The organism is Zobellella endophytica (assembly GCF_003012775.1).
Lineage (GTDB): Bacteria > Pseudomonadota > Gammaproteobacteria > Enterobacterales > Aeromonadaceae > Oceanimonas > Oceanimonas endophytica.
The window spans coordinates 1-53,801 of sequence record NZ_PXYG01000006.1 but is presented as its reverse complement, the minus strand read 5'-3'; the positions used below and the strand labels follow the sequence as shown (position 1 = coordinate 53,801).

At 61.2% G+C, this 53,801-nt stretch carries 63 protein-coding genes (1 of these 63 running past the window's edge); 52 read left to right on the top strand and 11 right to left on the bottom strand.

Features of this window, described 5'->3' with window-relative positions; genetic code table 11:
- Positions 1-1,369, top strand: the 3' portion of a protein-coding gene (locus C7H85_RS13645) for a methyl-accepting chemotaxis protein (protein ID WP_210433652.1). The gene continues 776 nt to the left of window position 1, outside the view; only the last 1,369 of its 2,145 coding nucleotides appear in the window; its start codon lies beyond the left edge, outside the window; the stop codon is at positions 1,367-1,369.
- Positions 1,370-1,552: 183 nt separating this feature from the next.
- Entirely contained in the window at positions 1,553-2,338 is a 786-nt protein-coding gene (locus tag C7H85_RS13640; RefSeq protein ID WP_106730252.1) for a hypothetical protein, read from the top strand.
- A gap of 5 nt (positions 2,339-2,343) precedes the next feature.
- Here the strand turns inward: C7H85_RS13640 and C7H85_RS13635 are convergent, their stop codons facing one another.
- From C7H85_RS13635 to hslR, 5 genes are all read right to left on the bottom strand, one after another.
- Positions 2,344-2,589, bottom strand: coding sequence for a Rho-binding antiterminator (locus C7H85_RS13635; RefSeq protein ID WP_106730251.1), 246 nt, complete (start codon positions 2,587-2,589; stop codon positions 2,344-2,346).
- A gap of 16 nt (positions 2,590-2,605) precedes the next feature.
- Positions 2,606-3,091 carry an Lrp/AsnC family transcriptional regulator gene (locus tag C7H85_RS13630; protein WP_106730250.1) on the bottom strand — a complete coding sequence of 162 codons (486 nt, stop codon included), beginning with the start codon at positions 3,089-3,091 and terminating at the stop codon, positions 2,606-2,608.
- Positions 3,092-3,474: 383 nt separating this feature from the next.
- A complete protein-coding gene (pckA, locus tag C7H85_RS13625; RefSeq protein ID WP_106730249.1) occupies positions 3,475-5,088 on the bottom strand; it encodes a phosphoenolpyruvate carboxykinase (ATP) in 1,614 nt (537 codons plus the stop codon).
- A gap of 170 nt (positions 5,089-5,258) precedes the next feature.
- The gene (gene hslO / locus C7H85_RS13620; RefSeq protein ID WP_106730248.1) at positions 5,259-6,128 is read right to left on the bottom strand and encodes an Hsp33 family molecular chaperone HslO; all 870 of its coding nucleotides are present in this window, start codon (positions 6,126-6,128) and stop codon (positions 5,259-5,261) included.
- A 20-nt stretch (positions 6,129-6,148) separates the two neighbouring features.
- Positions 6,149-6,541, bottom strand: a complete 393-nt coding sequence (hslR, locus tag C7H85_RS13615; protein WP_106730247.1) for a ribosome-associated heat shock protein Hsp15 — start codon at positions 6,539-6,541, stop codon at positions 6,149-6,151.
- A 159-nt stretch (positions 6,542-6,700) separates the two neighbouring features.
- On the opposite strand from hslR, the gene nudE reads away from it, so the two are divergent.
- Both nudE and cysQ read left to right on the top strand, forming a co-directional pair.
- Entirely contained in the window at positions 6,701-7,258 is a 558-nt protein-coding gene (gene nudE / locus C7H85_RS13610) for an ADP compounds hydrolase NudE (protein ID WP_106730246.1), read from the top strand.
- A gap of 2 nt (positions 7,259-7,260) precedes the next feature.
- Positions 7,261-8,076, top strand: a complete 816-nt coding sequence (gene cysQ / locus C7H85_RS13605; RefSeq protein WP_106730245.1) for a 3'(2'),5'-bisphosphate nucleotidase CysQ — start codon at positions 7,261-7,263, stop codon at positions 8,074-8,076.
- Between the two features lie 329 nt (positions 8,077-8,405).
- Here the strand turns inward: cysQ and metJ are convergent, their stop codons facing one another.
- Positions 8,406-8,738 carry a met regulon transcriptional regulator MetJ gene (metJ, locus tag C7H85_RS13600; RefSeq protein WP_106730244.1) on the bottom strand — a complete coding sequence of 111 codons (333 nt, stop codon included), beginning with the start codon at positions 8,736-8,738 and terminating at the stop codon, positions 8,406-8,408.
- Between the two features lie 178 nt (positions 8,739-8,916).
- Here metJ and metB point away from each other — a divergent pair, with 178 nt between their 5' ends.
- From metB to C7H85_RS13555, 9 genes are all read left to right on the top strand, one after another.
- Entirely contained in the window at positions 8,917-10,077 is a 1,161-nt protein-coding gene (metB, locus tag C7H85_RS13595; RefSeq protein ID WP_106730243.1) for a cystathionine gamma-synthase, read from the top strand.
- Positions 10,056-12,512: a bifunctional aspartate kinase/homoserine dehydrogenase II gene (gene metL / locus C7H85_RS13590; protein WP_425445075.1), complete on the top strand. Its 2,457-nt coding sequence runs from the start codon at positions 10,056-10,058 to the stop codon at positions 12,510-12,512. Before metB ends, metL begins: the two co-directional genes overlap by 22 nt.
- 326 nt (positions 12,513-12,838) lie before the next feature.
- Positions 12,839-13,738, top strand: coding sequence for an L-threonate dehydrogenase (gene ltnD / locus C7H85_RS13585; RefSeq protein ID WP_106730241.1), 900 nt, complete (start codon positions 12,839-12,841; stop codon positions 13,736-13,738).
- Positions 13,739-15,004, top strand: coding sequence for a 3-oxo-tetronate kinase (gene otnK, locus C7H85_RS13580; RefSeq protein WP_106730240.1), 1,266 nt, complete (start codon positions 13,739-13,741; stop codon positions 15,002-15,004). It begins immediately after the preceding gene.
- Positions 14,997-15,638 (top strand): 3-oxo-tetronate 4-phosphate decarboxylase, encoded by a 642-nt coding sequence (gene otnC, locus C7H85_RS13575; RefSeq protein WP_106730239.1) that lies wholly within the window; start codon positions 14,997-14,999, stop codon positions 15,636-15,638. The genes otnK and otnC overlap by 8 nt, the downstream gene beginning before the upstream one ends.
- Before the next feature lie 10 nt (positions 15,639-15,648).
- Positions 15,649-16,434 (top strand): 2-oxo-tetronate isomerase, encoded by a 786-nt coding sequence (gene otnI / locus C7H85_RS13570; RefSeq protein WP_106730238.1) that lies wholly within the window; start codon positions 15,649-15,651, stop codon positions 16,432-16,434.
- Positions 16,435-16,437: 3 nt separating this feature from the next.
- Positions 16,438-17,202: a DeoR/GlpR family DNA-binding transcription regulator gene (locus C7H85_RS13565; RefSeq protein ID WP_106730237.1), complete on the top strand. Its 765-nt coding sequence runs from the start codon at positions 16,438-16,440 to the stop codon at positions 17,200-17,202.
- A gap of 76 nt (positions 17,203-17,278) precedes the next feature.
- Complete coding sequence (gene denD / locus C7H85_RS13560) at positions 17,279-18,238, top strand: D-erythronate dehydrogenase (RefSeq protein WP_106730236.1); 960 nt, start codon at positions 17,279-17,281, stop codon at positions 18,236-18,238.
- The gene (locus C7H85_RS13555) at positions 18,238-19,629 is read left to right on the top strand and encodes a GntP family permease (RefSeq protein ID WP_245879668.1); all 1,392 of its coding nucleotides are present in this window, start codon (positions 18,238-18,240) and stop codon (positions 19,627-19,629) included. Before denD ends, C7H85_RS13555 begins: the two co-directional genes overlap by 1 nt.
- 318 nt (positions 19,630-19,947) lie before the next feature.
- Here C7H85_RS13555 and C7H85_RS13550 read toward each other — a convergent pair whose 3' ends face one another.
- From C7H85_RS13550 to argE, 5 genes are all read right to left on the bottom strand, one after another.
- Positions 19,948-20,352, bottom strand: a complete 405-nt coding sequence (locus tag C7H85_RS13550) for an NUDIX hydrolase (protein ID WP_106730234.1) — start codon at positions 20,350-20,352, stop codon at positions 19,948-19,950.
- Positions 20,353-20,363: 11 nt separating this feature from the next.
- The gene (locus C7H85_RS13545; RefSeq protein WP_106730233.1) at positions 20,364-20,615 is read right to left on the bottom strand and encodes a GlsB/YeaQ/YmgE family stress response membrane protein; all 252 of its coding nucleotides are present in this window, start codon (positions 20,613-20,615) and stop codon (positions 20,364-20,366) included.
- A 116-nt stretch (positions 20,616-20,731) separates the two neighbouring features.
- The gene (ybaK, locus tag C7H85_RS13540; protein ID WP_106730232.1) at positions 20,732-21,193 is read right to left on the bottom strand and encodes a Cys-tRNA(Pro) deacylase; all 462 of its coding nucleotides are present in this window, start codon (positions 21,191-21,193) and stop codon (positions 20,732-20,734) included.
- A 97-nt stretch (positions 21,194-21,290) separates the two neighbouring features.
- Positions 21,291-23,912 (bottom strand): phosphoenolpyruvate carboxylase, encoded by a 2,622-nt coding sequence (ppc, locus tag C7H85_RS13535; protein WP_106730231.1) that lies wholly within the window; start codon positions 23,910-23,912, stop codon positions 21,291-21,293.
- A 112-nt stretch (positions 23,913-24,024) separates the two neighbouring features.
- Positions 24,025-25,176, bottom strand: a complete 1,152-nt coding sequence (gene argE / locus C7H85_RS13530; protein WP_106730230.1) for an acetylornithine deacetylase — start codon at positions 25,174-25,176, stop codon at positions 24,025-24,027.
- A 253-nt stretch (positions 25,177-25,429) separates the two neighbouring features.
- Between argE and argC the strand changes: the two genes are divergently transcribed.
- From argC to C7H85_RS19910, 39 genes are all read left to right on the top strand, one after another.
- On the top strand, positions 25,430-26,443 hold the full coding sequence (gene argC / locus C7H85_RS13525) for an N-acetyl-gamma-glutamyl-phosphate reductase (protein WP_106730229.1): 1,014 nt from the start codon (positions 25,430-25,432) through the stop codon (positions 26,441-26,443).
- Between the two features lie 6 nt (positions 26,444-26,449).
- Complete coding sequence (argB, locus tag C7H85_RS13520) at positions 26,450-27,235, top strand: acetylglutamate kinase (protein ID WP_281257634.1); 786 nt, start codon at positions 26,450-26,452, stop codon at positions 27,233-27,235.
- Between the two features lie 9 nt (positions 27,236-27,244).
- Positions 27,245-28,162: an ornithine carbamoyltransferase gene (locus C7H85_RS13515; protein ID WP_106730227.1), complete on the top strand. Its 918-nt coding sequence runs from the start codon at positions 27,245-27,247 to the stop codon at positions 28,160-28,162.
- A complete protein-coding gene (locus C7H85_RS13510; protein WP_106730226.1) occupies positions 28,162-29,373 on the top strand; it encodes an argininosuccinate synthase in 1,212 nt (403 codons plus the stop codon). Before C7H85_RS13515 ends, C7H85_RS13510 begins: the two co-directional genes overlap by 1 nt.
- Positions 29,374-30,002: 629 nt before the next feature.
- Positions 30,003-31,883 (top strand): argininosuccinate lyase, encoded by a 1,881-nt coding sequence (argH, locus tag C7H85_RS13505; protein ID WP_106730225.1) that lies wholly within the window; start codon positions 30,003-30,005, stop codon positions 31,881-31,883.
- 215 nt (positions 31,884-32,098) lie between these two features.
- Positions 32,099-32,410 (top strand): 30S ribosomal protein S10, encoded by a 312-nt coding sequence (gene rpsJ, locus C7H85_RS13500; RefSeq protein ID WP_013343788.1) that lies wholly within the window; start codon positions 32,099-32,101, stop codon positions 32,408-32,410.
- Positions 32,411-32,431: 21 nt separating this feature from the next.
- Positions 32,432-33,070, top strand: a complete 639-nt coding sequence (rplC, locus tag C7H85_RS13495; RefSeq protein ID WP_106730224.1) for a 50S ribosomal protein L3 — start codon at positions 32,432-32,434, stop codon at positions 33,068-33,070.
- 17 nt (positions 33,071-33,087) lie between these two features.
- Complete coding sequence (rplD, locus tag C7H85_RS13490) at positions 33,088-33,693, top strand: 50S ribosomal protein L4 (RefSeq protein WP_106730223.1); 606 nt, start codon at positions 33,088-33,090, stop codon at positions 33,691-33,693.
- Positions 33,690-33,992, top strand: a complete 303-nt coding sequence (gene rplW / locus C7H85_RS13485; protein ID WP_071473729.1) for a 50S ribosomal protein L23 — start codon at positions 33,690-33,692, stop codon at positions 33,990-33,992. Before rplD ends, rplW begins: the two co-directional genes overlap by 4 nt.
- A 17-nt stretch (positions 33,993-34,009) precedes the next feature.
- The gene (gene rplB / locus C7H85_RS13480; protein WP_106730222.1) at positions 34,010-34,834 is read left to right on the top strand and encodes a 50S ribosomal protein L2; all 825 of its coding nucleotides are present in this window, start codon (positions 34,010-34,012) and stop codon (positions 34,832-34,834) included.
- 21 nt (positions 34,835-34,855) lie between these two features.
- Positions 34,856-35,134, top strand: coding sequence for a 30S ribosomal protein S19 (gene rpsS / locus C7H85_RS13475; RefSeq protein ID WP_008486816.1), 279 nt, complete (start codon positions 34,856-34,858; stop codon positions 35,132-35,134).
- A gap of 10 nt (positions 35,135-35,144) precedes the next feature.
- A complete protein-coding gene (gene rplV / locus C7H85_RS13470) occupies positions 35,145-35,477 on the top strand; it encodes a 50S ribosomal protein L22 (RefSeq protein ID WP_094039354.1) in 333 nt (110 codons plus the stop codon).
- Positions 35,478-35,495: 18 nt separating this feature from the next.
- On the top strand, positions 35,496-36,191 hold the full coding sequence (gene rpsC, locus C7H85_RS13465; protein WP_106730221.1) for a 30S ribosomal protein S3: 696 nt from the start codon (positions 35,496-35,498) through the stop codon (positions 36,189-36,191).
- Between the two features lie 12 nt (positions 36,192-36,203).
- A complete protein-coding gene (rplP, locus tag C7H85_RS13460; protein WP_106453795.1) occupies positions 36,204-36,617 on the top strand; it encodes a 50S ribosomal protein L16 in 414 nt (137 codons plus the stop codon).
- Positions 36,617-36,808: a 50S ribosomal protein L29 gene (rpmC, locus tag C7H85_RS13455; protein ID WP_014290676.1), complete on the top strand. Its 192-nt coding sequence runs from the start codon at positions 36,617-36,619 to the stop codon at positions 36,806-36,808. The genes rplP and rpmC overlap by 1 nt, the downstream gene beginning before the upstream one ends.
- A gap of 1 nt (position 36,809) precedes the next feature.
- On the top strand, positions 36,810-37,070 hold the full coding sequence (gene rpsQ / locus C7H85_RS13450; RefSeq protein ID WP_106730220.1) for a 30S ribosomal protein S17: 261 nt from the start codon (positions 36,810-36,812) through the stop codon (positions 37,068-37,070).
- A 159-nt stretch (positions 37,071-37,229) separates the two neighbouring features.
- Positions 37,230-37,598, top strand: coding sequence for a 50S ribosomal protein L14 (rplN, locus tag C7H85_RS13445; RefSeq protein ID WP_014290674.1), 369 nt, complete (start codon positions 37,230-37,232; stop codon positions 37,596-37,598).
- Between the two features lie 10 nt (positions 37,599-37,608).
- Complete coding sequence (rplX, locus tag C7H85_RS13440) at positions 37,609-37,926, top strand: 50S ribosomal protein L24 (RefSeq protein WP_106730219.1); 318 nt, start codon at positions 37,609-37,611, stop codon at positions 37,924-37,926.
- A gap of 14 nt (positions 37,927-37,940) precedes the next feature.
- Positions 37,941-38,480 (top strand): 50S ribosomal protein L5, encoded by a 540-nt coding sequence (gene rplE / locus C7H85_RS13435; protein ID WP_094039360.1) that lies wholly within the window; start codon positions 37,941-37,943, stop codon positions 38,478-38,480.
- Positions 38,481-38,491: 11 nt separating this feature from the next.
- Positions 38,492-38,797, top strand: coding sequence for a 30S ribosomal protein S14 (gene rpsN, locus C7H85_RS13430; RefSeq protein ID WP_106730218.1), 306 nt, complete (start codon positions 38,492-38,494; stop codon positions 38,795-38,797).
- A gap of 22 nt (positions 38,798-38,819) precedes the next feature.
- A complete protein-coding gene (gene rpsH / locus C7H85_RS13425) occupies positions 38,820-39,212 on the top strand; it encodes a 30S ribosomal protein S8 (RefSeq protein ID WP_106730217.1) in 393 nt (130 codons plus the stop codon).
- Between the two features lie 9 nt (positions 39,213-39,221).
- Positions 39,222-39,755 (top strand): 50S ribosomal protein L6, encoded by a 534-nt coding sequence (gene rplF, locus C7H85_RS13420; RefSeq protein ID WP_106730216.1) that lies wholly within the window; start codon positions 39,222-39,224, stop codon positions 39,753-39,755.
- 9 nt (positions 39,756-39,764) lie between these two features.
- Complete coding sequence (rplR, locus tag C7H85_RS13415) at positions 39,765-40,118, top strand: 50S ribosomal protein L18 (protein ID WP_106730215.1); 354 nt, start codon at positions 39,765-39,767, stop codon at positions 40,116-40,118.
- Between the two features lie 14 nt (positions 40,119-40,132).
- The gene (gene rpsE / locus C7H85_RS13410) at positions 40,133-40,633 is read left to right on the top strand and encodes a 30S ribosomal protein S5 (RefSeq protein WP_106730214.1); all 501 of its coding nucleotides are present in this window, start codon (positions 40,133-40,135) and stop codon (positions 40,631-40,633) included.
- A 6-nt stretch (positions 40,634-40,639) separates the two neighbouring features.
- Positions 40,640-40,822 (top strand): 50S ribosomal protein L30, encoded by a 183-nt coding sequence (rpmD, locus tag C7H85_RS13405; protein ID WP_014290666.1) that lies wholly within the window; start codon positions 40,640-40,642, stop codon positions 40,820-40,822.
- A gap of 4 nt (positions 40,823-40,826) precedes the next feature.
- On the top strand, positions 40,827-41,261 hold the full coding sequence (rplO, locus tag C7H85_RS13400) for a 50S ribosomal protein L15 (RefSeq protein WP_106730213.1): 435 nt from the start codon (positions 40,827-40,829) through the stop codon (positions 41,259-41,261).
- A gap of 8 nt (positions 41,262-41,269) precedes the next feature.
- Positions 41,270-42,601: a preprotein translocase subunit SecY gene (secY, locus tag C7H85_RS13395; protein ID WP_106730212.1), complete on the top strand. Its 1,332-nt coding sequence runs from the start codon at positions 41,270-41,272 to the stop codon at positions 42,599-42,601.
- Between the two features lie 26 nt (positions 42,602-42,627).
- On the top strand, positions 42,628-42,741 hold the full coding sequence (gene rpmJ, locus C7H85_RS13390) for a 50S ribosomal protein L36 (RefSeq protein ID WP_005319705.1): 114 nt from the start codon (positions 42,628-42,630) through the stop codon (positions 42,739-42,741).
- A 140-nt stretch (positions 42,742-42,881) separates the two neighbouring features.
- Positions 42,882-43,238, top strand: a complete 357-nt coding sequence (gene rpsM, locus C7H85_RS13385; RefSeq protein WP_106730211.1) for a 30S ribosomal protein S13 — start codon at positions 42,882-42,884, stop codon at positions 43,236-43,238.
- Positions 43,239-43,252: 14 nt separating this feature from the next.
- The gene (gene rpsK, locus C7H85_RS13380; protein WP_014290661.1) at positions 43,253-43,645 is read left to right on the top strand and encodes a 30S ribosomal protein S11; all 393 of its coding nucleotides are present in this window, start codon (positions 43,253-43,255) and stop codon (positions 43,643-43,645) included.
- Between the two features lie 30 nt (positions 43,646-43,675).
- Positions 43,676-44,296, top strand: coding sequence for a 30S ribosomal protein S4 (rpsD, locus tag C7H85_RS13375; protein ID WP_106453808.1), 621 nt, complete (start codon positions 43,676-43,678; stop codon positions 44,294-44,296).
- A gap of 24 nt (positions 44,297-44,320) precedes the next feature.
- Positions 44,321-45,310: a DNA-directed RNA polymerase subunit alpha gene (locus tag C7H85_RS13370; protein ID WP_106730210.1), complete on the top strand. Its 990-nt coding sequence runs from the start codon at positions 44,321-44,323 to the stop codon at positions 45,308-45,310.
- A gap of 44 nt (positions 45,311-45,354) precedes the next feature.
- On the top strand, positions 45,355-45,747 hold the full coding sequence (gene rplQ / locus C7H85_RS13365) for a 50S ribosomal protein L17 (protein WP_106453810.1): 393 nt from the start codon (positions 45,355-45,357) through the stop codon (positions 45,745-45,747).
- Between the two features lie 160 nt (positions 45,748-45,907).
- On the top strand, positions 45,908-48,073 hold the full coding sequence (locus C7H85_RS13360; RefSeq protein ID WP_106730409.1) for a NosR/NirI family protein: 2,166 nt from the start codon (positions 45,908-45,910) through the stop codon (positions 48,071-48,073).
- Positions 48,060-49,949, top strand: coding sequence for a TAT-dependent nitrous-oxide reductase (nosZ, locus tag C7H85_RS13355; RefSeq protein ID WP_106730209.1), 1,890 nt, complete (start codon positions 48,060-48,062; stop codon positions 49,947-49,949). The genes C7H85_RS13360 and nosZ overlap by 14 nt, the downstream gene beginning before the upstream one ends.
- 8 nt (positions 49,950-49,957) lie before the next feature.
- Positions 49,958-51,253 carry a nitrous oxide reductase family maturation protein NosD gene (locus C7H85_RS13350; RefSeq protein WP_106730208.1) on the top strand — a complete coding sequence of 432 codons (1,296 nt, stop codon included), beginning with the start codon at positions 49,958-49,960 and terminating at the stop codon, positions 51,251-51,253.
- Positions 51,222-52,148 (top strand): ABC transporter ATP-binding protein, encoded by a 927-nt coding sequence (locus C7H85_RS13345; RefSeq protein WP_106730207.1) that lies wholly within the window; start codon positions 51,222-51,224, stop codon positions 52,146-52,148. The genes C7H85_RS13350 and C7H85_RS13345 overlap by 32 nt, the downstream gene beginning before the upstream one ends.
- Positions 52,120-52,956, top strand: a complete 837-nt coding sequence (locus C7H85_RS19915; RefSeq protein WP_210433651.1) for an ABC transporter permease — start codon at positions 52,120-52,122, stop codon at positions 52,954-52,956. The genes C7H85_RS13345 and C7H85_RS19915 overlap by 29 nt, the downstream gene beginning before the upstream one ends.
- 3 nt (positions 52,957-52,959) lie before the next feature.
- Positions 52,960-53,460, top strand: a complete 501-nt coding sequence (locus C7H85_RS19910) for a nitrous oxide reductase accessory protein NosL (protein WP_210433650.1) — start codon at positions 52,960-52,962, stop codon at positions 53,458-53,460.
- Positions 53,461-53,801: the final 341 nt, after the last annotated feature.

The following is a 53,801-nucleotide window of genomic DNA, read 5'->3' as shown; positions in this document are numbered from 1 at the left end:
CGAGCTGGAGCTGCGCTTCACCGATCCGGCCACCGGCGAGCTGCACCCGGGCGTAAAGAGCACTATCGAAAATGGCCACAACTGCTTTGTGCGCTACCCGGGCTATGCGGACTACCGTCATATCCCGGTGGTGGGCAAGGGCGTCACCTTTTCCCTGCCCGGCTCGCCACACCGTTTCGGCATGATGTGCGAGGCGGATCTGGCCGAGGTGTTCAGCCGCCGCCCCCTGGGCTGGCGGCTGCAGGCCGGCTACCAGGCCTGCGTGCTGCCGGTGCCGGCCTTCAACCTGGCGGCGGCCGGCCTGGAGCTGCCGCTCGCGCCCCTGCTGCTGGGCAACCTGCTGGTGCTGGTGCTGTCCGGCTGGTGCTTTGCCCGGCTCGGGCCCAGGCGGTTGTCGCGCCGGCTGAACCAGATGACGGGGGTGGTGCGCACCCTGGCCGAAGGCGAGGGCAACCTGCGCCAGCGGCTGGACAAGTCGCGCCTGGGGCGGGACGAAACCGGCGAGCTGGGCATGTGGATCAACAGCTTTATCGACAACCTGGACGGCATGATGGGCTCGGTGATCGCCATGGCGGAACGGCTGGAGCAGAGCAACCAGGGGCTGTTCCGGGTCAATCATCAGGCCCAGGATCACTCCCGCACCCTGTCCTGCGCCATCGAGCAGATGCTGGCGGCCCTGGCCAGCCAGCTGCAGCAACTGGATCTGGCCAGCGCCACCGCCGGCGAGATGAAGCAGGCGATGGACCAGGTGGTGGTGCGGACCCGGCAGCAACTGCTGTCGGCCCGGGACGGCAACCAGCGCATCCGCGAGGTGGTGTCCAGCTCGGCGGCGGTGGTGCGGAGCCTGGACGGCCGGGCGACGGAGATCGACGACATCGTCTCCGCCATCAGCGACATCACCAAGCAGACCGAGCTGCTGGCGCTCAACGCCGCCATCGAGGCGGCCCGGGCCGGGGAATACGGCCGGGGCTTTTCGGTGGTGGCCGACGAGGTGCGCGCCCTGGCGGCCCGCACCGCGGTGGCGGCGGAAGACATCCGCCACAAGGTGGAAGGCATGCAGGGGGAAACCCGGGCGGCGGTGGCCATGATGGAAAACGGCGTGGCCGAGGTGGATCAGGGCCTGCGCCTGGTGGGCCAGGGCGGCGAGGCGGAGCAGCACCTGCAGCAGAAGGTGGAGCAGATGTTCACCGCCATCCGGGAGATGGCCGAGACCCGCGAGCAGAACAGCCAGGCCACGGCGCTGATCGCCGGTCTCACCGAGGAGATGAATGCGTCCTTCGGCCAGCTGCAGCGCAGCACCGAGCAGGTGAAGGGTACCGCCTTCGGCCTGCAGCAGCTGGTGGGCAGCTTCGAGGTCAGCCGGGGCTGAGGCGACCGGGCCGCGGCTTTACATCCGCGGCCGCCGCCTTACAATGGCTCGCTTTGTGTCGAAGAAAGGAAGCAAAGCCATGCAGTCTCTCCACTGCGCCCGCGAGGGCGGACCCAGCCTGGCGGCCCGGCCGCTGCTGTGCGTCGGTACCGGTGAATACAGCGAAAAGGGGTGGTTTACCTGATGTCCGTCTGCCCCGAACGCCGGCGGGTGGCCGCCCGCAGTTATCCCCTGTTCAAACAGATCCGCCAGCACTTCGTGCGCGAGGCCAGCCATCTCAAGCGCGGACGCTGGACCCTCAATCACCTGCTGGACTATACCCGGCTGCGCGACGAGTTCGCCGCCTACCCCTGGTTGCAGCCCGAATGGCTGGACCGGCTCTCCCTCGACCTGATGGACTGGCATCACCCCGCCCACCGGCCGCTGTTCGAGCGCTTTCGCCGCCGGGCGCTGGATGAACATCGGGACATTTATGCCCCCCGGCCCCTGTACTGGGGCGAAAGCCGGCCCCAGCGCGCCGATGCGGCGCCGCAGATACACGACTACGGCATGCGCTACCGCTGCAACGTGGCGCTGCTGGAACACCAGCACGAGCAACCGCGGATGGTGGGCAACTGGGTGCTGACCTTCGCCGCCGATATCCCCGAAGAGCGGCCGGCCCCGGCACTGGAAATGACCCTCAACAGCCTCTACCTGCTGCCGGAGTGGCAGGGCTACGGCGTGGGCTCGGCGGTGAACCGGGTGGTGAGCGAGCTGGTGTGCAAGGTGCTGTCGCCTCCGCTGGCCCGCGCCCTGCCCCGGGAGCTGCCGGCGCCGCCGGCGATGCAGTTCGGCGCCGACTACACCAGCCGCAACGGCCAGCGCCTGGGCCGGCAGATCGCCCGCCGGCTGGCGCCCATGGCCCGCCAGCACGGCCTGCTCTATTACGACTGCGGTCGGCTGCGCATGCAGGGGGCGGCCAGGGGCTGAGCCCTTCAGTCGAAATCGACGGACCGGAAGTGGGGGTTGTCGGTGAGCGCCTCCATGCGGGTCAGCTCCGCCAGCCGCACCAGCTGCTCGGCCTCGTCGGTATGCAGCAGCAGGCACTCCTGTCGCTGTGCATCGCGGCGGGTGTCGAGGGCGATGCCCGTCAGCCGCTCACCCGAGGTCAGGGTCAGCCGGACCCGATAGCGGTACAGGCAGGCGATTTCGAGATAGTCGTGCTGGTCGCAGCTCATCATGGCGTGCTCCTCCGGTTCAGCCCAGGTGCTCCAGCGGCAGGGCGGTGTCCTGCTTGATCCGCCGCAGCACGAAGCTGGAACGCACCCCGGTCACCCCCTCCAGCCGGGTCAGCTTGCCCAGCAGGAACTGCTGGTAGTGATCCATGTCGCGCACTATCACCTTGAGCTGGTAGTCGGCCTCGGTGCCGGTGATCAGATCGCATTCCAGCACTTCGGAGAAACCGGCGATGGCGCTGTCGAAGGCCTCGAACCGCTCCGGGGTGTGCCGGTCCAGGGAGATATGGATATAGGCCTGCAGGGTCAGCCCCAGCCGGGCGGCATTGAGCCGGGTCACGTGATCGAGGATGAGGCCGGCTTCTTCCAGCGCCTTGACCCGGCGCGAGCAGGGCGAGGGTGACAGGCCGACCCGCTCGGCCAGCTCCAGGTTGCTGATGCGGCCGTGGCGCTGCATCAGCTCCAGAATGCGCCGATCGGTGCGGTCGAGTTGTAAAAGGTTGCTCACGAGCGGGACTCCATGGCAAGGATTGTTTGGTTCTAGTCTATATGAGGTGAATTATTGCGTGAAGGGGCCGAAATGACTTTATCTTTGCAACCACTCGCCCCGGTTTTGGCGCTACCATAGTTTCACCTTCTGGGAGCAAGCAGACCGACACCCTCGGACCCTGCCGTGAACCGGGTTCATCCCCCCGGCCAGCCCCACCGAGCACTCCAGGCCTTATCGGGCGGGTAGTGTGGACCGGCGCCACAAGCACCGGGTGTAGCGGAAGCACAGATTCGGCCGATGCCGGCATTAAAAGAGCGCCTCGAGCGCTCTTTTTGCGTTTGTAGCCGGCACAACAAAAAAAGCCCCGGCGGTGGCCGGGGCTTTATGCCGCGTGGTTCCGCTTACAGCTGCGGGCCGGCGGCCACCAGGGCCTTGCCCTCGGCGGTGTCGGTGAACTTCGCGAAATTGTCGACGAAGCGCTTGGCCAGATCCTGGGCCTTGGTGTCCCACTGGGCCGGGTCGGCGTAAGTGTTACGCGGATCCAGGATGGAGCCGTCTTCCACGCCCTGCAGCTCGGTGGGGATGGCCACGTTGAAGTAGGGCAGGGTCACGAACTCGGCGTTTTCGATGGAGCCGTCGAGGATGGCGTTGATAATGGCGCGGGTCGCCTTGATGGAGATCCGTTTGCCGGTGCCGTTCCAGCCGGTGTTCACCAGGTAGGCTTCGGCACCCACCGCATCCATGCGCTTGGCCAGCACTTCCGCGTACTGGGTCGGGTGCAGGCTGAGGAAGGCCGCGCCGAAGCAACTGGAGAAGGTGGGGGTAGGCTCGGTGATGCCGCGCTCGGTGCCGGCCAGCTTGGCGGTGAAGCCGGACAGGAAGTGGTACTGGGCCTGCTCACGGGTCAGCTTACTCACCGGCGGCAGCACGCCGAAGGCGTCGGCGGTGAGGAAGATCACCTTCTTGGCGTGACCGGCCTTGGATACCGGCTTGACGATGTTGTCGATATGGTAGATGGGGTAGGAAACCCGGGTGTTCTCGGTTTTGCTGCCATCGTTGAAATCGATGCTGCCGTCGGCCAGCACGGTCACGTTCTCGAGCAGGGCGTCGCGGCGGATGGCGGCGTAGATTTCCGGCTCGTTTTCCTGGCTCAGGTTGATGGTCTTGGCGTAGCAGCCACCTTCGAAGTTGAACACGCCGTCGTCGTCCCAGCCGTGCTCGTCGTCGCCGATCAGCTGGCGCTGCGGGTCGGTGGACAGAGTGGTCTTGCCGGTGCCGGAGAGGCCGAAGAAGATGGCCACGTCGCCGTCCTTGCCCACGTTGGCGGAGCAGTGCATGGAAGCGATGCCCTTGAGCGGCAGCAGGTAGTTCATCATGGAGAACATGCCTTTCTTCATCTCGCCGCCGTACCAGGTGCCGCCGATCAGCTGCATGCGCTCGGTCAGGTTGAAGGCGACGAAGTTCTCGCTGTTCAGGCCCTGTTCTTGCCAGTTAGGGTTGCTGCACTTGGCGCCGTTCATCACGACGAAGTCGGGCTCGAAGCGTTGCAGCTCCTCCTCTGTGGGACGAATGAACATGTTCTTCACGAAGTGGGCCTGCCAGGCCACTTCGGTGACGAAACGCACGGACAGGCGGGTATCGGGGTTGGCGCCGCAGAAGGTGTCGACCACGAACAAACGTTTGCCGGACAGCTGAGCGGTTACCAGGCCCTTGAGCTGGTCCCAGGTTTCCTGCGTCATCGGCTTGTTGTCGTTCTTGCCCTGATCGGCCCACCATACGGTGTCACGGGTGGTGTCGTCACGTACTATGTATTTGTCTTTCGGAGAGCGGCCGGTAAAGATACCGGTGTCCACGGCAACGGCGCCCAAGCTGGTAACCACGCCCTTCTCAAAGCCTTCTAAATCTGCGCGGGTTTCTTCTTCAAACAACTGGCCGTAGGACGGGTTGTAAAGGATCTCGGTTACGTCGGTAATACCGTATTGGGAAAGGCCTAATTGCTGCGCCTTGGACGTCATTGTTATCTCCTGGGTACAGAGGGGTTGGGTGGTTTGTTATTAGTGTTGTTTTGGAACAAAAGAATACCAGTTATTCAGCAGATATTAGGGGATCAGCTTCAAAATTTGCAATTTTGCGCGGCGAATTAAGACCAAAGGGGCAAAAAGCCCCTTTTCATGAAACGGAAATGTTAATGCAATGTCGGCGTGTCATTAAACAACGTCTGTAAATCGGCGCCATCGAACCGATAATGGTGGCCGCAATAATCGCAGTGCATGGCAATTTTGCCGTGTTCTTTCAGGATATCGTAGGCCTCGACCTTGCCCACCTGCAGCAGTGCCTGCTCGCATTTTTCCCGGGAGCAGGTGCATTTGAATACCACCGGCTGGGGATCGAACACCCGCACCGCTTCCTGGTTGTACAGCCGGTACAGCACCTCATGGGCGTCCAGGTGCAGCAGCTCCTCCGCCTTGATGGTGTGGGTTAGGGTCTCGAGGTGGGAGAAATCCCCTTCCTGTTCGGCATTGCCGGCGGGCAGCGCCTGCAGCAGCAGGCCGGCGGCGCACTGCCGATCGTGGTGGACATCGGTAAACAGCCAGATGCGGGTGGCCAGCTGCTCCGACTGGGCGAAGTAGTTCTCCAGGCTCTTGCTCAGGGAGTCGTCGCTCAGCTCCACTATGCCCTGGTAGCGTTCTCCCTCGTCGGGGGTGATGGTGATGGCCAGGTAGCCCTTGCCGATCAGGTCGGCCAGCCTGTCGCTGTCGGGCACCTGGCCTTCCCAGCGGGCCACACCGCGCAACTGCTGCTGGTGATCGCCGTTGATCACCGCCAGTCTGACCGGGCCGTCGCCCTGCAGCTGCACCGTGATATGGCCTTCGAACTTGAGGGTGGCGGTGAGCAGGCTGGTGGCGGTGAGCAGTTCACCCAGCAGCCGCTGCACCGGCGCCGGATACGTCTGGCCCCCGATGATGTGTCGGTAGCTGTCTTGCAGCTGCACCAGCTCGCCGCGCACCTGGTAGTTGTCGAACAGATAACGGTGAAGTAGGTCGGTTTTTGTCATAAAGGATCCTGTATGGGCGGTCAGTCGCCCTGTTTGATTTTAAGCAGGGTGCGCCTTTCTTTCTTGTCCGGCTTGCGCTCCGGGCTGGGGGCAAACTGGCTGTTGAATTTGCGGGCTTCGGCATTCTGCTCCCGGCGCTTAATGCTGTCGGGCGTTTCCCGGTACAGGCGCTGGGCGATGTCCGCCTTGCCGCGGTGGCCGGACAGTTCCAGCACCACCACTTCCTTTTCGTCGTTGCCCTGGCGCAGGCGGATGACGGCGCCGATTTCCACCAGCTTGCTGGGTTTGCTGCGCTGGCTGTTGTAATGCACCTTGCCGCCATCGATCATCTCGCGGGCCAGGCTGCGGGTCTTGTAAAAGCGGGCAGCCCACAGCCACTTGTCCAGCCGCACGGAAGTATTTTCTCCGTTCATTGCACTCGCTCACGGTAAAACGAACCAGAATTATACCAGATGCCCCTGGGTCTGGAGTATAAAGGTCAAATCAAAACCCGCTGTCATCACGTTGCGGCAGACGTTGGCCGGCAGTTGCGATAACCTCATACTAAGGCGAGCCAGAAGACGGGACAGGGCATGACCAAAGAGAAACAGAAACCTCAGATACTGCATACCGAGCTGGTGGCCGAGAGCCGCCTGTTCAAGGTGGAATCGGTGCACCTGAAATTCAGCAACGGCGTGGAGCGGGTCTACGAGCGCATGCGCGGTGGCGGCCGTGGCGCCGTGATGCTGGTCCCGATGCTGGACGACAACACCATACTGCTGATCCGCGAGTATTCCGCCGGCACCCACAGCTATGAACTCGGCTTTCCCAAGGGCCTGATCGACCCGGGCGAAACCGCGCTCGAGGCCGGCAACCGCGAACTGATGGAGGAGGTGGGCTTCGGCGCCCGCTCGCTCACTCATCTGAAGCAGGTCAGCCTGGCACCGGGATATTTCGGCAGCCGGATGGATATTTTATTGGCACGGGATTTGTATCCCGAACGGCGGGAGGGTGACGAGCCGGAGCCCCTGGATGTGGTGCCCTGGCCCCTGGACCAGCTGGAACAGCTGATGTCCAGGCCCGATTTTACCGAGGCCAGGAGTATTTGCGGCCTGTATCTGTTGCAGGACTGGCTTAATAACGAGGAATAACCATGGACATCCATGCCTTACTGCCGGGCGTCAAGGCGGCGGCCCGGGAATCCGGGCACCGCATACTGACCATGTACGACAGCGGCCACTACCAGGCCGAGCAGAAAGACGACGACAGCCCGGTCACCAGCGCCGATCTGGCGGCCCACGCCTATCTTGATAAAGCACTGCGCGAACTGGCCGATGTGCCGGTGCTTTCCGAAGAAGGCGGCGACATCCCCCTGGCCGAACGCGGTCGCTGGCCCCGCTACTGGCTGGTGGATCCGCTCGACGGCACCCAGGAGTTCATCGCCGGCAGCGGTGACTTCTCCACCATGATTGCCCTGATCGAGGACGGCCGGCCGGTGCTGGGTGTGGTTTATGCACCGGTACAGGATCTGATGTACTACGCGGTGCGCGGTCATGGTGCATTCAAGGAGGCCGACGGCCACCACCGGCGGATCCACGCCCGCCACCACGATGCGGCGGTGCCGCTGACCCAGCTGCGCATCGCCATCAGCCGCCGGCAGAACGTGGACTGGGTGCGCTCCCGGCTGAACAGCGAACTGGATTACGAGATGGTGCCGCTGGGCTCGAGCTCGCTCAAGTCCTGCCTGGTGGCGGAAGGGGAAGCGGATCTCTATATCCGCATCGGCCCCACCGGCGAGTGGGATACCGGTGCCACCCAGTGCATCGTGGAGGAGGCCGGCGGGCGGTTGCTGGATCTGAACCTGGCCGCGCTCAGCTACAACCGGCGCGACAGCATGGTCAATCCCAACTTTATTACCCTGGGGGACGAAGGGCTGCCCTGGCAGCAGATCCTGGTGTCGGTCGGCTAGCACGCCATCTAGTGTAAAACTCAGGCAGGTGACGGTCGGCGGAGGCCATCCCTGTTACCTCTTTCAAGCTCTGACGCCGTCTGAGGGGGGTGCCAGCAGGCAGCTTCGGTGATATAGGGAGGACAAGGGGGGCTGCTCCGCCGGCCCTCCGCGCCAGGGAGGGCGCAGCGGAGCCCCCAGGGAAGGGGTCACGGCGTGCCGGAGGAGTAGTGCCCTTTGGCCGACAGACTATACCTCGTCAGAAGCCATCGAACCCTCCGACATAGGGGGAAAGGCGTTGCCTAATTTTTAAACTATATGGTGCTCTAGAGCGATAACGCCGCCGGGCGTTATCGCTCGTCGTCGATGGCGTAGTCTTCGATCTCGATGCCGAGCTCGGCCATGATTTCGCGGGCCTGGGAGGGGATCCGGTCGGGAACGTCCTTGCGCAGGTCCTCGTCCACCGGCAGGGGCTGGCCGGTATAGGCGTGCAGGAAGGCTTCGCACAGCAGCTCGCTGTTGGTGGCGTGACGCAGGTTGTTGACCTGGCGGCGGGTGCGCTCGTCGGTGAGTATTTTCAGCACCTTGAGCGGGATGGAGACGGTGATCTTCTTGACCTGCTCACTTTTCTTGCCGTGCTCGGCGTAAGGGCTGATATAGTCGCCGTTCCATTCAGTCTTCATTGTCCACCTGCATACGGGTTAAGAGTCCGGCTCGGATTGTAACCCTTACCTTTTTTATTGGCAATCCAACAGCAAAGACTTATGGACGTCTGGAAGCCTTGACGTCTTTCTTGCCCTGGGGTACTGTGCGCATCTTGGAAATTCTATACTCAGGCCGCCAGCGCGCAAAGGAGAGGACATGCCCGATTACCAGACCCAGACCCATGCCGTTCGAACCGGTATCGACACGGACAGCCAGCACGGTGCCGTGGTCCCGCCGGTATATCTGACCAGCACCTATACCTTTGCCGATTATAACCAGCCGCGTCAGTTTGACTATACCCGCTCCGGCAACCCGACCCGGCAGACCCTGATCGAGGCCCTGACCAAACTCGAGCAGGGCGCGGGCGCCGCCGTCACCTCCACCGGCATGGGCGCCATCAACCTGATCATCACCTCCCAGCTGCAGGCCGGCGATCTGCTGCTGGCGCCCCACGACTGCTACGGCGGCAGCCACCGGCTGTTCAATTCCCTGGCGAAGAAGGGCAACTTCCGGGTGGAATACGTGGATCAGAACGACCCCGCCGCCCTGGCCCAGGCCCTGGCCAACAAGCCGAAGATCCTGTGGATCGAAACCCCCTCCAACCCGCTGCTGCGGGTGGTGGACATCGCCGCCCTCTGCGCCGCAGCGAAGGACATCGGCGCCCTGTCGGTGGTGGACAACACCTTCCTGTCGCCGGCGCTGCAGCAGCCGCTGACGCTGGGCGCGGACCTGGTGGTGCACTCCACCACCAAGTACATCAACGGCCATTCCGACGTGCTGGGCGGCGCCGTGGTGGCCGCCGATGGCCAACTGGCCGAGGAGCTGCGCTGGTGGGCCAACTGCCTGGGGCTGACCGGCTCGCCCTTCGACAGCTACCTGACCCTGCGCGGCCTGCGCACCCTGGGCGTGCGCATGCGCCAGCACTGCGAAAACGCCGAGGCCCTGGTGGCCTACCTGCAGGGCCGGCCCGAGGTGAAGGCGGTGTACCATCCCAGCCTGCCCGGCAACCCCGGCCACGAGGTGGCGGCCCGCCAGCAGTCCGGCTTCGGCGCCATGCTCAGCTTCGAGCTGGACGTGGACGAGGAGGGCATGAAAGCCTTCCTGCAGCAGCTGCAGCTGTTCTCCCTGGCCGAGTCCCTGGGCGGGGTGGAAAGCCTGATCGCCCACCCGGCCACCATGACCCACGCGGCCATGACCGAGGAAGCCCGCGCCGCCGCCGGCATCAGCAGCCAGCTGCTGCGGGTGTCGGTCGGCATCGAGGACGTGCGCGATCTGATTCACGATTTGGACAATGCATTCAAGGCGTTAAGCAAGTAATGACCATACTTCAGTCCGACTCCGGCGCCCAGCGGCGGCCGGTGCACAAGTTTGGCGGCAGCAGCCTGGCCGATGCCGCCTGTTTCCACCGGGTGGCCGGTATCATCAATAACCTGCACCAGCCCGACGCCCTGATCGTGGTGTCGGCGCCGGGCAAGACCACCAACCGGCTGATCGAACTGCTCAATCTGTTCACCAGCGGCGACAGCGCCGCGCCCGAGGCGCTGGAAGGGCTGCAGGCATTCCAGCGCGGACTGATTGAAACCACCCTGGACGCCGCCAATGCCGCCCCCCTGCTGGCGGCGCTGGACGACGACATCCAGACCATCGCCTCGGTGCTGGAAAACCACCGGCTGGACGAATACGAGCGCAGCCTGATCCAGTCGTTCGGCGAGGTGTGGTCGTCGCGCCTGCTGGCCCGGCTGCTGAGCAGCCAGGGGCGGGCCGCCGCCAGCCTGGACGCCCGCCGCTTCCTGCAGGTGTCCGGCTCGCCGGTGCAGGTGGACGAGGCGCTGTCCCGCCAGCGGCTGGCCGGGATCCTGGCGGACTACCCCGAACAGATCCTGGTGGTGACCGGTTTTATCGCCGCCGATTCGCAAGGCCGTACCCGGCTGTTGGGGCGCAACGGCTCCGACTTCAGCGCCACCCTGCTGGCGGCCCTGGCCGACAGCTCCCACACCACCATCTGGAGCGACGTGCCCGGGGTGTTCAGTGCCGATCCGCGGCGGGTGAAGGAAGCGCGGCTGCTGACCCGGCTGTCGCTGTCGGAAGCCGCCGAACTGGCCCGGCTGGGCTCGCCGGTGCTGCACAGCCGCACCCTGGGGCCGGTGGCCGACAGCCGCCAGCAACTGATGCTGCGCTGCAGCTACCACCCGGACGACGGCCACACCCGCATCCAGCGCCAGTCGCGACGGGCCGGGGGCGGGCGCATCGTCACCTCGGTGGACGACGCGGTGCTGCTGGAAATGACCATTCCCGATCGCTACCAGGACACCGTGGATGCCCTGACCGCCTGGCTCACCCGGCGCGAGCTGGCGCCCCTGGCCTGCAAGCGCCGGCCCGAGCGCCGGCTGTGGCAGATTGCCTATACCCGGGAGCAGGCCGAGCAGGCGTTTTCGCAGCTCAGGGATCACCAGCCCGCCGGCGGCTTCGAAGGGTTGCAGGCCCGGGAGGGTTTTTCGCTGGTGGCGCTGGTGGGCAGGGGTGTGGTCGATCAGGCCGAACAGTGCCTGCATTTCTACCATGCACTCAACGAACAGCCGCTGGAGTTTATTCAGCCGGCGAAAAATGGCCTCAGCCTGGTGGGCGTGGTGCGCAAGATGGTGCTGGAGCCGCTGCTGATCCGCCTGCACCAGAGCCTGTTCAGCCGGCCCAAACGGGTCGGGCTGGTGCTGTTCGGCCGGGGCAACATCGGCCAGGCCTGGCTCCGGCTGTACCAGGCGCAGAAGCCGCGGCTGGAGCGGGAGCTGAACGTGCAGCTCACCCTGTACGGGGTGTTCGACTCCCGGGGCGCCATGCTGGCCAGCCAGGGGCTGGAAGTGGAGCAGGTGCTGCAGGACTTCACTCCCAAATCCATCGTCTGGCCCGACTGGCTGGAAGATCTGGAGGAGCACGGCTTCGACAGCCTGCTGGCGCTGGACCTGACCGCCTCCGATAGCCTGGTGCAGTATTACCCGGCGCTGGTGCAGCAGCATATCCACCTGATCGCCGCCAACAAGCTGGCGGGGGCGGCGGAGCAGGGGGTCTACCTGCGGCTGAAGCAGGCCTTGGGCGAGCACCGGGTACAGTTTCTCAGCAACGCCACCGTCGGCGCCGGCCTGCCGGTGCAGACCAGCCTGCGCCAGTTGCAGCAGTCCGGCGAGCAGGTGCGGGCCATCAGCGGCATCTTCTCCGGCACCCTGAGCTGGCTGTTCCAGCACTTCGACGGCCGCCAGCCGTTCTCCGAACTGGTGCTGCAGGCCTGGCAACAGGGCCTGACCGAACCGGATCCGCGCCAGGATCTGAACGGCCAGGACGTGAAGCGCAAGCTGGTAATACTGGCGCGGGAAGCGGGTTTCGATCTGGATCCGGCCAGGGTCAGGGTCAGCAACCTGGTGCCCGAGGCCCTGGCCGGCCTGGATCGGGAAACCTTTATCGACCGGCTGCAGGAGCTGGATGCTCCCCTGGCCGAGGCCCTGGCCCAGGCCCGGGAAGACGGCGGCGTGCTGCGCCACGTGGCCCGGTTCAACGCCGCCAGCGGTGAGGCCAGCGTGGGGCTGGAAGTGCTGCCCGACGATCATGCCTTCGCCCACCTGAGGCCCGGCGACAATGTGTTTGCCATCGAAACCCAGCACTATCGGCAGAACCCGCTGGTGATCCAGGGCCCGGGCGCCGGCCGTGAAGTCACCGCCGCCGCCGTGCAGGCGGATCTGTGGAGCCTGCTGGCCGCGCTGTAATGACCCGGACACCGGGTGCGAGTCGCCCGGTGCCTTACCGCCGACAGGCGGTTTCACGGGCCTTTCACATCCTAGCGTTTTTTTTAAAATCAAATTCTTAGTCTTCTTTTCGGTGCCGTCAGGCCCGTTTTTGTGAGTTTTCACACTCATTTTTTCACATTTCAATGTTAATAATCATTTTTTCACAAAATAGTTAATTTATTGTTTTTATTGATTATTAATCTACAGTTTCGATTGTGTCATTTGTGATGTTTCGTCCTTAATTGTGATTAAGTGTGATCGATAATGTATTCATCACAGTAGTTCACAGTTTGGGAGTAACACAGATGAGCGCACTTTCCCGTATTGGCCTGATCGGCCTCGGCTCCATGGGCATGGGCATGGCCCAATCCCTGATCCGCGCCGGCTTCGATACCTATGGTTTTGACCTGAACCCCGACGCCTGCGCTCGTCTGGCCGAGGCCGGCGCCGCCGGCACCGGCCCCTCGGCGCTGCCCTATGCGGACCGGCTCGACGCCCTGGTGCTGGTGGTGGTCAACGGCGCCCAGGTGGAGGCGGTGCTGTTCGGCGAGCAGGGCCTGGCCCAGGCCCTGCGTCCGGGCAGCCTGGTCATCGTGTGCAGCACCATGGCCGCCACCCAGACCCAGTCCATCCACCGGCGCCTGGCCGAGCTGGGCCTGGAAATGATAGACGCGCCCATCTCCGGCGGCGCCATCAAGGCCGCCGACGGCCGGCTGTCGGTGATGGCCTCGGGCAAGCCCGAGCTGTTCGAGCAGGCCCGTGGGCTGTTCGACGCCGTGGCCGAAAAACTCTATGTGGTCGGGCCCGACATCGGCCAGGGCAGCACCGTCAAGACCATCCACCAGCTGCTGGCCGGGGTGCACATCGCCGCCGCCGCCGAGGCCATGGCCATGGCTGCCAAGGCGGAGATCCCGCTGGAGCTGATGTTCGAGGTGGTCACCCACAGCGCCGGCAACTCCTGGATGTTCGAGAACCGGGTGCCGCACATCCTGGACGGGGACTATGCGCCGCGCTCCAGCGTCGACATCTTCGTCAAGGATCTGGGCATAGTGCTGGACACCGCCCACCAGATGAAATTCCCGCTGCCGCTGGCCTCCGCCGCCCACCAGATGTTCCTGGCCGCCAGCAACGAGGGCTACGGCCGTGAAGACGACGCCGCCGTGGTCAAAACCTTCAAGGGCATCCGTCTGCCGGAGGGCAAGTAAATGACGCAACGTCTGGGTGTTATCGCCGACGACTTTACCGGCGCCACCGATATCGCCGGCTTCATGGTGGAAAACGGCTGGCGCGTGACCCAACTGATCGGCCATGGCCCCGCCGAGGTGCCGGCGGACGTGGACGCCGTGGTCATCTCCCTGAAGAGCCGCTCCTGCGCGGTGGAGCAGGCGGTGGCCGACTCTCTGGCGGCGCTGGCGCGGCTGAAAGAGTTGGGTTGCGATCGCTTCTTCTTCAAGTACTGCTCCACCTTCGATTCCACCGCCGAGGGCAATATCGGCCCGGTGACCGACGCTTTGCTGGCGGCGCTGGGCGAGACCTTTACCGTGATCTGCCCGGCGCTGCCGGTGAACGGCCGTACCGTCTGCCACGGCAACCTGTTTGTGAACGGGGTGCCGCTCAACGAGTCCGGCATGAAGGATCACCCGGTGACCCCCATGACAGACGCCAACCTGCAGCGGCTGATGGCCGCCCAGGCCCGGGGCCAGGTGGGGCTGGTGGACTACCAGGCCGTGCTGACCGGCAGCCCGGCGGTTAAAGCCAGACTGAACGAACTCAAGGCGGCCGGCGTGAACTACGCGGTGCTGGACACCCTGACCATGGCCGATCTGCCGGTGCTGGGCGAGGCGGTGAGCGAGCTTGCGCTTGTCACCGGCGGCTCCGGCCTGGGCGCGGGCCTGGCCCGCTTTGCCACCGGCGGCCAGGGCGCCGCCCTGGCCCGGGAACTGGGCGCCCCCGTGGCCGGCGGCCGCGCCGTGGTGCTGTCCGGCTCCTGCTCCCAGATGACCAACGCCCAGGTGGCGGCCTATCAGCACCGTGCGCCGCACCGACTGGTGGAGGTGGCCCGCTGCATCGAGCAGCCCGCCGCCTACGCCGCCGAGCTGGCCGACTGGGTCGCGGCCCAGGACAGCGCCCCGGCGCCCATGCTGTATGCCACCCAGCCCGCGGCCGAACTGGCCCGCATCCAGGCCGAGTACGGTGCGGCCCGGGCCAGCGAGGCGGTGGAAGGGGTGTTCGCCACCGTGGCCGCCCGCCTGGCCGACCAGGGCTTCGGCAAGTTTATCGTGGCCGGCGGCGAGACCTCCGGCATCGTCACCCAGGCGCTGGCGGTGACCGGCTTCCACATCGGCCCGCAAATCGCCCCGGGCGTGCCCTGGGTGCGGGCCCTCGACAAGCCGCTGTCGCTGGCGCTCAAATCGGGCAATTTCGGCGACGAGCATTTCTTCAGCAATGCCCAGGAGTTTTACCATGACTGAATTTTCCCTGCGCCTGGAAATGGTGAAGACCGCCAAATCCATGTTCGAGCGCGGCTACAGCAGCGGCGGGGCGGGCAACCTCAGCCTGGTGCTGCCCGACGGCAACCTGCTGGCCACCCCCACCAACACCAGCTTCGGCGACCTGGATCCGGACCGTCTGAGCAAGGTGGACATGAACGGCAACCACCTGGACGGCGACAAGCCCTCCAAGGAAGTGCTGATGCACATCGCCATGTACCAGCAGCGGCCCCAGGCCGGCGGCATAGTGCACCTGCACTCGCCCTACCTGACCGCCCTGTCCTGCGTGGACGGGCTGGATCCGGCCAACTGCCTGCCGCCCATCACCCCCTATTACGTGATGCGGGTGGGCAAGCTGCCGCTGATCCCCTATTTCCGCCCCGGCAGCCCGCGTATCGCCGAGGAGCTGGGCAAACTGGCCGCCGGGCACGGCGCCGTGCTGCTGGCCAACCACGGTCCGGTGATCAGCGGCAAGAGCCTGCGCGAGGCGATGTTCAACGCCGAGGAGCTGGAAGAGACCGCCCGGCTGTATTTCATCCTGCGTAACGGCCCCATGCGCACCCTGACCGACGATCAGGTGGCGGAGCTGGAGCAGGTATTCAAAGGCAAGATGTAAGGAGCGGAACATGGCCCGATTTGCAGCCAACCTGTCGATGATGTTTACCGAAGTGCCCTTTATGGCGCGCTTCAAGGCCGCCCGCGCCGCCGGCTTCCGCGCGGTGGAATACCTGTTCCCCTACGCCGAGGACAAGGACGCCATCGCCGCCGAGCTCAAGGCCCGGGGCCTGACCCAGGCGCTGTTCAACATGCCCCCCGGCGACTGGGAGGCGGGCGAGCGCGGCCTGGCCTCGCTGCCCGGCCGGGAAACCGAATTCCACGCCGGCGTGGCCACCGCCCTGGCCTACGCCGAGGCGCTGGGCTGCACCCAGCTGCACGCCATGGCCGGCCTGTGCCAGCCCGGGGTGAGCCGCGAGCGGCAACAGGCCACCTATGTGGCCAATATCCAGTACGCGGCGGACCAGGCGGCCCAAAAGGGTATTCTGGTGCTGATTGAGCCCATCAACAGCCGCGACATGCCCGGCTACTTCCTCTCCACCCAGGTGCAGGCCGAGGCGCTGCTGGAAGTGATCGACCGGCCCAACGTGAAGATCCAGCTCGATCTCTACCACTGCCAGATCATGGAAGGGGATCTCACCCGCACCATCGACCGGCTGTGGGGAAAGTTCAGCCATATCCAGGTAGCCTCGGTGCCCGAGCGCCACGAGCCGGACCAGGGCGAGGTCAACTACCCCTGGCTGTTCGACTATCTGGACGCCAAGGGCTACAACGGCTTCCTGGGCTGCGAATACCGCCCGCGCGGCAACACCGAAGCCGGCCTGGGCTGGTTCGCCCCCTGGGCGGAAAAGGAGTAAGCCATGATCCCCGCCGAGCGCCGCGACTACATCTACCGCTATGTGCACGAGCGCAACATAGTGCCGATCAACGAGCTGGCCCAGGAGCTGGACGTGTCGCACATGACGGTGCGTCGCGACATCCAGCAGCTGGAGGCCGAGGGCAAGGTGGTGTCGGTGAGCGGCGGGGTCAGGCTCAACGACGCGGTCAAGCAGGAGCTGGCCTACAGCGAAAAGGCCAGCATCCACCATAACAGCAAGGTCGCCATCGGCCTGGCGGCGGCGGAGCTGGTGGAGGACGGCCAGGTGATCTACCTGGACGCGGGCACCACTACCTTCGAGGTGGCCAGGGGCATCGCCCGCAAGGCCAACCTGACGGTGGTGACCAACGACTTCACCATCGCCCACTACCTGATGCAGTACCCCCAGCTCACCCTGTTCCACACCGGGGGCCTGGTGGACGTGCGCAACCGCTCCTGCGTGGGCCAGGCGGCGGCGGCCCTGCTCGCCAGCCTGAACCTGGACCTGGCCTTTATCAGCTCCAGCTCCTGGGATCTGGAGCGGGGCATGTCGACCCCCACCGAGAACAAGGTGATGGTCAAGCAGGCGCTGCTGAAGGTGGCGCGGCGGCGGATACTGGTGAGCGACAGCAGCAAGTACGGCAAATACGGCATGTTCCGCATCTGCCCGCTGCAGGCGCTGACCGACATCATCAGCGACGGCGGCCTGGCGGGAGAGACGGCGGAACAGCTGCGCGGCCAGGGCCTGCAGGTCCGGCTGGTGGAATAAGACTCGGCATAATAACGATTATTACCAACCAACCTCTGTAGCTTATCGGGTGCCCTCGAGCACCGAGGAGAATCAAATGAATATCATCATTACCGGTGGTGCGGGCTTCCTCGGCCAGCGCCTGGCCAGGGCCTTGCTGCAACAGCAGCAGATCGCTTTCGACCGCCTGACCCTGGCGGACGTCATCGTCCCCACCTCGCCACTGGCGGACGAGCGGGTGCGCTGCGTACAGGCGGATCTGGGCGACCAGGCCGCAGTGCAGGCGCTGGTGACACCGGACACCGGCCTGATCTACCACCTGGCGGCCATCGTCAGCAGCCACGCCGAGGCCGACTTCGATCTGGGCGTCAAGGTCAACATCGACGCCACCCGCTACCTGCTGGAAGCGGCGCGCCACCAGGCGCCCGGCTGCCGCTTCGTGTTCTCCAGCTCGCTGGCGGTGTTCGGCGGCGAGCTGCCGGAGCTGATCCAGGACCACACCGCGGTCTGCCCTCAGTCTTCCTATGGCATGGAGAAGTCGGTGGGCGAGCTGATGGTCAACGACTATGCCCGCAAGGGCTTCGTCGACGGCCGGGTGCTGCGTCTGCCCACCATCAGTGTGCGCCCGGGCAAGCCCAACCAGGCGGCCTCGTCCTTTGCCAGCGGCATCATCCGCGAGCCGCTGCAGGGCGACACCACCGTCTGTCCGGTGGCCCTGAGCCTGTCCATGTGGCTGTCGTCCCCGGGTACCGTCATTGAGAACTTCGTGCGGGCAGCCCAGGTACCCGCCGAGGCCTTCGGCGCCAGCCGCACCGTCAACCTGCCGGGCATCACAGTGACCGTGCAGCAGATGATCGACGCCCTGCGCCGGGTGGCCGGCGACGAGGTGTGCGCGCGCATTAGCTACCGGGAAGACGAGGCGGTGTCGCGCATCGTGGCCAGCTGGCCCGGCCGTTTCAACATCACCCGTGCCCGGGAATTGGGCTTTGTGCAGGATGCCGACTTCGACAGTGTGATCCGTCGTTTTATTGCCGATGATATGGAAGGAACCAAATAATGACTGAAGCAAGCTCCATGGCCCCGGTGATCGGCCTGGCCGTCGCCGTACTGGTACTGATTTTCCTGGTGGTGAAGACCCGGGTGCACGCGCTGATCGCCATGCTGGCGGCGGCCAGCATCGCCGGTGCCCTGGGCGGCATGGCCGCCGGTGATATCGTCGACGTGATCACCAAGGGTTTCGGCGGCACCCTCGGCAGTATCGGTATCGTCATCGGCCTCGGCGTGATGATGGGCCGCATCCTGGAAGTGTCCGGCGCCGCCGAGCAGATCGCCTACAGCTTTATCAAATGGCTGGGCAAGAAGAAGGAAGAATGGGCCATGGCCATTACCGGCTATATCGTCTCGGTACCCATCTTCGTGGACTCCGCCTTCGTGATCCTCTACCCCATCGCCAAGGCGCTGGCGCAGAAGGGCAAGCGCAACCTGCTGACCGTGGGCGTGGCCCTGGCCGGTGGCCTGGTGGTGACCCACCACACGGTGCCGCCCACCCCGGGCCCGCTGGGCGTGGCCGGCCTGTTCGGCGTGGACGTGGGCGCCATGCTGCTCGCCGGCCTGGTGCTGGCGCTGCCCTGCGTGGTAGTCATTGTGCTCTACGCCCAGTGGCTGGGCCGCAAGTACCCGGACTTCCACGCCCCCGTGGTGCAGGACAGCCCCGAGCTGGAAGAAAGCTACAACCAGTACCTGGCCGCCAAGGCCGGCAAGGAACTACCCAGCCTGTTCCTGTCGCTGCTGCCGATACTGGCGCCGATCCTGCTGATCTTTGTCAATACCCTGTTCGGTACCCTGGCCAAGATCGACGGCTGGAACGGCCTGAGCGAGAACCCGGTGGTGCAGCTGTTCAGCTACCTGGGCCACCCGGTGATCGCCCTGTCCATCTCGGTACTGCTGGCGGTGTATACCCTGGTGCCCAAGATGAACAAGCACGACACCATGGAACACCTGGAGGAAGGCCTGCAGAGCGCCGGTATCATCCTGCTGGTGACCGGTGCCGGTGGTGCCCTGGGTGCAGTGCTGCGTGAATCCGGTGCCGGTGCCATGCTGGGCGAGCAGATCGCCAGCCTGCCGATGCCGCCGGTGCTGATCCCCTTTATCGTCTCTACCCTGGTGCGGCTGATCCAGGGCTCGGGCACCGTGGCCATGGTGACCGCGGCCTCCATCTCGGCGCCCATCCTGGTCAATATCCCCGGCGTGAACATGCTGGTGGCGGCCCAGGCGGCGACCATGGGATCCCTGTTCTTCGGCTACTTCAACGACAGCCTGTTCTGGGTGGTCAACCGGATGATGGGCATCAAGGACGTGAAGCAGCAGATCATCGTCTGGTCCATCCCCACCACCCTGGCCTGGGCCACCGGCCTGGTCGGCGTGCTGGTGCTGAACGCCGTGATGTAAAGCGGAATTTTTCCGACAAGAGCAAAAGGGGCCGCATGGCCCCTTTTTTGTTGATATGACGGCCTGCCGGCGAGAGGGCGCAAGCAGTGGAGCCGGGCCGGATGGGTCATTCCCGCTCTTGCCGTCATTCCCGCGAAGACGGGAATCCATGAACGTCTGGTTCTTGGTGCCGTACCGTACATAGTTCCCCGCCTGCGCGGGGGCGACAGGATGAAGAAGACCCGCTTTACCCTGCCGCCGCATGGTTCCCCGCCTGCGCGGGGGCGACGATGAAGGGAGCCCGGGTGTGATGGGGGAGCAAGGGGCTGGTGGCCGGCCTCAGTGTTGACGGGAGCGTTCGATAATCAGCTCCAGGTCCGGGCACAGGGGCGAGGGCAGGGCGTCCGGGCTGAACCAGTCCACCGCCAGGGCGTCGTCGGCGGCGACGGGGTGGCCGCCTTGGTAATGGCCGCGCACCGCCACCATCACGTAGTGGTGGGCGAGCCGGCCTGCCTCCTCGGCCAGCACGTCGAAGCAGGCGAAGGGCTGCTCCATCTTGGCCACCACCCCGGTTTCTTCCAGCAGCTCCCGCGCCGCGCCTGCGGCCATGGTCTCGCCCCATTCCAGCTTGCCGCCGGGAAAGCCCCAATGGCCGGCGTGGGGCGGGTACTTGCGTTTGACCAGCAGCACCTGCTGCTGCTGCCAGACCACGGCGATGACGCCAACCCTGGGTACAGGGGACATGCTTGCTCCTTCTAGGATTTCCTGATCAGCCGATAGGCGAATAGCAGGATCACCGCGCCGATCACGGCGGTAAAGAGGCTGCCGAGGTTAAAGCCAGTGACCGAGCCGAAGCCGATCAGGGTGCCGACCCAGCCGCCGACGAAGGCGCCGGCGATGCCCAGTATGATGGTCATGATCAGGCCGCCGCCGTCCCGTCCCGGCATGATGAACTTGGCCAGGAAACCGGCGATCAGCCCGAAGATAATCCAACTCAGGATTCCCATGTTCAGCTCCTTGTTGCTGTTGATGTTCTGACAGCATAGCCCAGCCTTGTGACAGCAGAGCCATTCAAGTCGGTCGCTGCGTCAGACCGGGGCCGATCCGGGCATGAGGGACTCGCCTATTCGGCGATCTCGGCGATCCTGGCCTGCAACAGGGTGGCGATGGCGTCGGCGGCCAGGCCCACCGACAGGCCCCGCTTGCCGCCGGACACCAGTACGTAAGGGTAATCCGCTGCCGAGGCATCCAGCACCGTGGTCAGCCGCTTCTTCTGGGCGAAGGGGCTGATGCCGCCCACCTTGTAGCCGGTGAGCCGTTCCGCCTTGGCCGGCGGCATCATGTCGAGCTTCTTCACCCCGGCGGCCTTGGCCAGCCGCTTGAGGTTGACCTTGCCGGAGGAGGGCACCAGGGCCACCACGGCACCTTGTTCGCCTTCGGTGAGCAGGGTCTTGAACACCTGGCCCGGGGGGACCTGCAACTGCTCGGCGGCGTGGGCGCCGAAGTCGTCCTGGGCGGTGCACGGGTACTGGTGCTGGGTAAAGCGGGCCTTTTGTTTTTCCAGAAACAGGATGGCGGGGGTCATGATCTTGATTTCCGTGCATAAAAAAGCCCAGTCTGCGACGACCGGGCTCGGTTGACAAGTGTCAGCTCAAGGGCCTGAGCCCTCTTACTCTTTTATATTAGCCGGTATTTCGCATACCGGCGGCGATGCCGGCGATGGTGACCATCAGCGCCTGATCCAGCACCGGGTGGATTTCACCCTGCTGGCGGGAGCGCTTGAGCAGCTCGGCCTGCAGCACGTTGAGCGGATCCGTGTAGGGGTTGCGCAGCTTGATGGACTCCTTGATCCAGGGCTGGTCCGACAGCAGCTCGGCCTCTTCCTTCAGTTGCAGGATGAGATCCATGCTCGCCTTCAGCTCCTCGCGCAGGCGCACACCCAGGGGCTTTAGCTCGGCCGGCACCAGCACGCTGTCGTAGTAGGCGGCCAGGCCCAGGTCGGCCTTGAGGAACACCATTTCCAGCATGTCCAGACGGGCGCGGAAGAAGGGCCAGCGCTTGTTCATCGCCACCAGGGTGCTTTCCTGCCCGCCTTCGATCACCTGCGCCAGCCCCTTGTGGGCGCCCAGCCAGGCGGGCAGCATCAGCCGGTTTTGGGTCCAGGCGAAGATCCAGGGAATGGCGCGCAGGCTTTCCACCCCGCCGTTGGGCTTGCGCTTGGCCGGGCGCGAGCCCAGCGGCAGCTTGCCCAGCTCCAGCTCGGGGGTGGCGGCACGGAAGTAGGGCACGAAGTCGGATTCGCCGCGGATCAGCGAGCGGTAATGATCGCAGGATACCCGGGCCATGGTGTCCATCAGCTCGCGCCACTGGGGCTCGGGCTCCGGCGGCGGCAGCAGGTTGGCTTCGAGCACGGCGCTGGCATAGAGCGTCAGGCTGTCGATGGCAATGCGGGGCAGGCCGAACTTGAAGCGGATCATCTCGCCCTGCTCGGTGACCCGCAGGCCGCCGAGGGTGGAGCCGGGCGGTTGCGCCAGTATCGCCTGGCGGGCCGGGCCGCCGCCCCGGCCCAGGCTGCCGCCCCGGCCGTGGAACAGGGTCAGCCTGACCTCTTCCCGCTCGCTGATGGCCACCAGTTTCTCCATGGCGCTGTACTGGGCCCAGCCGGCGGCCATCATGCCCGCGTCCTTGGCGGAGTCGGAGTAGCCGATCATCACGAACTGGCGACCCTGCAGGTAGCCGCGATACCAGGGCAGGGCATACAGCTGCTCTATCACCTCGGCGCCTCTGTTGAGGTCGTCCAGGGTTTCGAACAGCGGTGCCACCGGCAGCGGGAAGTCAACCCCGCATTCCTTCAGCAGCAGCTGTACCGCCAGCACGTCGGAGGGGGCGCCGGCCATGGAGATGATGTAGATGCCGAAGGCATCCTGCGGGTGCTCGGCGATGACCCTGCAGGTGTCCAGCACCTCCCTGGTATCGTCCGAGGGTTGCCACTGGCGCGGCAGCAACGGGCGGCGGGAGTTGAGCTCATTGAGCAGGAAGGCCTGCTTGTCGGACTCGCTCCAGTTGGCGTAGTCGCCGAGGCCCAGATAGCGGGTGATTTCGGCCAGCGCCTGGGTGTGGCGGTCGCCGTCCTGGCGGACATCGAGCTTGACCAGGTGGATGCCGAAGCAGGCGACCTTGCGGATCACGTCCAGCAGTATGCCGTCGGCGATCTGCCCCAGGCCGCATTCCTGCAGCGAGCGGTAGCACAGCTCGAGCGGCTCGCGCAGTTGCTCGGTGGCGGTGATCAGATCCCGGGCGTCGGTCTTCTGCCCCTGCACCCTGGCGTTGAGGTGCATCAGGGTCTCGCGCAGATCTTCCCGCAACCGGCGCAGTACCGCCCGGTAGGGCTCGTCGCTTTCGCCGCTCGCTATATAGAGCTCGCGGTTGGCTTCCGACATCGACAGCTCGGACACCAGCTCCTGGATGTCGTTGAGGAACAGGGAACTGGCCATCCAGCGGCCGAGCAGCAGTACTTCCCGGGTGACCCTGGCGGTGACGAAGGGGTTGCCGTCCCGGTCGCCGCCCATCCAGGAGGCGAAGCGGACCGGCGCCGCGTCCAGCGGCAGCCGCACGCCCAGGTGGTCGTGCACCTGCTGGTCGAGCTGGCGGATGAACTTGGGCAGGGCCGGCCACAGGCTGTTTTCGATCACCGCAAAGCCCCATTTGGCTTCATCCACCGGAGTGGGACGCAGGGAGCGGATCTCGTTGCTGTGCCAGGCCTGGGTGATCAACTGCTCGACCCGGGCCAGCACTTCCGCCTGTTCCGCTTCCGGCAGGTCCAGTTCCATGGCGGCCAGGCAGTCGTTGAGCTGCACGTGCTTGTGGATAAAGGTGCGGCGGGTCACTTCCGTGGGGTGGGCGGTGAGCACCAGCTCGATATCCAGGGCGGCGACGGCGTCGCGGATCTTGTTGTCGTCGATGTCGGCGGCCTTGAGCCGTTCGAACATTTGGCTGAGCGGGCTGGGGCCGGCGCTGCGCTGGTATTCCCGGGAGATGGTATGGAACTGTTCGGCCACGTTGGCCAGGTTCAGAAACTGGCTGAAGGCGCGGGCCACCGGCAGCAGCTCATCGTCACTCAGGTTTTTCAGGGTGCTCAGCAACTGCTGCTGATCGTCCTGGTTGCCTTGCCGGGCCGACTTGGCCAACTGGCGGATGGTCTCGATCTTGTCGAGGAACGCCTGACCGTGGTGGGCCTTGATGGTATCGCCCAACAACTGCCCCAGCAGGCCGACGTTGGCCCTGAGTGCTGCATGATTATCCATATCTGCCTCTTTTGTTAATTTATTACAAAATTATGACGATTCTGCCACTTATCTAGCCATTTTTCCCGGTTACGGTCAATCCCCCTTCGGGATTGACCGGGTATTATGTAATTTATTTACTTAAGCAGAAGCGGCTTACCAGATGTTGCAGCACCTGGACAGTGGGGGTGACGAAGGACAGATCCAGGTATTCGTCGGGCTGGTGGGCCTGGGCGATATGGCCGGGGCCCAGTACTATGGTCTGGCAGCCCAGTTGCTGGATAAAGGGTGCTTCGGTGCAGTAGTTCACCGCTTCCGCCGGGTTACCGGTGATCTCGGCGGCGGCCCGCACCAGCTCGGCCTCCGGATCGGTGCCGTAGGCGGGAATGGGCTCGTGCAGGTGGTTCACCTCCACCGCGTCGGGGTACTGCTCCCTGATCGGCTCCAGGGCGTGGTGCAGCAGCCCCATCAGCTCGTCGGGGCCGACCCCGGGGATGGGCCTCATGTCGAAGTGCAGCTCGCAGCAGGCGCAGATGCGGTTGGGGCTGTCGCCGCCGTGGATATGGCCCAGGTTGAGGGTGGGCTGGGGCACCTTGAAGTGGGGATTGCCGTAGTGCTCCTTGAGCTGGCGCTGCAGATCCAGCAGCCGGCCCATCACCTGGTGCATGATCTCCAGGGCGTTGACGCCGTTGGCGGGATCCGAGCTGTGGCCGCTCCTGCCGGTGATGCGGATGGCTTCCGACATATGGCCCTTGTGCATCATCACCGGCACCAGGCCGGTGGGTTCGCCGATCACCGCGTAGTCGGGCTTGATGGCCATGGCGCTGGCGATGGCCCGGGCGCCGGCCATGGTGGTTTCCTCGTCGGCGGTGGCGAGGATGCGGATGGGCTTGTCGAGTTTGCTCAGGTCCAGGTCCTTGAGCGCTTCCACGATAAAGGCGAAAAAGCCTTTCATGTCGATGGTGCCCAGGCCATAGAGGCGATTGCCTTCCTCGGTGACCTTGAACGGGTCCTTGTTCCAGCGGCCCGGATCGAAGGGCACCGTATCGGTGTGGCCGGCCAGCAGCAGGCCGCCGTCGCCTTCGCCCCGGGTGGCCAGCAGGTTGAACTTGCCGGGCAGATCGGGCACCTGGGTCACTTCCACCGCGAAGCCGAGCTGACTGAACCAGTCGGCCAGCAGCCGGATCACCTGCTCGTTGCTCTGATCCCAGCTGGGATCCGTGCTGCTGATGGAGGGGAGGGCGATGATACTGCGGTACAGGTCCAGCAAGTTGAGCGATTTCATGGGATCTCCGTCGGGAATTTATCTAATTTAAATTCAACACAATTGCATAAATATGTTTTTATTGCTAGGCTGCCAACTTGTCATTTTCCGGGTAACTAGCGTAACAGATGGCCATGCATTCCCCCTCCTCACAACAGCGACGACGACAGCCTGTCCGAGCCTTTTCTCTAGGGTGACATAAGCCCCGAAAACGCGCTAGGCTGAGACCTGCATATATATATTCCGAGCTGAATCGAGATTAACGGATACGCCCATGTTAAAAGCTGCAATCATTGGTGCCAGCGGTTATACCGGAGCCGAACTGGCCGGTCTGATCCTGAACCACCCTCATCTGACCCTGGCCGGACTCTATGTGTCCAACGGCAGCCAGGATGCCCACAAGCCGTTTTCCAGCCTGCACCCGCGCTGGCGCGGCCTGATCGAGCTGCCGCTGCTGCCCCTGGATGGCGAGGCCATCAGCCGCATCCACACCGAGGCCGACCTGGTGCTGCTGGCCACCGCCCATGAAGTGAGCCACGACCTGGCTCCCGGCTTCCTGGCCAAGGGCCTGCCGGTGTTCGACCTGTCCGGCGCCTTCCGGGTACCCGGCGAAGGCTTCTACGATCAGTTTTACGGCTTCCACCATCAGCATGGCGACTGGCTGGCCAAGGCCGCCTACGGCCTGGCGGAGTGGAACCAGGACGCCATCAAGGCGGCCCAGTTGATCGCCGTGCCCGGTTGCTACCCCACCGCCTCGCTCAGCGCGCTCAAGCCGTTGCAGCAGGCCGCCCTGGTGGCCGAGGGTAGCCGCCCGATCATCAGCGCGGTGTCCGGGGTCAGTGGCGCCGGCCGCAAGGCGAGCGTGGCCAACAGCTTCTGCGAGGTCAGCCTCAAGCCCTACGGCGTGTTCAACCACCGCCACCAGCCGGAAATCAGCCACCACCTCGGCAAGCAGGTGGTGTTCCAGCCGCACCTGGGCAACTTTATCCGCGGCATCCTGGCTACCGTTTACGTGCAGTTGAAAGAGGGGGTGAGCGACGAGCAGATCGCCGCCGCCTATCAGGCCGCCTACCAGGGCCAGCAGATAGTGCGCCTGGCCGGCCAGTGGCCGCAGATCAACGACGTGGCCAGCACCCCCTTCTGCGATCTGCACTGGGCGCGGGACGGAGACCAGCTGATCGTGGTGTCGGCCATCGACAACCTGTTAAAGGGAGCGGCCAGCCAGGCCATCCAGTGTGTCAATATTCATCAGGGATTCTCGCCGGTGGCGGGTCTGATCAAGGAGTAACGAGAGATGGCAATGCAACAACCGCTGGTGATCAAGCTGGGTGGCACCCTGCTGGAAAGCGACAAGGCCCTGGCGGCCCTGTTTACCACCCTCAAAACCTTTCTGAACGAGGTGAGCCGGCCGCTGGTGCTGGTGCACGGCGGCGGGGTGCTGGTGGACAACCAGCTCAAGGCCATGGGCCTGAGCTCCACCAAGAAGAACGGCCTGCGGGTCACCCCCTTCGAGCAGATCCCGGTGATCGCCGGCGCCCTGGCCGGCACCGCCAACAAGCTGCTGCTGGCCCAGGCCATCGCCCATGAAATCCGTTCCGTCGGCCTCTGCCTGGGTGACGGTGGCCTGTGCCGGGTCAGCCAGCTGGATCCCGAGCTGGGCGCCGTGGGCCAGATCGAGGGCGGCGACGCTACCCTGGTGAACAGCCTGCTGGCCGGCGGCTTCCTGCCCATCGTCAGCTCCATCGGCATCACCTTCGACGGCAAGCTGATGAACGTGAACGCGGACCAGGCTGCCACCGCCATCGCCGAGATCCTGGACGCGGATCTGGTGATGCTGTCGGACGTGAGCGGCATCCTCGACGGCAAGGGCCAGCGCATCGCCCACCTGACCGAGGCCGATGCCTTCGAACTGATGGCAAAAGACATCATCAAAGATGGTATGGCGGTCAAGGTCAGGGCGGCGCTCAAGGCTACCAAGACCCTGGGCAAGCCGGTGGCCGTGGGCAGCTGGCGTTACCCGGAGCAGTTGTTGTCGCTGTTGGCCGGCGAATCCGAGTATGGCACCCGGATTTCCCACTAAGGAGGCCTTATGCAGCATTTACTGAGTATGAAGGATTACAGCAAGGAGCAGATCGAACAGATCCTTGCCCTGGCCATGGACGTCAAGGCCAATCCCGGCAAGTACGGCGAGGCCCTCAAGGGCAAGAGCGTGGTCACCCTGTTCGAGAAACCCTCGCTGCGCACCCGGGTCACCTTCGACATCGGCGTCAACCGCCTCGGCGGCCATGCGGTCTACCTGGACAGCCAGAACGGCGCCATGGGCAAACGGGAAACGGTTCAGGACTTCGCCGCCAACTTGTCGCGCTGGTGTGATGGCATCGTGGCCCGGGTGTTCGACCACCAGACCCTGGTGGAAATGACAAAATATGCTACCGTGCCGGTGATCAACTCCCTGTGCAACCTCTATCATCCCTGCCAGGCGCTGGCCGACTACATGACCATCGCCGAGCATCACGATGATCTGAGCAAGGTGCATCTGGCCTACGTGGGCGATGGCAACAACGTCACCAACTCGCTGTTGCTGACCGGCGCCATCCTCGGCACTACCGTCACCGCCGTGTGCCCTCGCGGCCACAACGTGGACGCCCAGATCCTGAAGGAAGCCGAGGCGCTGGCCGCGGTGAGCGGCGCCAAAATCAGGGTGACCGACAGCCTGGATGATATTGAAGGGGTCGATGTGATCTATACGGACACCTGGGTCTCCATGGGCGATAATACTCCGCTGGAGCAGGTGAAGGCGGTATTTATGCCGTACCAGGTCAACCAGGCCCTGCTCGACAAAACCGGAGCCAAACAGGTGCTGCATTGTCAGCCCGCCCACAGGGAGTGGGAAATTACTTCCGAGGTGATGGACGGCCCCGCCTCCCTGATCCTCGACCAAGCTGAAAATCGCATGCACGTCCAGAATGCCGTGCTGCTGACACTGATTAACAGGGATATTCATTGATGAGCCAATTCAAAAAAATCGTACTGGCCTATTCCGGCGGTCTGGACACCTCTGCCATCATTCCGTGGCTGAAAGAAAACTATGAAGGCTGTGAAGTGGTGGCCTTCGTGGCCGACGTGGGCCAGGGCGCCGAGGATCTGGAAGGGGTCGAGCAGAAGGCCATCGCCTCTGGTGCTTCCAAGTGCATCGTGGCCGATCTGAAAGACGAATTCGTCAACGATTATGTCTACCCGACCCTGACCACCGGCGCCATCTATGAAGGCACCTACCTGCTGGGCACCTCCATGGCCCGCCCGGTGATCGCCAAGGCGATGGTGGAAGTGGCCCTGGCCGAAGGCGCCGATGCCATCTCCCACGGCTGTACCGGCAAGGGCAACGACCAGGTGCGCTTCGAAGGTGCCGTGGCCGCCCTGGCCCCGCAACTGGCGGTGATCGCGCCCTGGCGGATCTGGGACATGCGCAGCCGTGAAGATCTGCTCGACTACCTGGCCGAGCGCAACATCAAGACCACCGCCAGTGCCACCAAGATCTATTCCCGCGACGCCAACGCCTGGCACATCTCCACCGAGGGTGGTGAGCTGGAAAGCACCTGGAACGAGCCCTCCGAGCAGGCCTGGACCTGGACTGTTTCCCCCGAGCAGGCCCCGGACAAGGCCGAAACCCTGTCCCTGAGCGTGGAAAAAGGCCGTATCGTGGCCGTCGACGGCCAGGCCATGAGCCCCTACCAGGTACTGACCACCCTGAACGAGCGTGCCGCCAAGCACGGCGTGGGCCGGGTCGACATCGTCGAGAACCGCCTGGTGGGTATGAAGTCCCGCGGCTGCTACGAAACTCCCGGCGGCACCGTGATGATGGCCGCCCTGCGCGCGGTCGAAGAGCTGGTGCTGGACAAGCCGACCCGCGCCTGGCGCGAGCGGGTGGGCGCCGAGTTCTCCCACCTGGTGTATGACGGCCGCTGGTTTACCCCGCTGTGCAAGGCGCTGCTGGCCTCCGCCGAAGCGATTGCCGAGGACGTGACCGGTGAAGTGGTGCTGAAGATGTACAAGGGCCAGGTGACCGCCATCCAGAAGCAGTCTCCGAACAGCCTGTACTCCGAGGAATTCGCCACCTTCGGCGAGGACGAGGTGTACGATCAGAGCCACGCCGAAGGCTTTATCCGCCTGTATTCCCTGGCCAGCCGGATCAAGGCGCTGAAAAGCCAGCAGAAATAAACAAAAGATGGCAAAGGGGGCTGAGGCCCCCTTTTGAATAGAGAGCGGCAGGTCGACAGGCTGGCGCTTTGGTTCCCCGTTTATGTTGACTGTGTACGTCATCGGCCAAAGGGTACTGCTCCTCCGGCACGCCGTAAATCCGTCCCTGGAGGCTCCGCCGCGCCCTCCCTGGCGCGGAGGGCCGGCGGAGCAGTGCCCTTTGTCCTCCTATTACCTCGCCGCCGCCTGCTGGCGTCATCTTCAGACGGTGTCGGGGCTGAAAGAGGCAACAGGGATTGCCTCCGCCGACCGTCACATGCCAGGGATGGCATGTGTCGAGCGCCACAGGGATGTGCTTGAAGCGTGTCGGCGGAGGCGGCCCTGTTGCTTCTTCATCTAGGGTTACAGGAGATAGGCCAACTGCTGACCAAGAGACAGGCGAGCGGTTTACCGCTTATGGCCAGGATATCTGGCAGCAAAAGATAAAGGGGGCATAACGCCCCCTGTGTTTATATAATGGCCGCACTCTGCATATGCAGCCCGGGCCGGCCCGAGCCGGCCCGAGCCGGCCCGAGCCGGCCCGCCGGTCTATCACCTGTGCAACCGTCACAGGACCGAATTCAGTAATGTCGTCAAGGAGTAAAAAGGTTATGGCACTTTGGGGTGGGCGTTTCAGCCAGGCGGCAGATGCCAAGTTCAAGCAGTTCAATGATTCTTTGCGTTTCGATTATCGTCTGGCGGAGCAGGATATCGTCGGCTCCATTGCCTGGTCCCGGGCTCTGGCCAAGGCGGGGGTGCTGAGCGCCGAAGAGCAGCAGAAGATTGAGCTGGCGCTCAACGATCTCAAGCTCAAGGTGATGGAGGATCCCAACCAGATCCTGCACTCCGACGCAGAAGACATTCACTCCTGGGTGGAAGGCCATTTGATCACCGCGGTCGGCGATCTGGGCAAGAAGCTGCACACCGGCCGCAGCCGCAACGACCAGGTGGCGACCGATCTCAAGCTGTGGTGCAAGCAGCAGGTGCCGCCGTTGCTGGCCAAGCTGGATGCCATGCAGAAACAGCTGGTTACCGTGGCGCGCCAGCAGCAGGCCACGGTGCTGCCCGGCTACACCCATCTGCAGCGGGCCCAGCCGGTGACCTTCGCCCACTGGTGCCTGGCCTATGTGGAAATGCTGGAGCGGGACTTCACCCGGCTGCAGGACGCCTACAAGCGCATGGACACCTGCCCGCTGGGCAGCGGCGCCCTGGCCGGCACCGGCTTCCCCATCGACCGGCATGAGCTGGCCCACTCCCTCGGCTTCTCTTCGCCCACCCGCAACAGCCTGGACTCGGTGTCCGACCGGGATCACGTGCTCGAGCTGATGAACTGCGCCGCCAACTCCATGATGCACCTGTCGCGCTTCGCCGAGGATTTGATCTTCTACAACTCCGGCGAGTCCGGCTTCCTCGAGCTGTCCGATCGGGTCACCTCCGGCTCCTCGCTGATGCCGCAGAAGAAGAACCCGGATGCGCTGGAGCTGATCCGCGGCAAGTGCGGCCGGGTATTCGGCGCCTACGCGGGCATGATGATGACCCTGAAGGCGCTGCCCCTGGCCTACAACAAGGACATGCAGGAAGACAAGGAAGGGCTGTTCGATGCCCTGGACTCCTGGTACGACTGCCTGGAAATGGCCGAGATGGTGCTGCACGACATCAGGGTCAACGAGGAAAAAACCCGGGAAGCGGCCCAGGGCGGCTATTCCAACGCCACCGAGATGGCCGACTACCTGGTGTCCAAGGGTATTCCGTTCCGCGAGGCGCACCATATCGTCGGCGCCATCGTGGTACACGCCATCGGCAAGAAGCTGCCGATGGAAGAGCTGCCGATGGCCGACTTCAAGCAATTCAGCCCGCTGATCGAGGACGATGTCTACGGCAAGCTGTCACTGGAGTCCAGCCTGGCCAGCCGCTGCGCCCTGGGGGGGGTTGCCCCGGATCAGGTGGAGTTCGCCCTCACCAGCGCCGAGCGCCGGCTCACCCAGCGGGACACTTCAGGTATCCATGTGCGCAGCGCGCGGCTGACCGATCTGGATGCCATCGAGCGGATGGTCAACTACTGGGCCAATATCGGCGAGAACCTGCCCCGTACCCGCAAGGAGCTGGTGCAGGCGGTGGGCGAGTTCGCCGTGGCCGAAACCCAGGGTCAGATCAGCGGCTGTGCCTCGCTCTATGTCTACGACACCGGACTGGCCGAGATCCGCTCCCTGGGCGTGGAGCCCGGCTTCCAGGGTCAGGGCCAGGGCAGGGCGCTGGTGGAGAAAATCCTCAAGAAAGCGGAAGACATGGCCATCGATCGGGTCATCGTGCTGACCCGGGTGCCCGAGTTCTTCATGAAGCTCGGTTTCAGCACTACCAGCAAGACGCTGCTGCCCGAGAAGGTGATGAAGGACTGCGATCTCTGCCCCCGCCAGCACGCCTGTGACGAGGTGGCGCTGGAGATCATGCTGAAGGGCAAATCCGGCCTGATCGGCAAGGCAAAAGTTGCTTAAAAATAACCCGGCCGGCTTGCAACTGCCGGCCAGATAAGTATAATGCCGCTCGCTTGGTTTATTATCAGGCGAGCCGAGAGGCTCACGTCAGGTAGCTCCTGGCTCTTTACAGGCCCCCGATATGGTGGGCACCGTTGTTAAATCACACCCCCTCTTTCACTCGAAGGAGCAGGCGGTGATGGTTTTATGTTCTTTACCCAATTGGAGCTCTGGTAATGCAGAACCAAAGAATTCGTATCCGCCTGAAGGCGTTCGATCATCGTCTGATCGACCAGTCTACCGCGGAGATCGTAGAAACTGCCAAGCGCACTGGCGCCCAGGTTCGTGGTCCCATCCCGCTGCCGACGCGCAAAGAGCGTTACACCGTACTGATATCTCCACACGTGAACAAAGATGCACGTGATCAGTATGAAATTCGCACTCACAAGCGTCTGGTTGACATCGTTGAGCCGACTGACAAAACAGTTGATGCTCTGATGCGACTGGATCTGGCTGCTGGCGTAGATGTCCAGATCAGCCTGGGCTAATAACGGAAAGAGGTTTTATCAATGGCAATCGGTCTAGTAGGTCGTAAGCTGGGTATGACCCGTGTCTTCACCGAAGACGGCGTGTCCATCCCGGTCACCGTTATCGAAGTAGATGCCAACCGTGTTACCCAGGTGAAAACACTGGAAAAGGATGGCTATGCTGCCATTCAGGTGACCACTGGCACCAAGAAAGCTAACCGCATCACCAAGCCGGAAGCGGGTCATTTCGCTAAAGCCGGTGTTGACGCGGGCCGCGGTCTGTGGGAATTCCGCCTGGGTTCAGGCGAAGGCGAAGGTATCGACGTTGGTGCCGAACTGAAAGTCGACATCTTCGCTGATATCAAGAAAGTAGACGTTACCGGTACTTCCAAAGGTAAGGGTTTCGCTGGCGGTGTTAAGCGCTGGAACTTCCGTACTCAGGACATGACCCACGGTAACTCCTTGTCTCACCGTGCTCCGGGTTCTATCGGTCAGAACCAGACTCCGGGCCGCGTGTTCAAAGGCAAGAAAATGGCCGGTCACATGGGTGCTGAGCGTGTAACCACGCAGAACCTGGAAGTGGTCCGCGTTGATGTTGATCGCAACCTGCTGCTCATCAAAGGTGCAGTCCCGGGTGCGACTAACGGCAACGTCATCGTTAAACCTGCCGTTAAAGCGTAACGTCTGAGGAGATAGTAATGGAATTGGTAATGAAAGACGCGCAAGGCGCTCTTGAAGTTTCCGAAACTACCTTCGGGCGTGAGTTCAACGAAGCGCTGGTGCACCAGGTTGTTGTGGCCTATGCAGCCGGCGCTCGTCAAGGTACTCGTGCTCAGAAGACCCGTTCCGAAGTGTCTGGCGGCGGCAAGAAACCGTGGCGCCAAAAAGGCACCGGCCGGGCCCGTGCCGGTACCATCCGCTCTCCGATCTGGCGTTCCGGTGGTGTGACCTTCGCGGCCAAGCCGCAGGATCACAGCCAGAAGGTCAACAAGAAGATGTACCGTGGTGCCATCAAGAGCATCCTCTCCGAGCTGGTACGTCAAGAGCGTCTGATCGTGGTGGAGAAGTTCGCCGTTGAAGCGCCGAAAACCAAAGAGCTGGTTGCCAAGCTGAAACAGTGGGATCTGCAGGATGTGCTGATCATCACCGCCGAAGTGGACGAGAACCTGTTCCTGGCCGCCCGCAACCTGTACAAGGTTGACGTGCGCGACGTGGCCGGTATCGACCCTGTTTCTCTGATCGCGTTCGACAAGGTATTGGTAACTGCCGACGCAGTTAAGCAAATCGAGGAGATGCTGGCATGATCCGTGAAGAGCGTATTCTGAAAGTTCTGAAGGCGCCGCATATCTCTGAAAAAAGCACCATGGTTGCCGAAAAAACCAACACTATCGTGTTCAAGGTTGCCAAGGACGCTACCAAGGCTGAAGTAAAAGCCGCGGTCGAGAAGCTGTTCGAAGTTGAAGTCAAAGATGTTCGCACGTTGCTGGTCAAGGGTAAAACCAAGCGCACCGGTAACCGCATGGGCCAACGTTCCGACTGGAAAAAAGCCTACGTGACCCTGAAAGAAGGTCAGGACATCGACTTCATCGGCGGTGCCGAGTAAGAGAGGAGTAATCAAAAATGGCAATCGTAAAATGTAAGCCTACTTCTCCGGGTCGCCGTCATGTGGTCAAGGTCACCAGCCCGGAACTGTACAAAGGCAAGCCGTTCGCTGCCCTGCTGGACAAAAAGTCCAAGTCTGGCGGTCGTAACAACGCCGGCCGTATCACTACCCGTCACATCGGTGGTGGTCACAAGCAGCACTACCGTATCGTTGACTTCAAACGCAACAAGGACGGTATCCCGGCCAAGGTAGAGCGTCTGGAGTATGATCCGAACCGCTCCGCCAACATCGCCCTGGTGCTGTACGCAGACGGCGAGCGTCGTTACATCCTGGCCCCGAAAGGCGTTCAGGCCGGCGACCAGCTGCTGTCCGGCGATGCGGCCCCGATCAAGGCCGGCAACTGCCTGCCGATGCGCAACATCCCCGTGGGTAGCACAGTGCACGCCATCGAGATGAAGCCTGGCAAAGGCGCGCAGATCGCTCGCTCCGCCGGTACTTACGCCCAGATCCTGGCGCGTGAAGGTAGCTACGTCACCCTGCGTCTGCGCTCCGGCGAAGTGCGTAAAGTCCTGGCCGAGTGCCGTGCGACCCTGGGTGAAGTGGGCAACGCCGAGCACATGCTGCGTCAATTGGGTAAAGCCGGTGCTCAGCGCTGGCGTGGTGTTCGCCCGACCGTTCGTGGTGTGGCGATGAACCCGGTAGACCACCCGCACGGTGGTGGTGAAGGTCGTACCTCTGGTGGCCGTCACCCGGTTACTCCTTGGGGTAAACCGACCAAGGGCGCCAAGACCCGTAAAAACAAGCGTACCGACAAGTTCGTTGTACGTCACCGTAACAAGTAATAGTTTTTTAGAGGTATCACCATGCCACGTTCTCTCAAGAAAGGTCCGTTTATCGACCTGCACTTGCTGAAGAAGGTAGAGAAAGCGGTGGAAAGCGGGGATAAAAAGCCAATCAAAACTTGGTCCCGTCGTTCAATGATCATTCCGAACATGATCGGTTTGACCATCGCTGTCCATAATGGTCGTCAGCACGTACCTGTCTACGTTTCCGATGAAATGATCGGTCACAAGCTGGGTGAATTTGCACCGACTCGTACTTATCGCGGTCATGCCGCCGATAAGAAGGCCAAGAAGCGTTAAGGGGTAACAGATGGAAGCTATAGCTAAACACCGCTTTGCTCGTACTTCTGCCCAGAAGGCGCGCCTGGTAGCCGATCAAGTTCGCGGTCTGTCCGTAGACAAGGCACTGAATGTCCTGGCTTTCAGCCCGAAAAAGGCTGCCGTTCTGGTGAAGAAAGTTCTGGAATCTGCCATTGCCAATGCCGAGCACAATGAAGGTGCGGATATCGATGAGCTGAAAGTGGCCAAGATCTTCGTTGACGAAGGTCCCACCATGAAGCGTATTCGTCCTCGTGCCAAGGGCCGCGCGGACCGTATCATGAAGCGTACCAGCCACATCACTGTGGTTGTGTCCGACCGCTAAGAGGCTAGGAGATAAGCAATGGGCCAGAAAGTACACCCGAATGGTATTCGCTTAGGGATCACCAAGCCTTTTAACTCGACCTGGTTTGCGAATACCAAGGACTTCGCTGACAACCTGCACAGCGATTTTCAAGTGCGTCAGTACCTGAACAAGGAACTGAAAAACGCCTCCGTTTCTCGGATCGTGATCGAGCGTCCGGCCAAGAGCATCCGTGTGACCATTCACACCGCTCGTCCCGGCGTCGTAATCGGCAAGAAAGGCGAAGACGTTGAAAAACTGCGCAAGCATGTTGCCATCTTGGCTGGCGTGCCTGCTCAGATCAACATTTCCGAAGTGCGCAAGCCTGAGCTGGATGGTCAGCTGGTAGCCGATTCAATCGCCTCCCAGCTGGAGCGTCGCGTGATGTTCCGTCGTGCCATGAAGCGCGCGGTACAGAACGCCATGCGCATCGGCGCCAAAGGCATTAAAGTGGAAGTTAGCGGTCGTCTGGGCGGCGCTGAAATCGCGCGTACCGAATGGTACCGTGAAGGTCGTGTGCCCCTGCACACCCTGCGTGCCGACATCGACTATGCAACTTCTGAAGCATCTACCACTTACGGCATCATCGGCGTCAAGGTTTGGGTATTCAAGGGTGAAGTTCTGGGCGGCCTGCAAGCCGTAGCCCAAGAGCCGCAAGCCCCTGCCAAGCCCAAGCGCAAAGGCCGCGGTAAGTAAGGAGACTCGGACATGTTGCAACCAAAGCGTACAAAATTCCGTAAAGTCCACAAAGGCCGTAACCGCGGCGTGGCGACCTCAGGCAACCTGATTTCTTTCGGTTCCTTTGGTCTGAAGGCGACCACTCGTGGACGTATCACTGCTCGTCAGATCGAAGCAGCCCGTCGTGCGATGACTCGTCACGTTAAGCGTCAAGGCAAGATCTGGATCCGTATTTTCCCGGACAAACCGATTACCGAAAAGCCCCTCGAAGTTCGTATGGGTAAAGGTAAGGGTAACGTGGAATATTGGGTCGCCCAGATCCAGCCGGGTCGTGTCCTGTATGAGATGGACGGTGTACCTGAGTCACTGGCTCGCGAAGCCTTTGCACTGGCGGCTGCCAAGCTGCCGGTTAGGACCACTTTCGTAACTCGGACGGTGATGTGATGAAAGCACAAGATCTGCGTGAAAAGAGTGTTGAAGAACTGAACCAGGAGCTGCTGGGCCTGCTGCGTGAGCAGTTCAACCTGCGCATGCAAGCGAGCACTGGCCAGCTGGCTCAGACTCACAACCTCAAAACGGTACGTCGCGACATCGCGCGTGTTAAGACTGTTCTGAATGAAAAGGCAGGTGCCTAAGATGAGCGAACAAACCATTCGTACTCTGCAGGGCCAGGTAGTCAGCGACAAGATGGACAAGTCCATCACTGTGGCTATCAACCGCTTCGTGAAGCACCCGATCTACGGGAAGTACATCAAGCGCACTACCAAGCTGCACGTTCATGACGAGAACAATGAGTGCAAGACCGGCGACGTCGTGACCATTCGCGAATGCCGCCCGCTGTCCAAGACCAAGTCCTGGACTCTGGTAAAAATCATTGAGCGCCCGGTTAAAGCCTGACGATCTCTGGTATACTTACCCGGTCAAACGGCCCAGCGATGGGCCGTTTGTTTTTTACCCTACCTTTTCCGGATTGGCGGTGCTATAATGCCGCGCCTTCTTTGGCAGCCAACATATCCCGAAAGGGTTTTAAAGTAGTCACTTTAGCGGAGCACTAACATGATCCAAATGCAAAGTATGCTGGACGTGGCCGACAATTCCGGTGCGCGCAGCGTAATGTGTATTAAGGTCCTGGGTGGTTCGCACCGCCGCTACGCCGGCATCGGCGACATCATCAAGGTTACCGTCAAGGAAGCGATTCCGCGCGGTAAGGTTAAAAAAGGTGATGTAATGAACGCGGTGGTCGTACGCACTCGTAAAGGCGTTCGTCGTCCGGACGGCTCTGTCATCCGTTTCGACCGTAATGCGGCCGTGATTTTGAACAACAATCACCAGCCGATCGGTACTCGTATTTTTGGACCGGTGACTCGTGAACTTCGCTCTGAGAAGTTCATGAAGATTGTTTCACTGGCACCTGAAGTACTGTAAGGAGTCAACGATGGCAGCAAAAATCCGTCGCGATGACGAAGTCATCATTCTTACCGGCAAAGACAAGGGCAAGCGTGGCACCGTCACCAAGGTCCTGGTCAGTGAAGGTAAGGTTATCGTCTCAGGTATCAACCTGGTCAAGAAGCACCAGAAGCCCGTGCCCCAACTGGGTCAGGCTGGCGGTATCATCGACCTGGAAGCACCGATTGACGTTTCTAACGTTGCGCTGTTCAACTCTGCCTCCGGCAAAGCTGATCGCGTAGGTTTCCGGATTGAAGACGGCAAAAAAGTTCGTTTCTTCAAATCCACCGGCGAACTTGTGAAGTAATTGGAGTTTATACGATGGCGAAACTGCATGATTACTACAACGAAAATGTAGTAAAAGAACTGACTAGCCAGTTCGGGTACAAGACTATCATGCAAGTCCCTCGGATTGAGAAAATCACCCTGAACATGGGTGTGGGTGAAGCCCTGGCTGATAAAAAGATCCTGGACAATGCCGCTGCCGATCTGGCTGCCATTTCCGGTCAAAAGCCGTTGATCACCAAAGCTCGTAAATCCGTTGCTGGCTTCAAAATCCGTGAAGGCTACCCCATTGGTTGTAAAGTAACTCTGCGCGGCGAGCGTATGTGGGAGTTCCTGGAGCGTTTGATTTGCATCTCTATCCCCCGGATCCGTGACTTCCGTGGCCTGAACCCGAAATCGTTCGATGGTCGTGGTAACTACTCCATGGGCGTGCGTGAGCAAATCATTTTCCCTGAAATCGATTATGACAAGGTAGATCGTGTGCGTGGTCTGGACATCACCATCACCACCACTGCCCAGTCAGACGAAGAAGGTCGTGCTCTGCTGGCTGCCTTTGACTTCCCATTCCGTAAGTAAGGTGTAGGGTTATGGCAAAACAATCAATGAAAGCTCGCGAAGTCAAGCGCGCAAAGCTGGCTGACAAATACGCAGCCAAGCGTCATGCACTGAAAGACATCATCTCTGACGTGAAGACTTCTGATGAAGACCGTTGGGATGCGGTGCTGAAACTGCAGCAACTGCCCCGTGACGCAAGCCCCTCTCGTCAGCGTAACCGCTGCAACATCACTGGCCGTCCGCATGGTTTCCTGCGGAAGTTCGGTCTGAGCCGCATCAAGGTGCGCGAACTGATGATGAAGGGTGAAATTCCTGGCCTGAAGAAGGCTTCTTGGTAAGCGAACACGGGAGTAATACACAATGAGCATGCAAGATCCGATCGCGGATATGCTGACCCGCATCCGCAACGGTCAGGCAGCCAACAAAGTTGCTGTCACCATGCCCTCTTCCAAAGTCAAAGTGGCTATCGCCCAGGTACTGAAAGAAGAAGGTTATATCACTGACTTTAATGTCGCTGGTGAGACCAAAGCCGAACTGGAAGTGACTCTGAAGTACTTCCAGGGTGAGCCGGTGGTTGAAATGATCCAGCGCGTCAGCCGCCCCGGTCTGCGCATCTACAAGAAGCGCGACGAACTGCCGAAAGTCATGGCAGGCATGGGTGTGGCTATCGTTTCCACGTCTAAAGGTGTGATGACCGACCGTGCCGCGCGTAAAGCGGGTATGGGCGGTGAGATCATCTGCTACGTTGCTTAAGGAGTAGATATGTCTCGCGTTGCTAAGGCACCTATCGAAATTCCTGCCGGCGTAGAAGTGACGTTGAACGGTCAGGAAATTACCATCAAGGGTGGCAAAGGTACTCTGAATCGTACCCTTAACGCTGCTGTTGAAATCAGCCAGGAAGACAACCTGTTGAAGTTCACTCCCCGTGAAAACGTGGACGGCGCCAATGCCCAGGCAGGTACTGCCCGTGCTCTGGTCAACAACATGGTTGTTGGTGTTACCCAAGGCTTCGAACGCAAGCTGCAGCTGGTTGGTGTAGGTTATCGCGCCCAGATCAAAGGCAACGCCGTTGCGCTGTCGCTGGGTTTCTCTCACCCGGTTGAGCATGCACTGCCTGAAGGCGTGTCCGCTGAATGTCCTTCCCAGACCGAGATCGTTCTCAAGTCTGCCGACAAACAGCTGATCGGTCAGGTTGCTGCCAATATTCGTGCGTACCGCAAGCCCGAGCCCTACAAAGGCAAAGGTGTTCGCTATTTCGGCGAGCAGGTCCGCAGTAAAGAGGCTAAGAAGAAGTAAGGTAACACTATGGACAAAAAAGCAGCTCGTATCCGCCGTGCTACCAAAGCACGCAAAAAGATGCTGGAACTGGGTGCGACTCGCCTGGTGGTTCACCGTACTCCGCGCCACATCTATGCACAGGTTATTGCACACAACAGTTCAGCCGTACTGGCTTCCGCGTCTACCGTGGAGAAGTCAATCCGTGAACAAGTGAAATATACCGGTAACATCGATGCCGCCGCGATAGTCGGTAAAACCGTCGCCGAGCGCGCTCTCGAAAAGGGCGTGACCAACGTCGCTTTTGACCGTTCCGGTTTCCAATATCACGGTCGTGTAGCCGCTCTAGCTGCTGCTGCTCGTGAAGCTGGTCTTCAGTTCTAAGGGTGGAGTCGAAAATGGCAAAAATCGAAGCTCAAGCCGGTGAACTGCAAGAAAAGCTCATTGCAGTAAACCGTGTATCAAAGGTCGTAAAGGGTGGTCGTATCTTCTCCTTCACCGCGTTGACGGTGGTAGGTGACGGTAACGGTCGTATTGGTTTCGGTTACGGCAAAGCCCGTGAAGTTCCTGCCGCCATTCAAAAGGCGATGGAACAGGCGCGTCGTAACATGCGTACCGTTGGTCTGAACAACGGCACCTTGTTCCATCCGGTCAAGGGTCGTCACTCCGGCTCCAACGTGTTTATGCAGCCTGCCTCCGAAGGTACCGGTATCATCGCCGGTGGTGCCATGCGCGCCGTACTGGAAGTAGCCGGTGTACATAACGTACTGGCCAAGACTTACGGTTCCACCAACCCGAACAACGTAGTTCGCGCTACCATCGACGCTCTGACTCATATGAAGTCACCCGAGCAAGTCGCTGCCAAGCGTGGTCTGCGCGTTGACGAAATACTGGGGTAATGCGCCATGGCTAACAAGACTGTAAAAGTAACTCAGACTCGTAGCTCCATCGGCCGTCTGCCTAAGCATAAGGCAACGCTGCGTGGCCTGGGTCTGCGTCGCATTGGTCACACCGTCGAGCTGGAAGATACAGCTTGTGTACGCGGTATGATCAACCAGGTTTACTACATGGTTAAGGTTGAGGAGTAATCGCATGCGTTTGAATACTCTGTCTCCTGCCGCCGGCTCCAAGCCTTCCGCCAAGCGCGTAGGTCGTGGTATCGGTTCTGGTCTGGGTAAAACCGGTGGCCGCGGCCACAAGGGCCAGAAGTCCCGTTCCGGTGGTAAGGTTCGTAACGGTTTCGAAGGCGGTCAGATGCCGCTGAAACAGCGTCTGCCGAAGTTTGGTTTTACTTCGCGCAAAGGTCTGGTCAGTGCAGAAGTACGTCTGAGCGAACTGGCGAAAGTTGAAGGCGATGTGGTGGACCTGAACACCCTGAAGCAGGCTGGCTTGGTTACCAAGAACATCCAGTTTGCCAAAGTGGTTCTGTCTGGCACTATTGACCGTCAAGTGACTGTGGTTGGTCTGGGCGTCACCAAAGGTGCACGCGCAGCCATCGAAGCCGCCGGCGGAAAAATCGAGGAATAATAAGTACTATGGCCAAGAAACCAGGATTAGATGCAAAAAACGCACAGGGCGGGCTGAGTGAACTGAAAAGCCGTCTGCTTTTCGTTCTGATCGCGATAGTTGTCTTTCGCGCCGGCTCCTATGTGCCTATTCCTGGTATTGACGCCGCCGTACTTGCCGACTTGTTCCAGCAACAACAGGGCACCATCATTGAAATGTTCAACATGTTCAGTGGTGGCGCCCTGGAACGAGCGTCCATACTGGCGCTGGGGATCATGCCGTATATTTCTGCGTCCATCATCATCCAGCTGCTGACTGTGGTTCACCCCACCTTGGCAGAGCTCAAGAAGGAAGGTGAATCCGGTCGTCGCAAGATCAGTCAGTACACCCGGTATGGCACGCTGGTTCTGGGCACCATCCAGGCCATCGGTATCGCTACCGGCTTGCCGAACATGATGCCAGGGCTCGTGGTTAACCCGGGTTTCGGCTTCTACTTTACGGCAGTCGTGAGCCTGGTCACCGGCACCATGTTTTTGATGTGGTTAGGTGAGCAGATTACCGAACGAGGCATTGGCAATGGTATCTCGTTGATTATCTTCGTGGGTATTGTTGCCGGTCTGCCTTCGGCCATCGGTGCCACGGCAGAGCAGGCGCGTCAGGGGGAATTGCACATTCTGTTGCTGTTGCTGCTGGCCGTGATTGTGTTTGCGGTAACCTATTTCGTGGTCTTTGTTGAACGTGGTCAGCGCCGCATCGTGGTGAACTACGCCAAGCGTCAACAGGGTCGCCAGGTATTCGCGGCACAGAGTACACACCTGCCCTTGAAAGTGAACATGGCGGGGGTTATTCCAGCAATTTTCGCATCCAGCATTATTCTTTTCCCGGGTACCGTGGCCTCATGGTTCGGCCAGGGGGAGGGGTGGTTCGCCAATATCCTGCAGGAGCTGTCGCTCACACTGCAGCCCGGCCAGCCGCTGTACGTAATGTTGTATGCCGCTGCCATTATTTTCTTCTGTTTCTTCTATACCGCGCTGGTGTTCAACCCGCGCGAGACGGCAGACAACCTGAAGAAGAGTGGTGCTTTCATCCCGGGGATCCGTCCGGGTGAGCAGACAGCGCGCTATATCGATAAAGTGATGACTCGCCTGACCCTGGTCGGTGCCCTGTACATTACCTTTATCTGTTTGGTTCCACAGTTTCTGATGACAGCCTGGAACGTCCAGTTCTACTTTGGCGGTACCTCGCTGTTGATTATTGTGGTCGTCATCATGGATTTCATGGCTCAGGTGCAAACCCACATGATGTCTCACCAGTATGGCGATGTCCTGAAAAAAGCGAACCTGAAAGGCTACAACCGCTAAGGTTCGGTTATTTACGGAGTTAAGCAATGAAAGTCCGTGCTTCCGTTAAGGCAATTTGCCGTAACTGCAAAATCATCAAGCGCCACGGTGTGGTGCGGGTGATCTGCAGCGAGCCCAAGCATAAACAGCGCCAAGGCTAAAAAAGTTACGGTTTAACTTGAAAAGTAAAGGCGGGCTGGCTAAAGTAGCCAGCCACCTTTGTTGGGTGTATGTGTAGTCATTACGTATCCTAGACGGGCTTTGTAATGGCTTATTATTTTTAAGTATGTAGGAGTGCATAGTGGCCCGTATCGCTGGCATTAACATTCCTGACCATAAACATGCCGTCATCGCTTTGACTGCTATTTATGGCGTCGGCCGTACCCGCTCCAAAGCCATTTGTGCTGCAGCCGGTATCGCTGAGGATGTGAAAATTAAAGAATTGGATGATGCTCAGGTAGAAGCCCTGCGTGAGCAAGTAGCGAAGTTCACCGTAGAAGGTGACCTGCGTCGCGAAATCTCCATGAACATCAAGCGTCTGATGGACCTGGGTTGTTACCGAGGTCTGCGTCATCGTCGCAGCCTACCCGTTCGCGGTCAGCGCACCAAGACCAATGCGCGTACGCGTAAAGGTCCTCGTAAACCGATCAAGAAATAACGGGAAGGTAGATCATGGCTAAAACCCCGGCTCGTAGTGCACGTAAGCGTGTTAAAAAGCAGGTGAGCGATGGTATCGCCCACGTTCATGCATCTTTCAACAATACCATAGTAACTATTACCGATCGTCAGGGTAATGCTCTCTCTTGGGCAACCGCCGGCGGTTCAGGTTTCCGTGGTTCCCGCAAGTCCACCCCGTTCGCGGCTCAGGTAGCTGCCGAGCGCGCCGGTGAAATTGCCAAGGAATACGGTGTTAAGAACCTGGAAGTAATGGTGAAAGGTCCGGGTCCGGGCCGTGAGTCATCCATCCGTGCGTTGAATGCGGCAGGTTTCCGCATCACCAACATCACCGATGTGACTCCCATCCCGCACAACGGTTGTCGTCCTCCCAAGAAGCGTCGCGTATAACCCTTCTTGTAGGATAGTTGGAGAAAGAACATGGCAAGATATCTGGGTCCCAAGCTCAAGCTGAGCCGTCGCGAGGGCACTGACCTCTTCCTGAAGTCAGGCGTTCGCGCGATCGATTCAAAATGTAAAATTGATACCGCACCCGGTCAACATGGCGCCCGCAAACCGCGTCTGTCTGACTACGGTGTTCAGCTGCGTGAAAAGCAGAAAGTCCGTCGTATCTACGGCGTACTGGAAAAGCAATTCCGCAACTACTACAAAGAAGCTGCGCGCCTGAAAGGCAACACTGGTGAGAACCTGCTGCAGCTGCTGGAAGGTCGTCTGGACAACGTTGTTTACCGTATGGGCTTTGGTGCCACCCGCGCCGAGTCACGTCAGCTGGTCAGCCACAAGGCTATCCTGGTGAACGGTAAGGTTGTCAATATTCCTTCCTTCCAAGTTTCTCCCGAGGACGTAGTCAGCGTTCGTGAGAAGGCCAAGAAGCAAGCCCGGATCAAAGCCGCTCTTGAGGTTTCCGGTCAACGTGAAAAGCCGACTTGGGTAGAAGTCGACGCTACCAACATGCAAGGCACCTACAAGCGCCTGCCTGAGCGTAGCGACCTGTCTGCCGAGATTAACGAACAGCTGATCGTCGAGCTTTACTCCAAGTAAAGCTAGCTTCTAAGAGAGGACACAATGCAGGGTTCTGTAACAGATTTTCTTAAGCCGCGTCTGGTTGATATCGAACAGATCAGCCCGACTCATGCCAAAGTGACTCTCGAGCCGCTGGAGCGTGGCTTTGGTCATACATTGGGTAATGCGCTGCGTCGTATTCTGCTTTCTTCCATGCCGGGTTGTGCCATCACCGAAGTCGAACTCGACGGTGTGTTGCACGAGTACAGCAGCAAGGAAGGTATCCAGGAAGATATCCTGGAAATCCTGCTGAACCTCAAAGAGGTTGCTGTGAAGCTGGAAGGCAAGGACGAAGTTACCCTGTCTCTGACCAAAACTGGTGCAGGTCCCGTAACTGCAGGCGACATCACCCATGGTGATGACGTTGAGATCGTTAACCCAGACCACGTCATCTGTCATCTGACAGGGGACGAGGCCGAAATCAGCATGCGTCTGAAGGTGCAGCGCGGCCGGGGCTATATTCCTGCCGCTGCCCGCGCCCACAATGAAGACGACGAGCGTCCTATCGGTCGCTTGTTGCTGGATGCGGCTTACAGCCCCGTGGTTCGTATCGCCTATAATGTTGAGGCGGCCCGTGTTGAACAGCGTACCGATCTGGATAAGCTGGTTATCGACATGGAAACCAACGGCACCCTGGATCCGGAAGAAGCCATCCGTCGTGCGGCCACCATCATGGCCGAGCAATTGGAAGCCTTCGTCGATCTGCGTGACGTGAGCGAACCGGAAGAGAAAGAAGACAAGCCTGAGTTCGATCCTATCCTGCTGCGTCCTGTCGACGATCTGGAACTGACCGTTCGCTCCGCGAACTGTCTGAAGGCAGAAGCGATCCATTACATTGGTGATCTGGTACAGCGTACCGAGGTGGAGCTGCTTAAGACTCCCAACCTGGGTAAAAAATCTCTTACCGAGATTAAAGACGTGTTGGCGTCTCGTGGTTTGTCTCTGGGCATGCGCCTGGAGAACTGGCCGCCTGCCAGCATCGCTGATGAATAAACCGGATCACGGGTTTTACAGATTTAGTTAGGAAGGATTAGGTCATGCGCCATCGTAAGAGTGGTCGTCAACTTAACCGGAACAGCAGCCATCGTCAGGCGATGTTCCGTAACATGGCCAGCTCCTTGGTTCGTCATGAAGTTATCAAGACGACTCTGCCCAAGGCTAAAGAGCTGCGTCGTGTGGTTGAACCTCTGATCACACTGGCCAAGAGCGACAGTGTTGCTAACCGTCGCCTGGCATTTGCCCGTACTCGCGACAGCGAAGTAGTCGGCAAGCTGTTCAATGAACTGGGACCTCGCTACCAGGAGCGCCCGGGTGGTTACACCCGTATCCTGAAGTGTGGTTTCCGTGCCGGTGACAACGCCCCTATGGCTTATATCGAGCTGGTAGGTCGCGACGTCGAGGCCACAGAAGCAGCCGCTTCTGAAGAATAAAAAACAAAAGCCGGGTTCGCCCGGCTTTTTTTTGTCCTGTTTTTACCGCGCCCGTTTTATTCCCCGCCGATTTCCCTCCGCCTGATCTGGATCAAGCCCGTCGAGGCCATTTTTTAACATTATATTGTGCAATTGAAATGGATATTTATGGTTGCCCGATATGCCACTGGTCCGGTTGCTTGCCTCTTTGTTGCTGCTGTTGTTCGTCAATGGCACGGTATCTGCGACGACGCCCTTGTCGCCCGCCGGGCTGCTGGCACAGTGGTATCCCGGGGCTGCCGTCGAGCCGGTTTCCGAACCGTGGCAAGGCTGGCGTATTATTACCGACGACAAGACGCCCAGTTATGCCTTCCTTACCCGGCAATTCACCGATATTCCCGCCTATTCCGGCAAGCCGGTGGAGCTGCTGCTGGCGATGGACAGCAGCGGCCGGCTGGAGCATGCCCGGGTACTGGAGCACCACGAGCCGATACTGCTGATCGGCATACCTGAGATCAAGCTGACCGAGTTCGTCGACCAGTATCAGGGTATCGACGCCGGTGAACGGGTGCAGGTGGGATTGTCCCGTCGGGATGATATCCACTCGCTGGACGGGGTCACCGGGGCCACCGTGACGGTGATGGTGATCAACCAGACCATCATGCGGGCGCTGCGCGCGGCCCGGGCGGCCCTGGCCGAGGGGAAGACGGCATCCTCCCCCGAGCAAACCGCCGCCTCGGCTACCTTGCAGCCCGACTGGCAGCCCCGCAGTTGGGCTGAGCTGTATGAGCGCCAGCTGGTTCGCTCCCTGCGCCTGACCGAAGGCGAAGTGGAACAAGCCTTTTCCGGCACCCGGGCGGCTTCCCGTACCGGACCGGCAGCGCCCGACGCCGTTTTTATGGCGCTGTACTTTTCCCCGCTGAGGGTGGCGGAAGCCGGCATCAATCTGCTGGGGCAGCAACAGTATGATCGGCTGATGGCGAGCCTGGAGCCCGGCGATCAGCCGGTGCTGGTGGTGGCCAACGGCGACTACAGCTTCCGCGGCAACGGCTTCGTGCGTGGTGGCATCTTCGACCGCATCCGGTTGTGGCAGGGTGCAGAGGAAATCGCCTTCCGCGACATGGACTACCAGCGCCTGGCGGCATCGGATCTGTTGGCTGAAGGCACGCCCGAATTCGGCGAGCTGGCCATTTTCATCGCCCGGGAAGACAGCCTGGACCTGACCCGGCCCTGGCAATTCGAGCTGATGGTGCGGCGCCAGGTCGGCGCCCTGGACAGTGAGTTCGCCAGCTTCTACGCCGATTACAGCTTGCCCGATGCTTACCTCGACCTGCCCGAGTCGGTGGTGGCTACCGAGGCGGTATGGTCCGAAGAGGAAGCCCCGCTGTGGGTCAGCGTCTGGCAGCACAAGGCGGTGCAGATAGCTGTGCTGGCCGCCGGTTTGGCGGTGCTGGTGATCATCCTGTTCCTGCAGGACTGGCTGGTACAACATCCGACCCTGCTGCACCGTCTCCGCATCGGCTATCTCTGCTACACCCTGTTCTTCATCGGTTGGTACAGCCTGGCCCAGCTGTCGATCATCAATGTGTTCACCTTTCTGCATGCGCTGTTCGGCGGCTTCCAGTGGTCATCCTTCCTGCTCGATCCCATGATGTTCATCCTGTGGAGCTTCGTGGCCCTGACCCTGCTGCTGTGGGGGCGGGGTATCTTCTGCGGCTGGCTCTGTCCCTTTGGGGCCTTGCAGGAACTGGTGAACGAAGCGGCGCGCAAGCTGAAGATAAAGCAGTTCACGGTGCCTTTCGCCCTCCACGAACGGCTGTGGGCGTTGAAGTACCTGATCCTGCTGGGCCTGTTCGGGCTGTCGTTGCAGTCTTTGGCCCTGGCCGAACAGGCGGCGGAAGTGGAACCGTTCAAGACGGCAGTAACGCTGCGCTTTGTGCGCGAGTGGGGTTATGTGCTCTATGCCCTCGGCTGGGTGGTGCTGTCGCTGTTCGTGCGCAAGGCCTATTGTCGCTATATCTGCCCCTTGGGCGCCGCACTCGCCGTGCCGGCCCGGCTCCGGCTGTTCGACTGGATCAAGCGCCGGCAGGAATGCGGCACTCCCTGCCAGCTGTGCGCCAAGGAGTGCGAGGTGCAGGCCATTCATCCCGATGGCCGCATCAATGCCAACGAGTGCCATCACTGCCTGGATTGCCAGATCACTTATTACAACCAACGCAAATGTCCGCCGCTGGTAATGAAAGCCAAGAAACGCCGCCAGCGCGAGCTGGAGCGGGAAGCGGCTCGAATCAAAGTGACCAACGTGGATATCACCGGACTACAAGGAGAGTCTAATGAGCAAGCATGACCAACATGAAGAACCGAGCGAGCACGTCAAACTGAGCCGACGGCTGTTCCTGGGTGGCTCTTCCGCCCTGCTGGCCACGGCGGCGGCCGGCGGCGGCCTGAGCCTGGCGTCGTCACCGGCCCTGGCCGCGGCGGCGGCCCAGAATGCCCATGTGGCGCCCGGCGAGCTGGACGAATACTACGGCTTCTGGAGCGGCGGTCACCAGGGTGAGGTGCGGGTACTGGGTGTCCCCTCCATGCGCGAATTGATGCGCATTCCGGTGTTCAACGTGGACTCGGCTACCGGCTGGGGCCTGACCAACGAAAGCAAGCGGGTCTTTGGAGAAAGCAGTAAGTACCTGAACGGCGACTGCCACCACCCCCATATCTCCATGACGGATGGAAAATATGACGGCAAGTACCTGTTCATCAACGACAAGGCCAACAGTCGGGTAGCCCGTATCCGCCTCGATATCATGAAATGCGACAAGATGGTCACTGTCCCCAACGTGCAGGCCATCCACGGACTACGCCTGCAAAAAGTGCCCCACACCAAGTACGTGTTCTGCAACGCCGAGTTCATCATTCCCCACCCCAACGACGGCAGCAACCTGAAAAACCTGGACGCGGCCGAGCAATTCACCATGTTCAACGCGGTGGATGCCGAGACCATGGAGGTGGCCTTCCAGGTCATTGTCGACGGTAACCTGGACAACTGCGACGCCTGTTACACCGGCAAATACGCTGCCTCCACCTGTTACAATTCGGAAGGCGCCACCGATCTGGGCGGCATGATGCGTAACGAACGGGACTGGGTGACGGTGTTCAACATTCCCCGTATCGAGGCGGCGATCAAGGCTGGCAACTTCACCACCCTGGGCGATGCCAAGGTGCCGGTGCTGGACGGCCGCAAGGGCTCTGAACTGACCCGCTACGTGCCGGTGCCGAAAAACCCCCACGGCCTCAACACCTCACCCGACGGCAAGTACTTTATCGCCAACGGCAAGCTGTCGCCGACCGTGTCGATGATCGAGATCGCCAAATTGGACGATCTGTTCGAGGACCAATTCGAGGATCCTCGCGCCGTCATCGCCGCCGAGCCCGAGCTGGGCCTGGGGCCGCTGCACACCACTTTCGACGGCCGCGGCAACGGTTATACCACGCTGTTTATCGACAGCCAGGTGGTGAAGTGGAACCTGGCCGATGCGGTGCGTGCCTATAACGGCGAGGACGTCAACTACATCCGCCAGAAGCTGGATGTGCAGTACCAGCCCGGCCACAACCACGCTTCCCACACCGAGGCTCGGGATGCGGACGGCAAGTGGCTGGTGGTGCTGTGCAAGTTCTCCAAGGACCGCTTCCTGCCGGTAGGTCCGCTGCATGCGGAAAACGACCAGTTGATCGATATCTCCGGCGAGGAGATGAAGCTGGTGCACGACGGCCCCACCTTCGCCGAGCCCCACGACTGCATCCTGATCAAGCGCAACATGCTCAATCCCAAGAAAATCTGGGACCGCCAGGACCCCTTCTTCGCCGACACCGTAGCCATGGCGGCCAAGGACGGTGTGACCCTGGAGCGAGATAACAAGGTGATCCGCGACGGCAACAAGGTGCGGGTATACATGACTTCGGTGGCGCCCACCTACGGCATCCAGGAATTCACCGTCAGGCAGGGTGACGAGGTGACAGTGGTGGTGACCAACCTGGACATGATCGAGGACGTGAGCCACGGTTTCTGCATGGTTAATCACGGGGTCAGCATGGAGATCAGTCCGCAACAGACCTCATCCATCACCTTTATTGCCGACAAACCCGGGGTGCACTGGTATTACTGTAACTGGTTCTGCCATGCCCTGCACATGGAAATGGTCGGCCGCATGTTCGTCGAGCCGGCATAAGGTCTGTGATGAACAGACTATGGCTGTTGTTGCTGTTGTTCGCCTGGCCACTGGCGGCGGAGGTCCGGCTGACGCCGGCCTCCGTGGCCGGGCTGGCCGGGGTGGCGGCGGGAGAAACCGTGGTGCTGGCCGCCGGTGTCTATCCGGCGCTGCGCATCGAGCAGCCGCTGAACCTGCGAGGGGAGCCGGGCACGGTGATCGACGCAGGCGGCCAAGGTCATGGTCTCTATATCGATGCACCCGGGGTGCGGGTGCAGTCGCTCACCATCCGCAACTGGGGCCGGGATCTGGGCACCCTGGATGCGGGCATCTTTATCTCCGAGCGGGGCTCGGGTACCGAGGTGGCCGGGGTGCGGCTTCGTGGCCCAGGCTTCGGCATCTGGGCCGATCGGGTCAGCCGCATCCGCTTCTATGACAACGATATCGAGGGAGACCACAGCCTGCGCTCCCAGGACAGAGGCAACGGCATTCATCTGTTCAACGTCAGCGACAGCGAGATCAGTCGAAATCAGATCCGACATACCCGGGATGGCATCTATATCGACTACAGCAACCACAACCGGCTGATCGGCAATCGGCTGAGTGAGCTGCGTTACGGCATCCACTATATGTACTCCAACCATAACGAGGTCAGCGGCAACCATACCCACCGGACCCGCACCGGCTATGCCCTGATGCAGTCGCGGCAGCTGACGGTGATCGGCAATATCTCCGAGCAGGATGAAAACTACGGCATCCTGATGAATTACATCACTTATTCTCTTATCCGTGGCAATCGGGTGAGCGGCGCAAAGGCTAACAGTCGCTTGCTCAACCCGAGAGGGGCGGAAGGCAAGGCACTGTTAGCCTACCATGCGGTGGGCAACGAAATCAGCGGCAATTGGCTGGGCCACAGTGATCTGGGGCTGCACATGACTGCCGGCTCCGAGCAGAACCGCATTTTCGACAATGCCCTGGTCGGCAACCGGACCCAGGTGCGCTACGTCTCCAACCGACCCCAGGAATGGTCCCTGGATGGCCGCGGCAATTACTGGAGCGACTACCAAGGCTGGGATCTGAATCAGGACGGCCTGGGTGATATTGCCCACGAGCCGAATGACGGCATGGACCGGATGCTGTGGCAATACCCGGCGGCCCGCTGGCTGATGAATGCCCCTGTGGTCAGTCTGCTGCGTTGGGTTCAACAGCAGTTTCCGGTGTTCAAAGGACCGGGGGTGCGGGATTCATTTCCTCTGATGGCGCTGCCCGAGGGGATGAATAACAGGAGGAGCGATGAGCATTATCCGCTTACGGCAAGTCAGTAAGCAGTTTGCCGACAAAAAAGCGCTGCGGCAGGTATCGCTGGCGGTGTCATCCGGCGAGGTGCTGGGGCTGCTCGGCCATAATGGCGCCGGCAAGACGACCAGTATCAAGCTGATCCTGGGGTTACTGCGGCCCGATGAGGGGGAGGTGCGGGTGATGGGCCAGGATCCTGCCCGGGACACCTTTCGGAAGCAGCGCCGGCATATTGGTTTTTTGCAGGAAAATGTCAGCTTCTATGACCAGTTGACCGGCGCTGAAGTCATCGGTTACCTGGCGCGGCTCAAGGGCATGGCACCGAAACAGGGCATGACGCTGCTCGAGCGCTTGGGGCTGGCCGAGGCGGCCGGGCGCCGGGTCAAAACTTACTCCAAAGGGATGCGCCAGCGGCTGGGGCTGGCCCAGGCCATGTTGGGCCAGCCCAGGGTGCTGCTGCTGGATGAGCCGACCGTGGGGCTGGATCCCCTGGCTACCCGGGATTTTTACCAGCAAATCGACGAGTTGCGTCGGCAGGGCTGCGCCATCATCCTCTGTTCCCATGTGTTGGCGGGAGTAGAGCCCTATCTGGATCGCATCGCCGTGATGGGACAAGGGCGGCTGCTGGCCTCTGGCAACCTGGCCGAGCTGCGCGCCAAATCCCGGCTGCCGGTCACTCTCACCCTCTACGGTGACAACCTGGAGCAACAACTGCCGGAGTCTTGCCAGGCCTTGGTGTGTCAGTCCGAGCCGGGCCAACTGGCTCTGCAGGGCCAGCCGGAGCAGAAGAAACTGCTGGCACAAGCCATCTGCAGCCTGCCCGGTTTGCGGGACTTCCATTGGCAGCAGCCCAACCTGCCCGAGTTGTACCAACATATCTGTTACGGAGCCGCCGATGGCCGTATTACTGATTATTGCCCGTAAGGAATGGCTGGACGGCATCCGCAACCGCTGGGTGCTGGCCATCACCCTTATGCTGTGGGGGCTGGCGGTTGGCTTGGCCTATTTCGGCGGCGTGGCCTCGGGCCTGGTCGGTTTCACCAGTATCGAATCCAGCCTGGCCAGTCTGGCCAGCCTGGCGGTGGTGATACTGCCGCTGATCGCCCTGCTGCTGGGCCATGATGCCCTGATCGGCGAAGCCGAGCGGGGTACCCTGCTGTTACTACTGACCTATCCCGTTACTGCAGGCCAGTTGCTGATCGGCAAATTTATGGGGCAGGCGCTGATGTTGGCAGTGGCCACCGGCCTCGGTTTTGGCAGTGCAGCCCTGACCCTGTTGTTGCTGACTCCCGAGCTGGATACCGGACTGGTGCTGGGATTGTTTGGTGCCCTTATCCTGTCAGCCATTCTGCTTGGCTGGATTTTCCTGGCCATGGCCTATGTACTGAGTGCCTGGGTCAGTGAAAAGGGCAAGGCGGCCGGCGCCTCTCTCATTCTCTGGTTTTTTTTCGTGGTGGTGTTCGACCTGCTGATGCTGGGCCTGTTGATCGGCTTGCCGGAACAGCTCGATTTCTCCTCGCTGCCCTACCTGATGCTGCTCAATCCGGCGGATATCTTCCGCATCTTCAACCTGGGACTGTTGTCATCCAGTGAAGTTAAAAGCGGTGTTATGGCGGCCGGCAGCGAGCTGGCCCTGGACTCTGGCGGCCTGCTTGCCTGCCTGATGCTGTGGTTGGCGACACTGATGCTGCTGGCCCGTTTTCTTTTTCAACGTTCCCTGACGAGGATTTAAATTATGCGTTTTTTGTCTCTCTTGCTTTCGGTGCTGCTGCTGGCTGGTTGTAGTGAAAGCGAAGTGGATGCCCAGGTCAGGCAGGTGGTGGCGATAGAGCAGGGGGACGAGTGCCACCTCTGTGGCATGGCGATCAGTCAATTCCCCGGTCCCAAGGGGGAAGCCTACGAGCAAGGAACGGAAGAGATCCGCAAGTTCTGCTCTACCCGGGATCTGTTGAACTGGGCGCTGGATCAGGAAAACCGGCATGCCCGCCAGCAGCTTTGGGTACACGACATGAGCCAGGTGCCCTGGGATAAGCCGGACGACGAGCACTTTATCGATGCCGAAACTGCCTGGTATGTGGTGGGCTCCAGCCAGAGCGGGGCTATGGGGCCGACCCTGGCCAGCTTTGGTGAGCAGCCGGTGGCCGAACGGTTCGCCAGGGAGTTTGGTGGCCAGGTACGGAAGTTCGAAGAGTTGACGCTGGAAAATATCAATCAACAAGGACATCAGGTGCACTGATGTGTGGGTAAATCTGTGGTTAACCTGTGCTTTTGCTGAGTTAATCAGCAACTGGCGGTGAAAGAGATGTTTTTCACCAAAAAGCCCTTGCGCAAAAAGCGCGGCTGCCTATAATGCGCATCCACTGACACGGCGCAACCCGCCGCGGTCACAAGCGGTAAAAACTTCGGTTTTGAGGCTTGACGAATCAAAAGGACGGCGTAGAATACGCAGTCCTGACCAACACCAGGTCAACGCTCTTTAACAATCTATCAAGCAAACTGTGTGGGCACTCGCAGTGCGTTGGGAAACAAAAAAATACTGTTTTTCAATGACTGTCGAAGTGCACAAACACTTCAGCA

What these genes read in the sequence shown, in the direction of transcription:
- rplO (WP_106730213.1), top strand. Translation starts at nt 40,827, where the DNA reads ATGCGTTTGAATACTCTGTCTCCTGCCGCCGGCTCCAAGCCTTCCGCC.
- C7H85_RS13550 (WP_106730234.1), bottom strand. Translation starts at nt 20,352, where the DNA reads ATGTCCCCTGTACCCAGGGTTGGCGTCATCGCCGTGGTCTGGCAGCAG.
- C7H85_RS13515 (WP_106730227.1), top strand. Translation starts at nt 27,245, where the DNA reads ATGCAGCATTTACTGAGTATGAAGGATTACAGCAAGGAGCAGATCGAA.
- rplV (WP_094039354.1), top strand. Translation starts at nt 35,145, where the DNA reads ATGGAAGCTATAGCTAAACACCGCTTTGCTCGTACTTCTGCCCAGAAG.
- C7H85_RS19910 (WP_210433650.1), top strand. Translation starts at nt 52,960, where the DNA reads ATGCGTTTTTTGTCTCTCTTGCTTTCGGTGCTGCTGCTGGCTGGTTGT.
- rplQ (WP_106453810.1), top strand. Translation starts at nt 45,355, where the DNA reads ATGCGCCATCGTAAGAGTGGTCGTCAACTTAACCGGAACAGCAGCCAT.
- pckA (WP_106730249.1), bottom strand. Translation starts at nt 5,088, where the DNA reads ATGACGTCCAAGGCGCAGCAATTAGGCCTTTCCCAATACGGTATTACC.
- nosZ (WP_106730209.1), top strand. Translation starts at nt 48,060, where the DNA reads ATGAGCAAGCATGACCAACATGAAGAACCGAGCGAGCACGTCAAACTG.
- rplX (WP_106730219.1), top strand. Translation starts at nt 37,609, where the DNA reads ATGGCAGCAAAAATCCGTCGCGATGACGAAGTCATCATTCTTACCGGC.
- rpsC (WP_106730221.1), top strand. Translation starts at nt 35,496, where the DNA reads ATGGGCCAGAAAGTACACCCGAATGGTATTCGCTTAGGGATCACCAAG.
- rpsQ (WP_106730220.1), top strand. Translation starts at nt 36,810, where the DNA reads ATGAGCGAACAAACCATTCGTACTCTGCAGGGCCAGGTAGTCAGCGAC.
- rplR (WP_106730215.1), top strand. Translation starts at nt 39,765, where the DNA reads ATGGACAAAAAAGCAGCTCGTATCCGCCGTGCTACCAAAGCACGCAAA.
- ltnD (WP_106730241.1), top strand. Translation starts at nt 12,839, where the DNA reads ATGAGCGCACTTTCCCGTATTGGCCTGATCGGCCTCGGCTCCATGGGC.
- nudE (WP_106730246.1), top strand. Translation starts at nt 6,701, where the DNA reads ATGACCAAAGAGAAACAGAAACCTCAGATACTGCATACCGAGCTGGTG.
- rplN (WP_014290674.1), top strand. Translation starts at nt 37,230, where the DNA reads ATGATCCAAATGCAAAGTATGCTGGACGTGGCCGACAATTCCGGTGCG.
- ybaK (WP_106730232.1), bottom strand. Translation starts at nt 21,193, where the DNA reads ATGACCCCCGCCATCCTGTTTCTGGAAAAACAAAAGGCCCGCTTTACC.
- C7H85_RS13545 (WP_106730233.1), bottom strand. Translation starts at nt 20,615, where the DNA reads ATGGGAATCCTGAGTTGGATTATCTTCGGGCTGATCGCCGGTTTCCTG.
- rplF (WP_106730216.1), top strand. Translation starts at nt 39,222, where the DNA reads ATGTCTCGCGTTGCTAAGGCACCTATCGAAATTCCTGCCGGCGTAGAA.
- rpsJ (WP_013343788.1), top strand. Translation starts at nt 32,099, where the DNA reads ATGCAGAACCAAAGAATTCGTATCCGCCTGAAGGCGTTCGATCATCGT.
- otnK (WP_106730240.1), top strand. Translation starts at nt 13,739, where the DNA reads ATGACGCAACGTCTGGGTGTTATCGCCGACGACTTTACCGGCGCCACC.
- ppc (WP_106730231.1), bottom strand. Translation starts at nt 23,912, where the DNA reads ATGGATAATCATGCAGCACTCAGGGCCAACGTCGGCCTGCTGGGGCAG.
- hslO (WP_106730248.1), bottom strand. Translation starts at nt 6,128, where the DNA reads ATGACAAAAACCGACCTACTTCACCGTTATCTGTTCGACAACTACCAG.
- C7H85_RS13640 (WP_106730252.1), top strand. Translation starts at nt 1,553, where the DNA reads ATGTCCGTCTGCCCCGAACGCCGGCGGGTGGCCGCCCGCAGTTATCCC.
- C7H85_RS13635 (WP_106730251.1), bottom strand. Translation starts at nt 2,589, where the DNA reads ATGATGAGCTGCGACCAGCACGACTATCTCGAAATCGCCTGCCTGTAC.
- C7H85_RS13565 (WP_106730237.1), top strand. Translation starts at nt 16,438, where the DNA reads ATGATCCCCGCCGAGCGCCGCGACTACATCTACCGCTATGTGCACGAG.
- C7H85_RS13350 (WP_106730208.1), top strand. Translation starts at nt 49,958, where the DNA reads ATGAACAGACTATGGCTGTTGTTGCTGTTGTTCGCCTGGCCACTGGCG.
- rplE (WP_094039360.1), top strand. Translation starts at nt 37,941, where the DNA reads ATGGCGAAACTGCATGATTACTACAACGAAAATGTAGTAAAAGAACTG.
- otnI (WP_106730238.1), top strand. Translation starts at nt 15,649, where the DNA reads ATGGCCCGATTTGCAGCCAACCTGTCGATGATGTTTACCGAAGTGCCC.
- secY (WP_106730212.1), top strand. Translation starts at nt 41,270, where the DNA reads ATGGCCAAGAAACCAGGATTAGATGCAAAAAACGCACAGGGCGGGCTG.
- C7H85_RS13360 (WP_106730409.1), top strand. Translation starts at nt 45,908, where the DNA reads ATGCCACTGGTCCGGTTGCTTGCCTCTTTGTTGCTGCTGTTGTTCGTC.
- argH (WP_106730225.1), top strand. Translation starts at nt 30,003, where the DNA reads ATGGCACTTTGGGGTGGGCGTTTCAGCCAGGCGGCAGATGCCAAGTTC.
- rpmC (WP_014290676.1), top strand. Translation starts at nt 36,617, where the DNA reads ATGAAAGCACAAGATCTGCGTGAAAAGAGTGTTGAAGAACTGAACCAG.
- rpmJ (WP_005319705.1), top strand. Translation starts at nt 42,628, where the DNA reads ATGAAAGTCCGTGCTTCCGTTAAGGCAATTTGCCGTAACTGCAAAATC.
- argE (WP_106730230.1), bottom strand. Translation starts at nt 25,176, where the DNA reads ATGAAATCGCTCAACTTGCTGGACCTGTACCGCAGTATCATCGCCCTC.
- metJ (WP_106730244.1), bottom strand. Translation starts at nt 8,738, where the DNA reads ATGAAGACTGAATGGAACGGCGACTATATCAGCCCTTACGCCGAGCAC.
- rplB (WP_106730222.1), top strand. Translation starts at nt 34,010, where the DNA reads ATGGCAATCGTAAAATGTAAGCCTACTTCTCCGGGTCGCCGTCATGTG.
- hslR (WP_106730247.1), bottom strand. Translation starts at nt 6,541, where the DNA reads ATGAACGGAGAAAATACTTCCGTGCGGCTGGACAAGTGGCTGTGGGCT.
- rpsK (WP_014290661.1), top strand. Translation starts at nt 43,253, where the DNA reads ATGGCTAAAACCCCGGCTCGTAGTGCACGTAAGCGTGTTAAAAAGCAG.
- rpsH (WP_106730217.1), top strand. Translation starts at nt 38,820, where the DNA reads ATGAGCATGCAAGATCCGATCGCGGATATGCTGACCCGCATCCGCAAC.
- rpsD (WP_106453808.1), top strand. Translation starts at nt 43,676, where the DNA reads ATGGCAAGATATCTGGGTCCCAAGCTCAAGCTGAGCCGTCGCGAGGGC.
- C7H85_RS13345 (WP_106730207.1), top strand. Translation starts at nt 51,222, where the DNA reads ATGAGCATTATCCGCTTACGGCAAGTCAGTAAGCAGTTTGCCGACAAA.
- argB (WP_281257634.1), top strand. Translation starts at nt 26,450, where the DNA reads ATGGCAATGCAACAACCGCTGGTGATCAAGCTGGGTGGCACCCTGCTG.
- C7H85_RS13510 (WP_106730226.1), top strand. Translation starts at nt 28,162, where the DNA reads ATGAGCCAATTCAAAAAAATCGTACTGGCCTATTCCGGCGGTCTGGAC.
- rpmD (WP_014290666.1), top strand. Translation starts at nt 40,640, where the DNA reads ATGGCTAACAAGACTGTAAAAGTAACTCAGACTCGTAGCTCCATCGGC.
- rpsN (WP_106730218.1), top strand. Translation starts at nt 38,492, where the DNA reads ATGGCAAAACAATCAATGAAAGCTCGCGAAGTCAAGCGCGCAAAGCTG.
- rplP (WP_106453795.1), top strand. Translation starts at nt 36,204, where the DNA reads ATGTTGCAACCAAAGCGTACAAAATTCCGTAAAGTCCACAAAGGCCGT.
- rplW (WP_071473729.1), top strand. Translation starts at nt 33,690, where the DNA reads ATGATCCGTGAAGAGCGTATTCTGAAAGTTCTGAAGGCGCCGCATATC.
- rplD (WP_106730223.1), top strand. Translation starts at nt 33,088, where the DNA reads ATGGAATTGGTAATGAAAGACGCGCAAGGCGCTCTTGAAGTTTCCGAA.
- C7H85_RS13555 (WP_245879668.1), top strand. Translation starts at nt 18,238, where the DNA reads ATGACTGAAGCAAGCTCCATGGCCCCGGTGATCGGCCTGGCCGTCGCC.
- otnC (WP_106730239.1), top strand. Translation starts at nt 14,997, where the DNA reads ATGACTGAATTTTCCCTGCGCCTGGAAATGGTGAAGACCGCCAAATCC.
- rplC (WP_106730224.1), top strand. Translation starts at nt 32,432, where the DNA reads ATGGCAATCGGTCTAGTAGGTCGTAAGCTGGGTATGACCCGTGTCTTC.
- C7H85_RS13370 (WP_106730210.1), top strand. Translation starts at nt 44,321, where the DNA reads ATGCAGGGTTCTGTAACAGATTTTCTTAAGCCGCGTCTGGTTGATATC.
- rpsS (WP_008486816.1), top strand. Translation starts at nt 34,856, where the DNA reads ATGCCACGTTCTCTCAAGAAAGGTCCGTTTATCGACCTGCACTTGCTG.
- C7H85_RS19915 (WP_210433651.1), top strand. Translation starts at nt 52,120, where the DNA reads ATGGCCGTATTACTGATTATTGCCCGTAAGGAATGGCTGGACGGCATC.
- rpsE (WP_106730214.1), top strand. Translation starts at nt 40,133, where the DNA reads ATGGCAAAAATCGAAGCTCAAGCCGGTGAACTGCAAGAAAAGCTCATT.
- argC (WP_106730229.1), top strand. Translation starts at nt 25,430, where the DNA reads ATGTTAAAAGCTGCAATCATTGGTGCCAGCGGTTATACCGGAGCCGAA.
- cysQ (WP_106730245.1), top strand. Translation starts at nt 7,261, where the DNA reads ATGGACATCCATGCCTTACTGCCGGGCGTCAAGGCGGCGGCCCGGGAA.
- denD (WP_106730236.1), top strand. Translation starts at nt 17,279, where the DNA reads ATGAATATCATCATTACCGGTGGTGCGGGCTTCCTCGGCCAGCGCCTG.
- metB (WP_106730243.1), top strand. Translation starts at nt 8,917, where the DNA reads ATGCCCGATTACCAGACCCAGACCCATGCCGTTCGAACCGGTATCGAC.